Annotated in this window: 54 protein-coding genes (2 of these 54 cut by a window edge); 38 read left to right on the top strand and 16 right to left on the bottom strand. The window is 62.4% G+C overall.

Going from position 1 to position 57335, the window contains the following annotated elements; genetic code table 11:
• On the top strand, positions 1-82 hold the final stretch of the coding sequence (locus M2367_RS00500; protein WP_042040884.1) for a response regulator. It extends 590 nt beyond the left edge of the window; only the last 82 of its 672 coding nucleotides appear in the window; its start codon lies off the left edge, out of view; it ends in the stop codon at positions 80-82.
• Between the two features lie 34 nt (positions 83-116).
• Positions 117-1547: an ATP-binding protein gene (locus M2367_RS00495; RefSeq protein WP_042040885.1), complete on the top strand. Its 1431-nt coding sequence runs from the start codon at positions 117-119 to the stop codon at positions 1545-1547.
• A 163-nt stretch (positions 1548-1710) separates the two neighbouring features.
• On the opposite strand, the gene M2367_RS00490 is transcribed toward M2367_RS00495, so the two are convergent.
• Positions 1711-2214, bottom strand: a complete 504-nt coding sequence (locus tag M2367_RS00490; RefSeq protein ID WP_042040886.1) for an ATP-dependent zinc protease — start codon at positions 2212-2214, stop codon at positions 1711-1713.
• A 398-nt stretch (positions 2215-2612) separates the two neighbouring features.
• Between M2367_RS00490 and M2367_RS00485 the strand changes: the two genes are divergently transcribed.
• The 4 genes from M2367_RS00485 to M2367_RS00470 all read left to right on the top strand — a co-directional run bounded on the left by M2367_RS00485 (position 2613) and on the right by M2367_RS00470 (position 6462).
• Positions 2613-3656, top strand: coding sequence for a GMP reductase (locus M2367_RS00485; protein WP_259235479.1), 1044 nt, complete (start codon positions 2613-2615; stop codon positions 3654-3656).
• 79 nt (positions 3657-3735) lie between these two features.
• Positions 3736-4905 (top strand): elongation factor P maturation arginine rhamnosyltransferase EarP, encoded by a 1170-nt coding sequence (gene earP / locus M2367_RS00480; protein ID WP_259235478.1) that lies wholly within the window; start codon positions 3736-3738, stop codon positions 4903-4905.
• Between the two features lie 51 nt (positions 4906-4956).
• Positions 4957-5523 (top strand): elongation factor P, encoded by a 567-nt coding sequence (efp, locus tag M2367_RS00475; protein ID WP_042040889.1) that lies wholly within the window; start codon positions 4957-4959, stop codon positions 5521-5523.
• Positions 5524-5706: 183 nt separating this feature from the next.
• Positions 5707-6462 (top strand): alpha/beta hydrolase family protein, encoded by a 756-nt coding sequence (locus M2367_RS00470; protein ID WP_259235477.1) that lies wholly within the window; start codon positions 5707-5709, stop codon positions 6460-6462.
• On the opposite strand, the gene M2367_RS00465 is transcribed toward M2367_RS00470, so the two are convergent.
• Positions 6444-6566 (bottom strand): hypothetical protein, encoded by a 123-nt coding sequence (locus tag M2367_RS00465; protein ID WP_259235476.1) that lies wholly within the window; start codon positions 6564-6566, stop codon positions 6444-6446. The genes M2367_RS00470 and M2367_RS00465 overlap by 19 nt on opposite strands.
• A 23-nt stretch (positions 6567-6589) precedes the next feature.
• On the opposite strand from M2367_RS00465, the gene M2367_RS00460 reads away from it, so the two are divergent.
• The gene (locus M2367_RS00460; protein WP_259235475.1) at positions 6590-7546 is read left to right on the top strand and encodes a D-2-hydroxyacid dehydrogenase; all 957 of its coding nucleotides are present in this window, start codon (positions 6590-6592) and stop codon (positions 7544-7546) included.
• Positions 7547-7786: 240 nt separating this feature from the next.
• Here the strand turns inward: M2367_RS00460 and M2367_RS00455 are convergent, their stop codons facing one another.
• Positions 7787-8869, bottom strand: coding sequence for a glycerophosphodiester phosphodiesterase (locus M2367_RS00455; protein WP_259235474.1), 1083 nt, complete (start codon positions 8867-8869; stop codon positions 7787-7789).
• Positions 8870-9104: 235 nt separating this feature from the next.
• Complete coding sequence (locus M2367_RS00450) at positions 9105-9620, bottom strand: YMGG-like glycine zipper-containing protein (RefSeq protein ID WP_042040892.1); 516 nt, start codon at positions 9618-9620, stop codon at positions 9105-9107.
• A gap of 389 nt (positions 9621-10009) precedes the next feature.
• Between M2367_RS00450 and M2367_RS00445 the strand changes: the two genes are divergently transcribed.
• Entirely contained in the window at positions 10010-10612 is a 603-nt protein-coding gene (locus M2367_RS00445; protein WP_042040893.1) for a nitroreductase family protein, read from the top strand.
• A gap of 158 nt (positions 10613-10770) precedes the next feature.
• Here M2367_RS00445 and M2367_RS00440 read toward each other — a convergent pair whose 3' ends face one another.
• Positions 10771-11436: an HAD-IA family hydrolase gene (locus M2367_RS00440; protein ID WP_259235473.1), complete on the bottom strand. Its 666-nt coding sequence runs from the start codon at positions 11434-11436 to the stop codon at positions 10771-10773.
• Complete coding sequence (locus tag M2367_RS00435; protein ID WP_042040895.1) at positions 11433-11663, bottom strand: hypothetical protein; 231 nt, start codon at positions 11661-11663, stop codon at positions 11433-11435. Before M2367_RS00435 ends, M2367_RS00440 begins: the two co-directional genes overlap by 4 nt.
• Positions 11664-11776: 113 nt before the next feature.
• On the opposite strand from M2367_RS00435, the gene M2367_RS00430 reads away from it, so the two are divergent.
• The gene (locus M2367_RS00430) at positions 11777-12676 is read left to right on the top strand and encodes a LysR family transcriptional regulator (RefSeq protein ID WP_259235472.1); all 900 of its coding nucleotides are present in this window, start codon (positions 11777-11779) and stop codon (positions 12674-12676) included.
• An 82-nt stretch (positions 12677-12758) separates the two neighbouring features.
• The gene (locus M2367_RS00425; protein WP_259235471.1) at positions 12759-13010 is read left to right on the top strand and encodes a DUF333 domain-containing protein; all 252 of its coding nucleotides are present in this window, start codon (positions 12759-12761) and stop codon (positions 13008-13010) included.
• An 88-nt stretch (positions 13011-13098) separates the two neighbouring features.
• Here the strand turns inward: M2367_RS00425 and M2367_RS00420 are convergent, their stop codons facing one another.
• Complete coding sequence (locus M2367_RS00420) at positions 13099-13683, bottom strand: cysteine hydrolase family protein (protein WP_259235470.1); 585 nt, start codon at positions 13681-13683, stop codon at positions 13099-13101.
• 29 nt (positions 13684-13712) lie between these two features.
• Complete coding sequence (locus M2367_RS00415) at positions 13713-14909, bottom strand: FAD-dependent monooxygenase (RefSeq protein WP_259235469.1); 1197 nt, start codon at positions 14907-14909, stop codon at positions 13713-13715.
• A gap of 294 nt (positions 14910-15203) precedes the next feature.
• On the opposite strand from M2367_RS00415, the gene miaB reads away from it, so the two are divergent.
• The 5 genes from miaB (at position 15204) to lnt (ending at position 20883) form a co-directional block, all read left to right on the top strand.
• A complete protein-coding gene (miaB, locus tag M2367_RS00410) occupies positions 15204-16637 on the top strand; it encodes a tRNA (N6-isopentenyl adenosine(37)-C2)-methylthiotransferase MiaB (RefSeq protein WP_025326104.1) in 1434 nt (477 codons plus the stop codon).
• A 49-nt stretch (positions 16638-16686) separates the two neighbouring features.
• A complete protein-coding gene (locus M2367_RS00405) occupies positions 16687-17742 on the top strand; it encodes a PhoH family protein (protein WP_259235468.1) in 1056 nt (351 codons plus the stop codon).
• Positions 17739-18224 (top strand): rRNA maturation RNase YbeY, encoded by a 486-nt coding sequence (gene ybeY, locus M2367_RS00400; RefSeq protein ID WP_224431133.1) that lies wholly within the window; start codon positions 17739-17741, stop codon positions 18222-18224. The genes M2367_RS00405 and ybeY overlap by 4 nt, the downstream gene beginning before the upstream one ends.
• 81 nt (positions 18225-18305) lie before the next feature.
• Positions 18306-19190 carry a CNNM family magnesium/cobalt transport protein CorC gene (gene corC, locus M2367_RS00395; RefSeq protein WP_224431134.1) on the top strand — a complete coding sequence of 295 codons (885 nt, stop codon included), beginning with the start codon at positions 18306-18308 and terminating at the stop codon, positions 19188-19190.
• Positions 19191-19353: 163 nt separating this feature from the next.
• Positions 19354-20883, top strand: coding sequence for an apolipoprotein N-acyltransferase (gene lnt / locus M2367_RS00390; RefSeq protein WP_042040904.1), 1530 nt, complete (start codon positions 19354-19356; stop codon positions 20881-20883).
• A gap of 69 nt (positions 20884-20952) precedes the next feature.
• On the opposite strand, the gene M2367_RS00385 is transcribed toward lnt, so the two are convergent.
• On the bottom strand, positions 20953-21435 hold the full coding sequence (locus M2367_RS00385; protein WP_224431136.1) for a zinc ribbon-containing protein: 483 nt from the start codon (positions 21433-21435) through the stop codon (positions 20953-20955).
• A 148-nt stretch (positions 21436-21583) separates the two neighbouring features.
• Here M2367_RS00385 and leuS point away from each other — a divergent pair, with 148 nt between their 5' ends.
• The 14 genes from leuS (at position 21584) to lipA (ending at position 36382) form a co-directional block, all read left to right on the top strand.
• Entirely contained in the window at positions 21584-24160 is a 2577-nt protein-coding gene (gene leuS, locus M2367_RS00380) for a leucine--tRNA ligase (RefSeq protein WP_259235467.1), read from the top strand.
• A 120-nt stretch (positions 24161-24280) separates the two neighbouring features.
• Positions 24281-24763, top strand: coding sequence for an LPS assembly lipoprotein LptE (lptE, locus tag M2367_RS00375; protein WP_042040907.1), 483 nt, complete (start codon positions 24281-24283; stop codon positions 24761-24763).
• Between the two features lie 174 nt (positions 24764-24937).
• Complete coding sequence (gene holA, locus M2367_RS00370) at positions 24938-25975, top strand: DNA polymerase III subunit delta (protein ID WP_259235826.1); 1038 nt, start codon at positions 24938-24940, stop codon at positions 25973-25975.
• Between the two features lie 94 nt (positions 25976-26069).
• Positions 26070-26756: a nicotinate-nucleotide adenylyltransferase gene (gene nadD, locus M2367_RS00365; protein WP_224431138.1), complete on the top strand. Its 687-nt coding sequence runs from the start codon at positions 26070-26072 to the stop codon at positions 26754-26756.
• A 69-nt stretch (positions 26757-26825) separates the two neighbouring features.
• The gene (rsfS, locus tag M2367_RS00360; protein WP_042040911.1) at positions 26826-27161 is read left to right on the top strand and encodes a ribosome silencing factor; all 336 of its coding nucleotides are present in this window, start codon (positions 26826-26828) and stop codon (positions 27159-27161) included.
• Between the two features lie 5 nt (positions 27162-27166).
• A complete protein-coding gene (gene rlmH / locus M2367_RS00355) occupies positions 27167-27634 on the top strand; it encodes a 23S rRNA (pseudouridine(1915)-N(3))-methyltransferase RlmH (RefSeq protein ID WP_005894642.1) in 468 nt (155 codons plus the stop codon).
• A 41-nt stretch (positions 27635-27675) separates the two neighbouring features.
• Complete coding sequence (mrdA, locus tag M2367_RS00350; protein ID WP_224431139.1) at positions 27676-29613, top strand: penicillin-binding protein 2; 1938 nt, start codon at positions 27676-27678, stop codon at positions 29611-29613.
• Positions 29606-30709 carry a rod shape-determining protein RodA gene (gene rodA, locus M2367_RS00345; protein ID WP_259235466.1) on the top strand — a complete coding sequence of 368 codons (1104 nt, stop codon included), beginning with the start codon at positions 29606-29608 and terminating at the stop codon, positions 30707-30709. Before mrdA ends, rodA begins: the two co-directional genes overlap by 8 nt.
• 23 nt (positions 30710-30732) lie before the next feature.
• Positions 30733-31728, top strand: a complete 996-nt coding sequence (mltB, locus tag M2367_RS00340; RefSeq protein ID WP_404972845.1) for a lytic murein transglycosylase B — start codon at positions 30733-30735, stop codon at positions 31726-31728.
• The gene (locus M2367_RS00335) at positions 31673-32587 is read left to right on the top strand and encodes a septal ring lytic transglycosylase RlpA family protein (protein WP_042040915.1); all 915 of its coding nucleotides are present in this window, start codon (positions 31673-31675) and stop codon (positions 32585-32587) included. Before mltB ends, M2367_RS00335 begins: the two co-directional genes overlap by 56 nt.
• A 208-nt stretch (positions 32588-32795) precedes the next feature.
• The gene (locus M2367_RS00330) at positions 32796-33998 is read left to right on the top strand and encodes a D-alanyl-D-alanine carboxypeptidase family protein (protein ID WP_259235465.1); all 1203 of its coding nucleotides are present in this window, start codon (positions 32796-32798) and stop codon (positions 33996-33998) included.
• Between the two features lie 335 nt (positions 33999-34333).
• On the top strand, positions 34334-34597 hold the full coding sequence (gene ybeD, locus M2367_RS00325; protein ID WP_042040917.1) for a DUF493 family protein YbeD: 264 nt from the start codon (positions 34334-34336) through the stop codon (positions 34595-34597).
• 65 nt (positions 34598-34662) lie between these two features.
• Entirely contained in the window at positions 34663-35331 is a 669-nt protein-coding gene (lipB, locus tag M2367_RS00320) for a lipoyl(octanoyl) transferase LipB (protein WP_042040918.1), read from the top strand.
• Between the two features lie 85 nt (positions 35332-35416).
• Complete coding sequence (gene lipA / locus M2367_RS00315; RefSeq protein ID WP_042040919.1) at positions 35417-36382, top strand: lipoyl synthase; 966 nt, start codon at positions 35417-35419, stop codon at positions 36380-36382.
• Between the two features lie 119 nt (positions 36383-36501).
• Here the strand turns inward: lipA and M2367_RS00310 are convergent, their stop codons facing one another.
• Positions 36502-37578 carry a Gfo/Idh/MocA family oxidoreductase gene (locus M2367_RS00310; protein ID WP_259235464.1) on the bottom strand — a complete coding sequence of 359 codons (1077 nt, stop codon included), beginning with the start codon at positions 37576-37578 and terminating at the stop codon, positions 36502-36504.
• 188 nt (positions 37579-37766) lie between these two features.
• Between M2367_RS00310 and M2367_RS00305 the strand changes: the two genes are divergently transcribed.
• A complete protein-coding gene (locus tag M2367_RS00305; protein WP_259235463.1) occupies positions 37767-38366 on the top strand; it encodes an alpha/beta hydrolase in 600 nt (199 codons plus the stop codon).
• A gap of 99 nt (positions 38367-38465) precedes the next feature.
• Here the strand turns inward: M2367_RS00305 and recJ are convergent, their stop codons facing one another.
• Positions 38466-40196 carry a single-stranded-DNA-specific exonuclease RecJ gene (recJ, locus tag M2367_RS00300; protein ID WP_259235462.1) on the bottom strand — a complete coding sequence of 577 codons (1731 nt, stop codon included), beginning with the start codon at positions 40194-40196 and terminating at the stop codon, positions 38466-38468.
• Between the two features lie 281 nt (positions 40197-40477).
• Between recJ and mscL the strand changes: the two genes are divergently transcribed.
• Both mscL and M2367_RS00290 read left to right on the top strand, forming a co-directional pair.
• Positions 40478-40885: a large-conductance mechanosensitive channel protein MscL gene (gene mscL / locus M2367_RS00295; RefSeq protein WP_042040923.1), complete on the top strand. Its 408-nt coding sequence runs from the start codon at positions 40478-40480 to the stop codon at positions 40883-40885.
• 158 nt (positions 40886-41043) lie between these two features.
• Positions 41044-42600 (top strand): sensor domain-containing diguanylate cyclase, encoded by a 1557-nt coding sequence (locus tag M2367_RS00290; protein ID WP_224431146.1) that lies wholly within the window; start codon positions 41044-41046, stop codon positions 42598-42600.
• Position 42601: 1 nt separating this feature from the next.
• Here M2367_RS00290 and xerD read toward each other — a convergent pair whose 3' ends face one another.
• Complete coding sequence (gene xerD / locus M2367_RS00285; protein ID WP_042040924.1) at positions 42602-43519, bottom strand: site-specific tyrosine recombinase XerD; 918 nt, start codon at positions 43517-43519, stop codon at positions 42602-42604.
• Positions 43520-43703: 184 nt separating this feature from the next.
• Here xerD and fldB point away from each other — a divergent pair, with 184 nt between their 5' ends.
• The 4 genes from fldB (at position 43704) to M2367_RS00265 (ending at position 47962) form a co-directional block, all read left to right on the top strand.
• Positions 43704-44222, top strand: a complete 519-nt coding sequence (gene fldB / locus M2367_RS00280) for a flavodoxin FldB (RefSeq protein WP_259235461.1) — start codon at positions 43704-43706, stop codon at positions 44220-44222.
• 154 nt (positions 44223-44376) lie between these two features.
• Positions 44377-45777 (top strand): TldD/PmbA family protein, encoded by a 1401-nt coding sequence (locus M2367_RS00275; protein ID WP_224431148.1) that lies wholly within the window; start codon positions 44377-44379, stop codon positions 45775-45777.
• Complete coding sequence (locus M2367_RS00270; RefSeq protein ID WP_259235460.1) at positions 45777-47117, top strand: TldD/PmbA family protein; 1341 nt, start codon at positions 45777-45779, stop codon at positions 47115-47117. The genes M2367_RS00275 and M2367_RS00270 overlap by 1 nt, the downstream gene beginning before the upstream one ends.
• Positions 47118-47587: 470 nt before the next feature.
• Positions 47588-47962: a VOC family protein gene (locus M2367_RS00265; protein ID WP_042040928.1), complete on the top strand. Its 375-nt coding sequence runs from the start codon at positions 47588-47590 to the stop codon at positions 47960-47962.
• Positions 47963-48038: 76 nt separating this feature from the next.
• Here the strand turns inward: M2367_RS00265 and M2367_RS00260 are convergent, their stop codons facing one another.
• Positions 48039-48977: a L,D-transpeptidase family protein gene (locus M2367_RS00260; protein ID WP_042040929.1), complete on the bottom strand. Its 939-nt coding sequence runs from the start codon at positions 48975-48977 to the stop codon at positions 48039-48041.
• A 345-nt stretch (positions 48978-49322) separates the two neighbouring features.
• On the opposite strand from M2367_RS00260, the gene M2367_RS00255 reads away from it, so the two are divergent.
• Entirely contained in the window at positions 49323-50696 is a 1374-nt protein-coding gene (locus tag M2367_RS00255; RefSeq protein WP_259235457.1) for an endonuclease/exonuclease/phosphatase family protein, read from the top strand.
• A 61-nt stretch (positions 50697-50757) separates the two neighbouring features.
• On the opposite strand, the gene M2367_RS00250 is transcribed toward M2367_RS00255, so the two are convergent.
• The 3 genes from M2367_RS00250 to dsrO are packed head-to-tail and all read right to left on the bottom strand — an operon-like array spanning position 50758 to position 55749.
• Complete coding sequence (locus tag M2367_RS00250) at positions 50758-53865, bottom strand: tetrathionate reductase subunit A (protein ID WP_259235456.1); 3108 nt, start codon at positions 53863-53865, stop codon at positions 50758-50760.
• Positions 53865-54977 (bottom strand): NrfD/PsrC family molybdoenzyme membrane anchor subunit, encoded by a 1113-nt coding sequence (nrfD, locus tag M2367_RS00245; protein WP_259235455.1) that lies wholly within the window; start codon positions 54975-54977, stop codon positions 53865-53867. Before nrfD ends, M2367_RS00250 begins: the two co-directional genes overlap by 1 nt.
• Positions 54967-55749, bottom strand: a complete 783-nt coding sequence (dsrO, locus tag M2367_RS00240; protein WP_259235454.1) for a sulfate reduction electron transfer complex DsrMKJOP subunit DsrO — start codon at positions 55747-55749, stop codon at positions 54967-54969. Before dsrO ends, nrfD begins: the two co-directional genes overlap by 11 nt.
• A gap of 298 nt (positions 55750-56047) precedes the next feature.
• Between dsrO and M2367_RS00235 the strand changes: the two genes are divergently transcribed.
• Positions 56048-57335: the 5' portion of a PhnD/SsuA/transferrin family substrate-binding protein gene (locus M2367_RS00235; RefSeq protein WP_404972843.1), read on the top strand. The gene runs 539 nt beyond the window's last position; only the first 1288 of its 1827 coding nucleotides appear in the window; it begins with the start codon at positions 56048-56050; its stop codon lies off the right edge, out of view.

The following is a 57335-nucleotide window of genomic DNA, read 5'->3' as shown; positions in this document are numbered from 1 at the left end:
GCGTAAAAAGCTCTATTCGGACCTCATTCGCAACATCCGTGGCGTCGGCTACATAGTGCCGCTCAAGGAGTCCCTCCCCTGATGGTCACCACTCCTCCTGGCGAGATCTTACTCTCATGAAACCACAGCGCTCCATTCGTCGCTTCCTGCTCACCGGCATACTGACTCTGGTGGGCGGCAGCCTGGTACTCAGCGCCTTCATTGGCTATCTCGAGGCGAGCCACGAGATGGAGGAGCTGTTTGATGCCCGGTTGGCCCAGTCGTCCCGTATCACCAATCAACTGCTGATCAGTTACATCAATCACACCAAGACGCTGCCTGCCGATGGCACCATCTATGAGGATTGGGAGCAGCGCAATCCGGGCACTCGCCCCCATGAGAAGGGGATGAATCTCAGTGGCGAGGACAGGGATACCACCCCCTATGGCCACGAATTCGAGCGCAACCTCACCTTCCAGCTCATCGACAGTGACGGCGTCATACTGCTGCGCTCCCCCAGCGCCCCCGTGACCCCGATGGTAAAGCTGGCCATCGGCTTCGAGACGATGCATATCGACCGGCATCAGTGGCGCACCTTCACCCTCTATAACGACAAGCAGCAGACCTGGCTCATTGTCGCCGAGCGGGACGACGAACGCGGCGAGCTGGCCAGCAAGATGGCCACCCTCACCATGCTGCCGCTCTTCATCACCCTGCCCTTCCTGCTCGGCCTGCTCTGGTGGCTGATCACTCGCGGTCTCGCACCACTGCGCCAGCTGGTGAAAGCCGTCAGCGAGCGCCACCCCGCCAACCTGGATCCCCTCGACCTCGAACTCCAGGTACAAGAGATCACGCCGCTCACCAACGAGATCAACCGGCTGATGCACACCCTGGCCGACACCCTGGAGCGGGAAAAACAGTTCACCAATGAGGCGGCTCATGAACTGCGAACCCCCCTGGCAGTGCTGCGCATTCATAGCGAGAACGCCCTGGCGGCCCAGGATGAGGCGAGTCGACGCCACTCCCTCGGCAAGATGCTGATCGCCCTGGATCGCAGCGATCGCCTGTTGCGCCAGTTGCTGACCCAGGCCCGCATCGACAATCAGCAGGATCCCGTGCTGGAGCGCGTCGATCTCGGCCAGCTGCTACAGGGCAGCTTGGCCACTCTGGCCCCCCTGGCGTTGCAAAAGGATCAGCAACTCTCCCTCGATGTCGAGGGCCAGACGGAGGTCATGGGGCAGCCCACCCTGCTCGACCTGCTGTTTAGCAATCTCATCGACAATGCCCTGCGCTATACCCAGGCCAAGGGGGAGATAAGCGTGCGAGTCGAGCAACTCGGCAAGCGGGTACGGGTGGAGGTCCGGGACAATGGACCCGGCATTCCGGCCGAGGCCATGGCCCGACTGTGCGAGCGCTTCTTTCGGGTCAACCCCCAGCAGGGAGATGGCGTCGGGCTTGGCATGGCGATAGTGCGCAGCATCGCCGAGCTGCATCGCGCCGAGCTCGATATTCACAATGGCGCCGAGGGGGGCCTGGTGGTCAGGGTGATCCTCGACGGAACCCCATAAAGCCGCGCATCTGGATGTGACGCCGCTCCGACCCGGCAGCAGACGCGCAAGCGGGCTCGGGACACCCCAGGGACACCAAAACAGAGAGGGCCACACCTGCCGGCGTGGCCCTCTTTGCATGGGCAGGGCTGTCATGGAAGAGCAGCCTTGTGGTTGAGGCCGCTCAGGGGCACTCAGGCTGGGTGGTGAACGTCCGCCCTGCATCCACAGGACCCAACTCCGCCAGCAGGCGCCGTCCCAGCAATACCGGGTAAACCATGTTCGCCCGGGATCGCAGGGTGAACTCCTCCTTGTAGAGGGTCTCACCGATACAAATGGACATATGCACCACAGGCCGCTGCTCGGAGCCACCGGCACCACTCACCGTCACGCGGCGCAGCACGGGCCGCTCTATCTCCTGCTTGACCTGCTTGTCTGTCTCCACATCTTTCATATTCAGATTGAAGCGCACCCACTCCTTGCCATCGCGCTCGAAGCGGGTCAGGTTTCGCGCATCCATGGAGGAGGTGAGCGCACCGGTATCCAGCTTGAGTTTGACCGTCACCCCGCTTGGCATGATCACCCCTTTCTCGACCCAGCCATAGACATGGTCGCTGTCGGCCTGGGCCTGCGAGGTGCTCAGCGACAGCGCCAGCAAGCCCCACAGCGCAATGTTCTGATGTTTCATCCTGTCGCTCACCCTCTTTGATCTATGCCGGGCCCCTGCCCGTCATCGGTTCCAGCTTGAAGCTTGATGTTGCCCCCGTCAATGCGGCGCGGTGCATCCGGGATAAGATCGGGAAAGTGGCAGCTATCTTCCGACAAATTCGGACATCTTTCGACAAAATAATGACAACGGGACGAGGCGATGTAAACGGAGGAACTGAGGGAGACGTCGCGGGGGAAAACCCAGGTTGTGACGCCAAAGGCTACCACAAAAGATCTGCCATTATCAGTCTTGTTCCGGAGGGATTTCTGACTAGACTGTTGTAAACCGGAGGCCTCGAAAACCTGCGGTTTTTTTGTGCCTGCCGTTTATCCAGACAGGGCTCCTGGCCCCTCGACCAGGCTCATTAAGGAAATGTCATGCGTATCGAAGAAGACTTGAAGCTCGGTTTCAAAGACGTGCTGTTTCGCCCCAAGCGCTCAACCCTCAAGAGCCGCTCCCAAGTCAGCCTGACCCGTCAGTTCACCTTCAAGCACACCCAGAGCCAGTGGCAGGGGGTGCCCGTCATCGCCGCCAACATGGACACCGTCGGCAGCTTCGCCATGGCGCGCACCCTGGCGGGCTTCGAGATGATGACGGCGGTACACAAGCACTACAGCCTCGCCCAGTGGCAAGCCTTCATCAATGACACGGATCCGGCCCTGCTCGGCCATGTGATGGTCTCCACCGGCACCTCGGAAGAGGACTTTATCAAAACCCGCCAGATCCTCGCCATGTCGGCGGCCCTGCGCTTCATCTGCCTCGATGTGGCCAACGGCTACTCCCAGCACTTCGTCGAGTTCCTGCGCAAGACCCGCGACGCCTGCCCGAACCACGTCATCCTGGCGGGCAACGTGGTCACCGGCGAGATGGTGGAGGAGCTGATCCTCTCCGGCGCCGACATCGTCAAGGTCGGCATAGGCCCGGGCTCGGTCTGCACCACCCGGGTCAAGACCGGGGTCGGCTATCCCCAGCTCTCCGCCATCATTGAGTGCGCCGATGCGGCCCATGGCCTGGGCGGTCAGATCGTCGGTGACGGCGGCTGCGCCTGCCCGGGAGACGTGGCGAAGGCCTTTGGCGGCGGCGCCGACTTCGTGATGCTGGGCGGCATGCTGGCGGCCCACGAGGAGTGCGGCGGCGAGATCGTCGAGTCAGAAGGCAACGCCTTCATGAAGTTCTATGGCATGAGCTCGGCCAGCGCCATGGACAAGCACGCAGGCGGCGTCGCCGACTATCGCGCTTCCGAGGGTAAAACCGTGCTGCTGCCCTATCGCGGCCCGGTCGAGAACACGGTGCGGGACATCCTCGGCGGCGTGCGATCCACCTGCACCTACGTCGGCGCCAGCCAGCTCAAGGAGCTCACCAAGCGCACCACCTTTATCCGGGTGCGCGAACAAGAGAACAACGTCTACGGCAAGGAGTAACGCGCCGCTGACGGTTAGAAGCCAACCCACCGGTGTGCTACCCTGCGCACCGGTTTTTTTGCATCTGGAACCCCGAGCCATGACAAGCCCCCTGCCCCCCTTTGACTGGGACATCTTCTGCACCGTGGTGGACAACTTCGGCGACATAGGCGTCACCTGGCGGCTGGCCCGCCAGCTGGAGCAGGAGGGTCATGGACAGGTACGGCTCTGGGTGGACGATCTGGCCAGCTTCGCCCGCATCTGTCCGGGGCTGGATCCTGCGCTGGATCGCCAGTGGGTTGAGGGGATCCACATCCAGCACTGGCACTATACCCTGCCCGTCGATGTCATCCCGGCCAGGGTCGTGATCGAAGCCTTTGCCTGCGAACTGCCCACGCCTTTCGTACAGGCCATGGCCGAGCAGAGCCCGCCCCCCTGCTGGATCAATCTGGAGTACCTCAGTGCCGAAGCCTGGGTCGAGGATTGCCACGGCCTCGCCTCCCCCCAGCGGGTCGGTAGTCAGAGCCTCAATAAATACTTCTTCTTCCCGGGCTTCACCCCCAGCACCGGCGGCCTGCTGTGCGAGCGCAGACTGATCCAGGCACGGGACGCCTGGCAACAGGATGAGGCCGGACTGGTCGCCTACTGGGCCAGTCTCGGCCTGCCGCCCCAAGGGGAAGATGAGCGGCGCATCAGCCTGTTTGCCTATGAGAGCGAGGCGCTCATCAGCCTGGTCGAGGGTTGGCAGGCCAGCCCAACCCCGGTCACCCTCTTGCTGCCGCTGGGCCGCGCCGTGGCGGACGTGCTGCGGGGCCTGGGCTGTGAGGGCCAGGCCGTGCAGGCCGGTGATCTGTTGCGAGGGGGCAACCTCAGCGTCAAGCTGCTGCCGATGACGGATCAGGCCGGTTATGACCGGCTGCTGTGGAGCTGCGATCTCAACCTGGTGCGCGGCGAAGACTCTTTCGTGCGGGCCCAGTGGGCGGCGCGTCCCTTCCTCTGGCACATCTATCCCCAGGAGGAGCAGGCCCACATGGTCAAGCTGGACGGCTTCCTCGATCATTACCTGGCCGACTTGCCACCCGAGGTCAGTCAATGGCTACGGGCCTTCAACCATGCGCTTAATCAAGGGGATGGCACGAGGGAGCTCTGGGACAAATGGCCGCAATATGACGCTATTTTGCGGCAACATGGGGGAGACTGGTCACAGAAGTTGCTGAGGGATGGGGATCTCCTCACGCGATTGGTGAAATTTCTGGAAAGCCGTATATAATCTGGCGGTTTTTATCCCCTTATACGCACATATTGCACAGGAATTTTTTACATGAAAACCGCACAGGAAATCCGCGCTGGTAACGTCGTCATGATCGGCACCGAGCCGATGGTGGTACAGAAGGCTGAGTTCAACAAATCCGGCCGTAACTCCGCCGTGGTCAAGATGAAGCTGAAGGGCCTGCTCAACGGCAGCGCCACCGAGACCGTCTTCAAGGCTGACGACAAGCTGGACGTGGTTCAGCTGGAGCGTAAAGAGTGCACCTACTCCTACTTCTCCGATCCCCTGTATGTCTTCATGGACACCGAGTACAACCAGCACGATGTCGAGAAAGACAACCTGGGTGATGCCCTGAACTACATGGTTGACGGCATGGAAGACATCTGCGAAGTGACTTTCTACAACGAGAAAGCCATCTCCGTCGAACTGCCGACCACCATAGTCCGCGAAGTCGAGTACACCGAACCGGCCGCCCGTGGCGACACCTCCGGCAAAGTGACCAAGCCTGCCCGCCTGAAGGGCACCACCTACGAGCTGGCCGTTGCCGCCTTCGTAGAGATCGGTGACAAGATCGAAATCGATACCCGCACCGGTGAGTTCAAGCGTCGCGTCAACTGATGTGACGGCTTAGGCCAGTGTTGAAAAAAGCGAGCCTCTGGCTCGCTTTTTTATTGGCCGACCTTCCTCCGCCTGTCTGGCGATCCCAGCCCATGCCCCCCTAATCCCTCGACTCCCCTTCAGGAATGCCCCAGGCCGCCGCTAACAGTAAGACCCGTACCCAGGGTGAGCCAAGAGGGGCCTATGGCCAGAGTATCGCTACCGTTGTTGTTGAGCCTGTGCAGCCTGAGCGGTGGGCCTCTCCTTGCCAGCGAGCTGACCCCGCCCCCTCCGGCGGATCACTGGCAGAGTCGTGACTGGCAAGGTCTGCCCGGCGCCAGTCAGCTGGAGAAACAGACGGTGCTCTTTGCCAAACATGACAGCAACAGCTACCTGGGTCTGGCCATCCTGCTGCCTGACTGGCAGCGCAGTGGTCAGTTGTGGCAACTGACACGCCAGCTGACCCGCGTCGGCTTCGATACCCTGTTGCTGCTGCCCTCCCCAAATCAAACCGAGCTCGATCCCACGGCCGAGAAGAAGCAGCAGGGCATAGATGCCTTTCGCAAACAGTTCGCCGAGCGCATCGTCCAACTCGGTGACGCCAAGTGGCAGGCGGGGGGCTTCAAGCTGCTGCTGGCTCAGGGCACCAGCGCCGCCTGGGTCAGCAACCTCATTGCCAGCGAGCAGCTGCCCGCCCCCGATGCCCTGGTGCTGCTCGACGGCTTCTTCCCCAATTCCCAGAGCAACCAGACCCTGGCCAAGCAGGTCGCCCAAGGCACCATACCCACGCTGGATCTCTATCAGGAGCAGGGGGGGAACTGGCCACTGCAGGCCGCCGAGCAACGCCGTGAGGAGAGTCGGCGCAGTCACAAGCTCAACTACCGCCCCTATGCCCTGATGGAACTCGATGAGGCGCCGGGGCGCATCCAGGGTTGGCTCACTCACCTTGGCTGGCTCTGACGGCTCTGATGCCAGGGGATGAAATAGCGGATCCGGCCCCAGAGCGGGATCTCGCTGCCAAGGGCGATTGGCAGTGGCCCTCCGCCCCCTTTCTTTGGCATCATGGGACTCCATAGCCGGAGGCCCCATGCAGCAGATAGTCTTCCTCGACAGCGATACCCTGGATGCGGGCGTGCGACTGCATCGCCCCGACTTCCCCCATCACTGGTTGAGTTACCCGACCACGACACCGGATCAGGTGGTGCCTCGCCTGCGTAAGGCCAGCATCGCCATCATCAACAAGGTGCGCATCGGCGCCGCCGAACTGGCCGCGTTGCCAGGGCTGCGTTTAATCGCCCTGGCCGCCACCGGCAGCGACAACCTGGATCTGGAGGCGTGCCGCGCCGCCAACGTCGCCGTGTGCAACATCCGCAACTATTCGGGCCCCTCGGTGCCAGAGCATGCCATGGCCCTGATGCTGGCCCTGTCGCGCAACCTGTTCGCCTGGCGCCAATCCCTGCTGGAGGGGCGCTGGCAACAGAGCGGCCAGTTCTGCTTCTTCGATCACCCCATCATGGATCTGCACGGCAAGCGGCTCGGCATCATCGGCAAGGGCACCCTGGGCCAGGCCCTGGGCGAGCGGGCGCTTGGCATCGGCATGGAGGTGCGTTATGCCCAGAGCCAGATAGGCGGTGAGGCAGCCGGCGATCGCCTGCCCCTCGATGAGCTGTTGGCCAGCTCGGATGTGATCAGCCTGCACTGCCCCCTCACCCCCTACACCCGCCACCTCATCGGGGAGCGGGAGCTGGCACTGATGAAACCGACGGCCTTGTTGATCAACGTAGGCCGTGGCGGCCTGGTGGACGAGCAGGCGCTGCTGGAGGCGCTGGGGAACGGCCGACTCGGCGGCGCCGGCTTCGATGTGGCCAGCCAGGAGCCGCCCCCTCCGGATCACCCGCTGATGCGGGCGCTGCAATATCCCAACTTCATCCTGACCCCGCACGTGGCCTGGGCCAGCGAAGAGTCGATGCAGCGCCTGGCCGATCAGCTGATCGACAACATCAACGCCTTTGCCGCCGGGAGACGCCAGCACCGGCTGGTCTGACCCAGGACGCTCAAGGCGAATGAACACGAGGCATATCGGTTCCCACGGAGGGCGACACAGCGGCGATAGTGAAACGGCAGAAAGAGGGGAGGCACCATGCCTCCCCTCTTCTATTGTTCCCGGTAAGAGCCGGGGTCGAGACCAAGCTGCGGCTGCAGCTCGTCTTGTTGCGCCTGTCTTGGCACTTATCTTTACGTTATCCGCACATGGGCGAACTCATGCCTGCAGACACCCTGCGTTTCAACGTGGGGAGACAGGGGGCGGCAGCGGGATCCCCCGCGCCTCCATCACCACCCGCAGTCGATCCGGGTAGTCGGTGATCATGCCGTCGACCCCGTTCTCCAGCATGCGATTCATGGTGCCCTCATCGTCGACCGTCCAGGGGATCACCTTGATGCCCTCGGCATGGGCGGCATCGACCAGATCCGGAGTGGTGTACTCCACATAGCCGGGATCCCCGTAACGTCCCCCCTGGGGATCCCCGTGTACCGGAGAGATGGCATCGGCGCCGAAAGAGGCCACGGCCTGCACCAGATCCCCATTGAAGTCATCGATGTCGAGCCCCCCCAGCCAGGGAGACGCACCCGGCATGCCAACCTGCAGGAACTGCTGACCATTGGTCAAGGCTATGATGGGCAGGCTGGGTTCGAGCTCCCGCGCCAGCATGAGTGAGCCCCAGTCGAAACTCTGTATGGTTGCCTGCCGCATCAGACCGGCGTCACGGATCTCCTTGAGCACCGTCTTGACGAAGATCTCCCGGGGGGCCGTCTCCTCCGGTGCGCCCGCCTCGACCTTGGTCTCGATGTTGAGCAGCACCTGATCGGCCTGGTAGGCGTTCACCAGGGCTAACACCTCTTGCAGGGTCGGCATGGTGGCACCGGGGACCTGCACCTGCTCGGGAAAATCGGCCAGCGGCAGGGAGCCACAATCCAGGGTCTTCACCTGGGCCAGGGTGAGATCCTTGATGTATTTGCCCACGTAGGGGTACAGGGGATCTCCCTCGCTGGCGGGCTGGGTATCCAGACACTTCTTGTCCGAGATCTTGCGATCATGGGTCACAACCGCTATGCCATCCCGGGTGATCTGGGTGTCCATCTCCAGGGTGGTGACCCCCATCTCCAGGGCGTTGGCAAAGGCGGTCAGGGTGCTTTCCGAGACGAGGCCGAGGCCGCCACGATGCGCTTCTAGATCGAAGGCCCTGGGCTCGTTGAACAGGTGTGGTGGGGTATCAAGCTGGGAGGTCGACGCATTATCATGGCAAGCCGAAAGCAACAGGGGAGAAAAGAGCACCAGGCTAAGGAGGCGAGGTGTTGGGATAGACATGAGCATAACCTTGTTGAGTAAGAGGTCCGGCTAAGCTAACTCCTTTATATTTCTAAAAAATTAATATGACTGATGTTGTTACCATTCTCTTGTTCGTCTCTCTTCCAGGGAGGGCGATGGATCAACAGGCCGGACATGCCACGGCCCGCATACCGCAGACAGAATGCAATCAAGCATGCCAGTCTGACAGACTGGCATGCTTGTCACGGATCCTTTGCTCGGCACACGAATGAGATCAGTCGTCGTCATGCCATCCGTGTTTGCGGTGTTTCTTGTAATATTTTTTCTTGTGCTTGTGGTGGTGATAATGGCGATCGTCATGATAGCGACGTCCGTCGTAGCGGCGACCGCCCCTGTCATCATCACGGGATTCGTGACCGTCCCCGGTGCGGGCGCCAATAGCCGAACCACCGGCACCACCTATGCCTGCACCGATCAACTGACCGGTATCACCGCTCAGGCTCTTGCCGATGGCCGCCCCACCCAGGGCCCCCACGGCGCCGCCGATGGCGGCTTCGTTCTTGTTACCGCGATTGGCAGTCGCGGCACCACCTGCCGCGCCCCCCAGGGCCGCGCCAACCAGGGCACCGGTATCACCACCAAGCTGCTTGCCAAGCATGGTCCCCGCCACGCCACCGACACCACCGCCGAGTATGGTATTGACCGTCTCGGAGGCCTGCGCCGGCAGCCAGGCCAACAACAGAGGCCCCAACAACGCCAAGGAACGCAGCGTCTGTCTGTTCATTCCCATGGGATACTCCTGTCCAGCTGATTAATTTTCCCCTGCACTATGATGAGAGTCGGTAACGCGCGCCATAGCCCCTCCCCCTTCCAGACGACAAAGCTTGACTGAGCCTGAATGGGTCATCGTTTAACTCTTTGAATTGTCATGAATAGTTCTCGATAACGCCTGCCAGCTCATCCTGAATCCCCTCCCTGACGTCATTCGTCATCGGTCAACTCCTGTCGGCAAGGGGCCCAGTCGGGCATGACCTGAACCTGCGGGATCTCCAAACGCTATGGATGGATGGGCTAGGAAGAGCTTGATGGCGGCGCTACACTGGCTGCGCACGAGGCCAGCTTGGCCCTTGGGTCCGCCATGCCGTTGAACCACGCATTTTCGTTACGCAAGGAGAGGTTATGAGCAATTCATTTATCGAACTGATGAAAGTACGCCGCACCATCTATGCACTCGGGGACAAGGTTTCCCACAGTCAGGACGCGTTGACCGCCCTCATTCAAGAGGCGGTCAAGCAGAGTCCCTCTTCGTTCAACTCCCAAAGTTCCCGGGTGGTCATTCTCTTTGGTGATCAGCACCACGCCCTCTGGGACCTGACGAAGGAGACGCTGCGCAAACTCGTTCCCACCGAGGCCTTCCCCCAGACGGAAAACAAAATCAACGGCAGTTTCCGTGCAGGGTTTGGCACTGTGCTCTTCTTCGAAGACACCGCCGTCATCAAGGAGCTGCAGCAGAAGTTCGCCCTCTATGCCGACAACTTCCCCATCTGGTCCGAACATGCCACCGGCATAGCCCAGTTTGCAGTCTGGAGCGCCTTGGCCCAGGAAGGCATTGGCGCCTCACTGCAACACTACAACCCGATCATTGACGATCAGGTTCATCAGCGTTGGGAGCTCCCCGCCAGCTGGCTGCTGCGTGCCCAGATGCCCTTTGGCAGCATAGAGCAGCCCGCCGGCGACAAGACCTTTATGGATGATGCCGAGCGCTTCCGCGTCTTTGGTTGAGATCCACCGCCCCCTCCCATGAGGGGGCTCACAACCCATTCTCATCGGACTCTGTGCCCATCCCATGGGCCCCCTTCTGCATCAACCGCTTGCCACTGTCCATCGTCTCCCCAAGCCGATCTCTGCAGCGGCGAACACTCGCTTTGGCAGGATGTGCACTACCACCAGCTGCTGTCAGCGTGCAGGCTGATCGCCAGCCCCCCCTCTTGCTCTGTCACCTTTATCTGCCGCCAATCCCGCACTCGGGCCACCACCGCAGGATCGAGCGCGCGATCTCCACCGATCTGCACGACCCGGCAACCCGCTCTGATAGCACTCTGTATTCCAGCCAGCGCATCCTCAAACACCAGGCAGTCGGCAGGCGCCACTCCCAGGCTCTTGGCCCCCAGCAGATAGGGTTCGGGATCCGGCTTGCCTCTGGCTACCTCGGCGGCACCAATCAGTTGCAGCGGCACCGGCAAACCCGCCGAGGCCAGACGGTGCAAGGCCACCCGGCGGCTGGCCGAGGTCACCAGCGCCCAGCGGGTCATAGGTAGCCCCTGCAAGACGGCGCGACAACCCGCCAGCGGTTCGGCGGCCCCTGTATGCTGGATCTCCATCTCATCGAGCAGGGCTATCTCCCGGGCCAGAACCAGGTCGGGCGCCAGGGCCTGGATCACCTCAAAGGATCGCACCCCATGACAGACGGCCAGGACGGGTTCGGGGTCGAGCCGGTGGCGCCGACACCATAGCCGCCACACCGTCTCCACTTCGGTGGTGGAGTGAACCAGGGTACCGTCCATGTCGAGCAGCAGCGCCGCCGCCTGCAACGTGAGCCCGGTCATGACGGACGTCCCGCCCTGGGGGTGCCCTGAATGCCGGGCAGCTCCCCTATCTCCTGTTCATGGCAGGCCAACGCCTGCCGACTGTTGCCCGCCAGGATCTGCCGGGGATCCAGCACAAACCCCTGCTGCAACAGACTGACTAGCAGCTCTCCCGTCTCCGGGGCCGCCAGGGGCTGAGCGATCACAGTCCCTTCTTTGCGTAATAACAGATACGTTTCTGTGCTCATGGTCTCTTCCCTCTGGGCAGCGTGACGGACAACAGGCCCGTTTCGAGACCATTAGAACAAGGGCAATAGATAATTTATAATCAATAAAACTCAACATTCGATAATCAAACGGAATGAAATTCGACTTCAAACAGCTACAAGCCTTCGTGACCCTGGCCCAGAGCGCCAACTACCGGGAGGCGGCGGCACGCCTCTTCATCACGCAACCGGCCCTGACCAAGCAGATCCAGGGGCTGGAGCTGATGCTGGGGGCCAGCCTGTTCAATCGTGGTCGCCACGGGGCAGCGTTAACCGCCATCGGCGCCCAGTTGCTCGTCCAGGCCCGCGCCCTGGTCGAGCATGGACAGGGATTCGAGCGCCACGCCCTGGCATTGGCCAGCGGCATCGCCGGACGGCTCAATATTGGCTTCGGCCTGTCGAGCTTCGAACTGGCGCCAACGCTGGTCGCTCGCTTTCGCCAGCACGCCCCCGAAGTGCTTGTCCATCTGCGGGACATGCCCTCGGCCGTCCAGCATGAACAACTGCTGTCGGGGCAATTGCAACTCGGCTTCATGCGCCGCCCTCAAGGTGAACAGCTTCACGAGATCCCGTTGCTAACAGATCGACTGGTGCTGGCGGTGCCCACCCAAAGCATTCAGGGTGACGCTACCGGGCTGGATGTGGAGCAGGCGCTGACTCGGCAACCGCTGCTGCAGATGGTGGGGCATCGCTGTCCGGGCCTGAGCCAGCAAATTGCCAGCTTCCTCGGCGCCAATCGACTGACAGGGACCATTCAAGAGGCGGAAGATATTCAGACCCTGGTGGCCCTGGTCGCCGCCGGCATCGGCAATGCGATATTACCGAGGAGTGTCAGCTTCATCGCTGGCCCCAACGTGACCCTCTATCCCCTCTCGGGTCCCCACTCCGCATGGGAGATAAGCCTGGTGTGGAACCCGGGCTTCCATGATCCCATCCGGGATAACTTCTTGAAAATGATGACGACCATGGCACCACAGCGCCCGGGATCACAGTGACGAGATCCGGGGATGCCTGAGTTGCGACCCGGCCAAGCCTGGGTGTATCGTCTGCGACACTGACACTGCCGAGAGGTTTGATATGAGATTGAGATGGCACAACGCCCTGCCCCTGCTCCCCTTGCTGACCCTGGCGGGCTGCGCCCAGCAGGGCCCTGCACCCGTACCAGCCAAGATAGGCATGGCCAATCCGGCCTCGGTCTATTGCACCGAGCAGGATGGCAAGTTAGTCATGGAAGAAGAAGCGGGGGGGACAGTGGGATATTGCCATCTGCCAGATGGCACCGTCATGGAAGAGTGGACCCTCTACCGGGCAGCCCAGCAATCCCAGTAGGTGCAGTTGCCCTCATGCCCACCCGCAAAAACAGAAGGCCGAGCATGAGGATCGGCCTTCTGTTATGAGCGAAAGCCGCCCAGAGGCGTTAGCCTTGCCCCTCCGCCGTTAGCTGTTCGACCTTGATGACCTCGGCGATACGGCTGAGCATCCGCAGGGATGCATGGTGTTCATTGGCATCCGCCGCGGCGCAGGCATCTTCCAAAATGGTGATGCGGTAATCCCTGTCATGGCCATCCCGCGCCGCGGCCTGGATGGCCCAGCTGCTGCTCAGCCCGCACAGGTAGAGGTGTTCGATGCGATTGGCCCGCAGGGCAGGCTCAAGCAGGGTGCCATAGAAGGGACTGACCCTTGGCTTCTCCATCACCAGATCGGTCGGTTGCACATCAAGCTCCGGGTGAAACTCGCACCCCTCGCCATCGAGGCAGAGGGCACCAAAGTCCTGGGCGCGGCCAAACATGGGGGAGCCCTTGGGCTGGACATGATAGTTGGCCTCAAAACCTACCTTGACCTGGATCACCAGCCAACCATGGGCCCGGGCATATTTCAGTGCCTGATTGGCATGAGTGATGGCGTCTTGCTCCTGCACGTGGCGGGCAGAGGCCGCTATCTTGCCATCCGGGTGGGCGAGATCCTTGATGAAATCGATGACCAGCAGTGCCTTGTCTGTCATGGTTGCGTCTCCAAATGTGAACGAGTGACCTACACCAGCCCCAGTGCGTAGCGTAGCGCCATCTCCTTGAGGGGGCCCGCCTTGTCGGCCAGATTGAGCGCCAGATTGCGGGCCAGGCGCAGCGGCCCTATGTCGTTGCTAAAGGCCGCGTAGAAGAGATCCATCCCCGACTGCATCAACATATTGTCCGGGCGCCTGCTTCGCTCATAACGCCTTGCCAAGGCAGGATCTTGCCAATTGTCTCCCGCCGCCTCTAGCAGTTCACTCCAGCAGGCCACGTCCTTGAAGCCGAGGTTGACCCCCTGACCCGCCAGCGGATTGATGGTGTGGGCGGCATCTCCGAGCAGCACCACCCGCCCGGCGTGATAGTCGTTGGCATGACGGCGTACCAGCGGGAAACTGCCCTTGCCGGTCACCCTGAAACCGCCGAGTCGGGTCGGGAAGTGCTGACGCACCTCGGCGGCCAGGGCCTCGTTATCCAGGGCCGACAGAGCCCGGATCCGGGCCGGGCTGTCGTACCAGACCAGAGAGCCATGCTGACCCGGCAGCGGCAGGAAGGCGCGCGGCCCACTCGGGGTGAACTGCTGCCAGGTGATATCTTCCTGCTCGAACTCGGTATCGATATTGATCAGCATGCAGTGCTGGCGATACTCGAAGCGTGACACCCCGATCCCGGCCAGGCGCCGGGTGAGGGACTCGGCACCGTCGCAGGCCAGCACCCAGCTGGCCCGCAACTCGGTACCATCATCGAGCAGCAGGGTGGCGTGATCACCGTTCTGCTGCAGGCTCTGCACCGCCGCCGGGGTATGGGTCTGGATGTTCGCAAAATCCTCGATGCGGCGCAGCAGGGCGAGCTGGATGAGGCGGTTCTCTATGATGTAACCGAGCTGGGGCAGGCCCAGCTCCTCGGCCGAGAAACGGGTCGCGCAACCCGCTTGCTCCCAGGTCTCCAGTCGGCGGTAGGGACACAGCCGCATCTGTTGCAGGTGTTGCCAGGCACCGGCCTTGTCCAGCAGCGCCACCGAGGCCTGGCTGATGGCGGAGACTCGCAAGTCCAATGGCTGTTCTGGGCTGAACGGTTCGGGCAGGCGCGTCTCGATGAGCCGCACCGAGCGCCCCTGACTCGCCAGCAGACAGGCGATGGCGGCGCCCACCATGCCGGCCCCAACGATGATCACATCGGCGTCATTGGGCCGTTGGCTGGGGACATCTAACTTTGCAAACATGGGTGCTTCCTGAAAACGGGCGCCCAGAGGCGCGGCGCCAACCGACGAGGGTGGGCTCTGTGACAAAGGCTTGGCAACCGGCCAAGCGTTGCTGTGGCCATGATACCCCAAGATGCGGTGGCAAGCAGTGACCTGGCTCGCCAGGGCCCGGCCATGGCAACAGGACAAGTTCCATCACGCCAAGCCTGGTGCCAGCTGGATATTAACTGGTCAGCGTCCCCATTGCGGAGTAAAATGCTCGGTCGTTTGACCCTGTCAAATTTTAGAAACAGCCAAAAACCGTCAAGAGTAGCAATGAGCAAGAAACTTCACATCAAGACCTGGGGCTGCCAGATGAACGAGTACGACTCGTCCAAGATGGCCGACCTGTTGGACGCCAGCAATGGCTACACGCTGACCGAAGAGCCCGAGGAGGCAGACGTCCTGCTGCTCAATACCTGCTCCATCCGTGAAAAGGCCCAGGAGAAGGTGTTCCACCAGCTCGGTCGCTGGAAGAAGCTCAAGCTGAAAAAACCGGGACTGGTGATAGGGGTGGGTGGCTGTGTCGCCTCCCAGGAAGGGGAAGCCCTGCGCAGCCGGGCGCCCTATGTGGACATCGTCTTCGGCCCCCAGACCCTGCACCGCCTGCCCGCCATGATCAAGCAGGTCCAGGAGGGGCGCGGTGCCCAGGTGGACATCGCCTTCCCCGAGATCGAGAAGTTCGACAACCTGCCGGAGCCCCGTGCCGAGGGGGTCACCGCCTTCGTCTCCATCATGGAAGGCTGCTCCAAATACTGCTCCTTCTGCGTGGTGCCCTACACCCGCGGCGAGGAGGTGAGCCGCCCGCTCGACGACGTGCTCTACGAAATCGCCCAGCTCGCCCAGCAGGGGGTGCGCGAGGTGAACCTGCTCGGTCAGAACGTCAACGCCTACCGCGGCCCGACCTTCGATGGCAATGACTGCACCTTCGCCGAGCTGCTGCGCCTGGTGGCCGCCATCGACGGCATCGACCGCATTCGCTATACCACCAGCCATCCCATCGAGTTCACCGACGACATCATCGAGGTCTACAAGGACACGCCGGAAGTGGTCAGCTTCCTGCACCTGCCGGTGCAGAGCGGCTCGGATCGCATCCTGACCATGATGAAGCGCCCGCACACTGTGCTGGAGTACAAGTCCAAGATCCGCCGCCTGCGCGCCGCCCGTCCCGACATCACCATGAGTTCCGACTTCATCGTCGGCTTCCCGAACGAGACGGACGAGGATTTCGAGGCCACCATGAAGCTCATCGAGGAGATCAACTTCGACATGAGTTTCAGCTTCATCTACAGCCCGCGCCCCGGCACCCCGGCCGCCGATCTGCCGGACGACGTCGACATGGAGGTGAAGAAGGCCCGCCTCACCCGGCTGCAGAACCAGATCAATCACCAGTCCATGCTCATCGGCCGTGCCATGCTGGGCTCGGTGCAGCGCATCCTGGTGGAGGGGCCCTCCAAGATGGATCCCATGCAGCTCAGTGGCCGTACCGAGAACAACCGGGTGGTCAACTTCGAAGGCCCGCACCGCCTCATCGGCGGCTTCGCCGACGTGGAGATCACCGACGTGCGCCCCTACTCCCTGCGTGGCCGCTTCATCCGCGGCGAGGACGAAATGAATCTGCGCATCGCCACGGCGCCGAGCGAAATCCTGGCTCGCCGCCCGGACAACGTCCCCGATGATCTCGGGGTGGCGGCCTTCAGACCCCATTAATTTTCTCCCCCCTCCCGAGGGCGGGGGGAACAGCCGATACGAGGACACCTTGAGCCGACACATCTCGACCCTGAACCTGCACCTGGAACCCGCCGACAACCTGCGTCTCGCCAACCTGTGCGGCCCCTTTGACGACAACCTCAAGCAGCTGGAGCGCCGTCTCGGCATCGAGATCAGCTACCGTGACAACCACTTCCAGCTGCTCGGCAAGCAGGCCCAGATAGATGCGGCGGCCGCCATCCTCAAGCACCTCTATGTGGAAACCCAGCCCCTCAAGGGGGGCAAGGTGACCGACATCACCCCCGAGATGGTGCACCTGACGGTGCAGGAGTCCCGGGTGCTGGAGCAGGACGATGACGAGGCGCCGAGCCAGCCCTATGGCAAGGAGGTGACGGTCAAGACCAAGCGCGGCCTCATCAAGCCCCGCAGCCCGAACCAGGCCCAGTACATCAGCAACATAGTGCGTCACGACATCAGCTTCGGCATAGGCCCGGCCGGTACCGGCAAGACCTATCTGGCGGTGGCCGCCGCGGTGGATGCCCTGGAGCGCCAGGAGATCCGCCGCATCCTGCTGACCCGCCCGGCGGTGGAAGCCGGTGAGAAGCTCGGCTTCCTGCCCGGGGATCTCTCCCAGAAGGTGGACCCCTACCTGCGCCCCCTCTACGACGCCCTGTTCGAGATGCTGGGCTTCGAGCGCGTCGAGAAGCTGATGGAGCGCAACATCATAGAGGTGGCGCCCCTCGCCTATATGCGCGGAAGAACCTTGAACGATGCCTTTATCATCCTGGACGAAGCCCAGAACACCACCACGGAGCAGATGAAGATGTTCCTGACCCGCATCGGCTTCAACTCCAAGGCGGTGGTCACCGGCGACATCACCCAGGTGGACTTGCCGCGCAGCACCAAATCCGGCCTGCGCCACGCCCTGGAAGTGCTGCAGGGGGTCGATGGCCTGTCGTTCAACTTCTTCGAATCCAAGGACGTGGTGCGCCACCCCGTGGTAGCCCGCATAGTGCAGGCCTACGAGGCGTTCGACGCCCGGCAGGCCGAGTCCGCCACTGCCAAACCCAATAGAGCCAACGCCAAACAAGAGAGCGCCCAATGAGCCTGACCCTGGATCTGCAACTGGCCTCTGAGCAAGAGACGGGGCTGCCGAGTGCAGCCCAGCTGCAAGGCTGGCTGGAAGGCACCATCCTCGGCTTCCAGCCAGAGGCCGAGGTGACGATACGCATCGTCGATGAGGCCGAGAGCCAGCAGCTCAACCACACCTATCGCGGCATGGAGAAGCCCACCAATGTGCTCTCCTTCCCGTTTGAGGCTCCACCAGGCATGGAGCTGCCCCTGCTCGGCGATCTCGTTATCTGTCGTCAGGTGGTGGAGCGCGAGGCCGCAGAGCAAGGTAAAACCCTGGAAGCCCACTGGGCCCATATGGTTGTGCACGGCAGTCTGCATCTGCTAGGTTATGACCATATCGAGGATGAGGAAGCCGAAGAGATGGAAGGGCTTGAGCGCGACATCATGGCCGAGCTCGGTTTCCCAGATCCTTATCAGGACGATATACTCGGTGACGAGCATCACGGCGACTGACGTCAACCCCGTTGACGACGCAGGCCTTCGGGCCTGACCTATTCGGGTCGCTGACCCTTTAATGAGTAATCAAGAGACATCATGACCGACGATCACCCTAGTACCGGCTCGCCGAAGAAAACCTGGCTCGATAAACTCAGCCAACTCTTCCAGGGCGAGCCAAGAGACCGCAATGATTTGGTAGATGTGATTGCCGACGCCGAAGAGCGCGACCTCATCGACCAGGACACCAAGGACATGATTGAAGGTGTGCTCGAAATTGCCGAGCTGCGCGTGCGCGATATCATGATCCCCCGCTCCCAGATGGTGACCATCGAGAAATCCCAATCCGTGGATGAACTGCTGCCGGTCATCATAGAATCTGGTCACTCCCGTTTTCCGGTGATCAACGAAGACAAGGATCATGTGGAGGGCATCTTGCTCGCCAAGGATCTGCTGCCATTCGGTTTTGGCTCTCACCACGCCAGCGAGCCCCTGCAACTCGAAAACATCCTGCGCCCGACCGTGATAGTGCCCGAGAGCAAGCGGGTCGACCGTCTGCTCAAGGAGTTCCGTGAGGAGCGCTACCACATGGCCATAGTGGTGGACGAGTTCGGCGGTGTCTCGGGTCTGGTGACCATAGAAGACATTCTCGAGCTCATCGTCGGCGAGATAGATGACGAGTTCGACGATGACGACAACGAACCCGATGAGATCCGCCGCATCAGCAAGCGGGTCTTCGCGATCAGCGCCCTCACCGAGATAGAAGACTTCAACGACTATTTCGGCACCCAGTTCAGCGATGAAGAGGTGGATACGGTGGGCGGCCTGGTGATGCACGCCTTCAGTCACCTGCCCAAGAAAGGGGAAGAGATAGAGCTCGATGGCTATCTGTTCAAGGTGATGCACGCCGACCGTCGTCGTCTGCAGCAGTTGCAGGTCAGGATCCCCGAAAATCATATCGCGGCACAATCCGAGACCCAGTAAGCCGGCGCACGCCACCCTGGTTGACTGCAAAAAACGCCCCGCACCGCGGGGCGTTTTCATTGGCGATCTGTCAATGCCGAGCCCCCGGGCTCGCCGTTGCCCGCCATTACGGGTTAAGATAGCGGCCAATATCATTGAAGCCCAATTTGAGCCCCAATTACCCGTGAAATCAAAACTCCTGACAAGCCTCTGTGCCTTTGCCTGTGGCGCCCTCGCCGTACTGGCCTTCTCGCCCTTCGGTTACTGGCCCGTGGTTGTCCCCTCCCTGCTTGGCCTCTATGCCCTGCTGGACAAGGCCAACCCCAGGCAAGCCGCCTGGCGCGGTTTTGGTTACGCCATGGGGATGTTCCTGCCGGGGCAGTGGTGGATCCATGTCAGCATGACGGAGTTTGGTGGCATCCCCCTGCCAGCAGCCTTCCTGCTATTGACCGCACTGGCGGCTTATCTGTCCCTCTACCCGACCCTGGCCTGCTGGCTGTTCGCCCGCTTCTTCACCGCCCGCCACTGGAGCCGCTGGCTGCTCGCCTTCCCGGCGCTCTGGCTCATCGCCGACTGGCTGCGCGGCTGGGTGATGACCGGCTACCCCTGGCTCTGGTTTGGCTACAGCCAGATTGATGGCCCCCTCAAGGGTTTTGCCCCCATCCTCGGGGTGCAGGGCATCACCCTCGCGCTATTGCTCTGTACCTCAGCCCTCTGGCTCCTGTGGCAGAGCCGCAAACCGGCCTGGCTGCTGTTGCCGGTCGCCCTGGTCGCCAGCGCCCATGGATTGATGCAGCTCAACTGGGTGACCCGGGGCGAGCCGGTCAAGGTGGCGCTGGTGCAGGGCAACATAGCCCAGTCCCTCAAGTGGGATCCCGAGGCCCTGGTGCCCACCATTCGCACCTATCAGGATCTCAGCCGCGACAACCAGGATGCCGACATCATCATCTGGCCGGAATCCGCCATTCCGGCACTCGAAAAAGAGATGGGCAACTATCTGGAGAGCCTGGACAAGGCGATGAAGATCAATGATACCGCCCTGCTGGCCGGTATCATCAACTACGACACCAAGCAGCAGCGTTTCTATAACGTGGTGCTCGGCATGGGGGTACAGGATGCGGACGGCAAACAGAGCTACCACTATGAGCATGAGAACCGCTTCAACAAGTATCATCTGCTGCCCATTGGCGAATATGTGCCGTTCGAAGATTGGCTGCGCCCCATCGCCCCCTTCTTCAATTTGCCCATGTCCTCCTTCAGCCCAGGGGATGAGGTGCAACCCAATTTGATCGCCAAGGGGTTCAAGCTGGCCGCGGCCATCTGCTACGAGATCATCTTCCCGGAGGAGCTGCGCCGCACCGTCCAGCCGGACACCGACTTCTTGCTGACAGTCTCCAATGACGCCTGGTTTGGCAGCAGCATAGGTCCCTGGCAGCACATGGAGATCGCTCGCATGCGCGCCCTGGAACTGGCTCGCCCGCTGCTGCGTGCCACCAACAACGGCATCACCATCACCACCGAGATCGATGGCAGCATCACAGGCCAGATCCCGCAGTTCGAAGCCAAGGTGCTGCGCAGTGAAGTGCGTCCCGCCCATGGCCAGACTCCCTATCACCGCTTTGGCAGCTGGCCCCTCTACGCGTTCTGCGCCCTGGGGCTGGGGCTGGCCCTGGTGCTGAGACCCCGCGCCCACCCCTGGGCTCGTGAACTGTGATAGCCGAGGGATAAATGAAGAAGGCGCCCCAAAAAGGCGCCTTCTTCTATGTCTGGGATACGCGGACTCTCAGGGCGAGAGGGGCTCACGATGGAACTCGCTCGCCCCGCATTCCGGGCAGGGGCCGAGCTGCTGCGGATGAAGCACCGTATGGCGCCACTCACAATCCTCGCACACCAGCACCCCGAGGCCGACCCAATCACCAACACGATAAACGCCCTTGTGCTCCAGTTCGTCGGCCAGCTCCTGCCATTCCACCTGGGATCGGTCGGTCACATCGGCGAGCCAGGACCAGGCAGTGTCTTTGAGCGCCAGCATGAAAGCCGACTCCGGTGCCTCGGCCCGACCGGCCTCAAAGTTGCCCAGATCCCGCTTCACGTATTCGGCGATCAGGGCCAGCTCATCCTGGGTCAGGTCACCGGCGGCTTCCATATAAGCCTGTACCTTGGCAATCATGCGATTGAGGCGCTCGCCCTGAAAGGCTTCCGTCTCCTCCCACTGCTGCCTGAGCTGGGCGATGAAGGCCTCATAACCTTTTCGACGTTTGTCCATGGCATTACTCCTCTCGAATGACGGATGGATGCTTTGCCCGACTGGTAACCCGGGACGCTGACGGTTGTTGCCGCCGCAGGATATGGGTATTCTATCGGGATTTCCCAGCCGATTTATCTACCCATTTCACAGATCCGGATGTCACCAAATGCAAGAGCAATACGTTCCCCAGTCCATAGAACCAGCAGTGCAACAGCACTGGGATGCCAAGAAAACCTTCAAGGCAGTGGAGAAAGTAGACAAAGAGAAGTTCTACTGCCTCTCCATGTTCCCTTATCCGTCTGGTCGTCTACACATGGGGCACGTGCGTAACTACACCATAGGTGATGTGATCTCCCGTTATCAACGGCTCAATGGCAAGAACGTGCTGCAACCCATCGGTTGGGATGCCTTCGGTCTGCCCGCCGAAAACGCCGCCATCAAGAACAACACGGCGCCGGCCCCCTGGACCTATGAAAACATCGAATACATGAAGAACCAGCTCAAGATGCTGGGACTGGGCTATGACTGGGACAGGGAGCTGGCCACCTGCAAGCCGGATTACTACCGCTGGGAGCAGTGGTTCTTCACCAAGCTCCATGAGAAGGGCCTGGTCTACAAGAAGACCTCCTCGGTCAACTGGTGCCCGAACGATCAGACGGTGCTCGCCAACGAGCAGGTGATCGACAACTGCTGCTGGCGTTGTGACACCCCGGTGGAGCAGAAAGAGATCCCCCAGTGGTTCATCAAGATCACCGACTATGCCCAGGAGCTGCTGGACGATATAGAGAACCTGGATGGCTGGCCCGAGATGGTCAAGACCATGCAGCGCAACTGGATTGGCCGCTCCGAAGGGGTCAACATGACCTTCCAGGTCGCCGACAGCGATGCCTCCTTCGACATCTATACCACCCGTCCCGACACCCTGATGGGCGTGACTTACGTTGGTATCGCGGCCGGTCACCCGCTGGCCCTGCAGGCTGCTGCCACCAATCCGGAACTGGCCGCGTTTATCGAAGAGTGCAAGCACACCAAGGTCGCCGAAGCCGAGATGGCAACCATGGAGAAGAAGGGCATGGCCACCGGCCTGTACGCCATTCACCCTCTGAGCGGCCATAAGGTGCCGGTCTGGGTCGCCAACTTCGTGCTGATGAACTATGGCACCGGCGCCGTGATGGCGGTCCCCGGCCACGACCAGCGTGACTTTGAATTCGCTACCAAATATGGCCTCGACATCAAGGCGGTCATCAAACCCGCCGATGGCGAGGTGGATGTGAGCGACGCCGCTTACACCGACAAGGGTGTGCTGTTCAATTCCGGCGAGTTCGACGGCCTCGAATTCCAGGCCGCCTTCGATGCCATCTCCAACAAGCTCGAGGCGCTGGGCCGCGGCAAACGCACCGTCAACTTCCGCCTGCGCGACTGGGGTGTCTCCCGTCAGCGTTACTGGGGTGCCCCCATCCCGATGCTGACTCTGGCCGACGGCACCGTGGTGCCAACCCCGGAAGATCAACTGCCGGTACTGCTGCCCGAAGACGTGGTGATGGACGGCATCCAGAGCCCGATCAAGGCCGATGCCGACTGGGCCAAGACCACTTACAACGGCCAGGAAGCGTTCCGCGAGACCGATACCTTCGACACCTTCATGGAGTCCTCCTGGTATTACGCCCGTTACTGCTCCCCGGACTACGACAAGGGCATGCTGGATCCGGCTGCCGCCAACCACTGGTTGCCGGTGGATCAGTACATTGGCGGTATCGAACACGCCTGTATGCACCTGCTCTACGCCCGCTTCTTCCACAAGCTGCTGCGCGATGCGGGCCTGGTCAACAGCAGTGAGCCGTTCAAGCGCCTGCTCTGCCAGGGCATGGTGCTGGCCGACGCCTTCTACTACAAGGACGAGAAGGGCGGCAACGTCTGGGTCAGCCCGACCGAGGTCAAGCTCGAGCGTGACGAGAAGGGCCGCATCACCAAGGCCGTCGATCTGGAAGGCCGCGAAGTGATCCACTCCGGCATGACCAAGATGTCCAAGTCCAAGAACAACGGCATAGACCCGCAACTGATGGTGGAGCGTTACGGCGCCGATACCGTCCGTCTGTTCATGATGTTCGCCTCCCCGGCCGACATGACCCTGGAGTGGTCCGACTCCGGCGTCGAAGGGGCCCAGCGCTTCCTGCGTCGTCTGTGGCGCCTCACCTTCGAACACGTCTCGGCCGGTGCCGTGCCTGCGCTGGACCTGACCGCCCTGACCGGCGATCAGAAAGCGGTGCGCCGCGAGCTGCACAAGACCATCAAGAAGGTGAGCGATGACGTGGGTCGCCGCCAGACCTTCAACACCGCAATCGCCGCCATCATGGAGCTGATGAACAACCTGGCCAAGCTGGGTTCGGATGCGCAAGACCGCGCCCTGATGCAAGAAGCGCTGGAAGCCGTGGTGGTCATGCTCTACCCCATCACCCCGCACATCGGCTTCGAGCTGTGGAAGATGCTGGGCAAGGGTGACGATGTGGACCACGCCGTCTGGCCGGTGGCCGACGAGGCCGCCATGGTCGAGACCGAGAAGCTGGTCGTCGTGCAGATCAACGGCAAGATGCGCGGCAAGCTGACGGTGCCCGCCGAGATCAGTCAGGCCGACATCGAGCGCCAGGCCATGAATGATGCCAGCGTGCAGAAGTTCATCGACGGCCTGACGGTGCGCAAGATTGTCTATATCCCGGGCAAGCTGCTCAACATAGTCGCTAACTGATTAATCAGGCATCCTTCCCGATGCCATCACCGGGTGCAAGGCCGCAGGTCGCGCACCCTCGTATAATCAAAGGAGGCGGCTCGCCGGTGCGCGCCGCCTCCTTGTTGGAGAGGACATGCCATGGGTTCGCCCCTCATTCGCTGGATCAGCATACTGTTGACCACACTGTTGCTTTCGGCCTGCGGCTTCCAGATGCGCGGCCAGGCCATTCCCCCCGAACTGATGACCATGAAGGTGGTCGGTGACACCAAGAGCGATCTCTATCGACTGGTGACCACCCGCCTCAAGGCGTCAGGGGTCGTGCTGGACGACAAGGAAGGCATTCCGGTGCTGACCCTGGGCAGCATCGGCAACAGCAGCGAGGTCGCCTCGGTCGATGCCCTCGGTCAGGACAGGGAGTATGTGCTCGGCTACAGCACCAGCTTTACCATCTCCATGCCGGGTCAACCGACCCAGATCTTCCCCATCACCTTCAACCGCAGTTTCCTGAACAAACCGGACGCGGCCCTTGCCTCCTCCCGTGAGCAGGAGCAGCTCGGCAAGGAGATGCAGGAACAGGCCGCCAGCCTGATAGTGCGGCAGCTGAGCCAGGTCAAGTTCTGATGCGAGTATCTTGATGAGGATTTACCCCGAGCAGTTTGCGGATCACCTCAAGGCAGGGCTCAGGCCCTGCTATCTCGTCTTTGGTGCCGAGCCGCGGCTCGAGACAGCAGAGCAGGCCATCGACCTTGCCCATCCATCGACCCAGCCAGAGCCAGTTCTGATGAGAGTATCTTGATGAGGATTTACCCCGAGCAGTTTGCGGATCATCTCAAGACAGGACTCAGGCCCTGCTATCTCGTCTTTGGTGACGAGCCGCTGCTCAAACAGGAGGCCATCGACAGCATCCGCCAGCACGCACGCAAGCTGGGGTTCGATGAGCGCCACAGTTTCGTGGTCGAGCCGGGGCTTGACTGGAACCAGGTCTACGATGCCTGCCAGGCCATGAGCCTGTTCTCGGCCCGCCAGCTCATCGAGTTGGAGCTCCCCCCAAAAGTCGACAAGGATCTCGCCGCCCGCATCAGCGAAATCGGCAAGCAGCTGCATCCCGACCTGCTGCTGGTGCTGAGCGGTGGCCGGCTCAACCAGACCCAGATGAAGGCAGCCTGGTTCGACAAGCTCTACCAACTTGGAACCTATGTGCCGGTCAACCACCCGGAGCCGCGCTTCTTCCCGCGCTGGATGGGGGCCCGTTTTCAGAAGTTCGGCCTCAAGGCCCTGCCCGATGCCATCAATTTCATGTGCCATGCCTATGAGGGCAACCTGCTGGCGGCGAGTCAGGAGATTGAGAAGCTGACCCTGCTGGATCCACCTCAGCCCATCAGCGTCCCCTATCTGCAAGAGACCATCATTCGTCACGCCCACTTCACCCCCTTCCAGCTGATCGATACCCTGCTGGAGGGCAAAGTGAACCGGGCCCAGCGCATCTTGCAGGCCCTGCGCGCCGAGGGCACCGAGCCCGGCATGCTCGCCTGGACCCTGGCTCGCGAGCTGGAACCGCTCACCGAGCTGTCGCTGGCCATGCGCAGTGGCCAACCCCTGGGGGAGCACTTCTCCCGCCTGCGTATCTGGCAGAGCCGCCAGCAGCTGATCCAGCAGGCGCTGACCCGCTTGCCCTTTGCCAAGTTGCAGCAGCTCTGGCAGCTGATGAGCCAGCTCGACGCCGCCCTGAGCCACTTCGAGACAGAGCGTGCCTGGCTGCTGTTGCAAACCCTGGCCCTGGGATTTCGCGATGGTCACCCCTTGCCGATGGCTGTGGAGCGCAGCCCATGCTAAGCAAACCAATCGGCCTGCGCGCGACAAAGGCCATCTTCGAGTCCATTTGTCATCGGCCCCCGACGATCAGGACAGTGCCACAGGGGTGGGCTGCATGTTGAATCCAGCTATCGGCCTGCTCGGCGGCACCTTCGATCCCATTCATATCGGCCATCTGCGCCCAGCCATCGAGGCGCAACAGGCGCTGTCACTGGCCGAGATCCGGCTCATTCCAAACCATATCCCCCCCCACAGGGCCAACCCCTTCTGCTCGAGCGAGCAGCGCCTGGCCATGGTCAGGCTGGCGGCGGCAGAGAATCCGGGGTTTGTGGTCGATGAGCGGGAGCTGAGGAGAGAGCGTCCCTCCTACACCATAGAGACGCTTATCGAGCTGAGGAGCGAGCTGCCCGACACGCCGCTCTGCTTTCTGATGGGCATGGATTCCCTGCTCAGTCTGCCGAGCTGGCATCGCTGGCAAGCACTGCTCGACCATGCCCATCTGGTGGTGAGCGGCCGCCCGGGTTGGCAGCCGGATTACCCCGCCCCGGTGGCCGAGCTGCTGGCCCGCCATCAGACTCGGGATCCCGGTGCCCTGCACCAGCATCTGGCCGGTCATATCTGGCTGGCAGACAACCTGCCCATCCATCTCTCTGCCACGGCGCTGCGGGAGTTGCTGGCCAAGGGACAGGATCCCCGCTATCTGTTGCCAGCCTCTGTCGCACACTATATTGATCAACAAGGGCTCTATCGCGCCAGCGCAAAGATCCCCCTTGCTTCCCCTACCCAGCCTGGTAGGAAATGAAGCCACCCATGATATAATCCGCCGCCCCATGCCCAAGCAAGCCGCGCCGGATCCAGAGGAGAAACACTATTGCAAGAGCAACAACTGCACGCCTTCATCATCGACAAGATCGATGACATGAAGGGCCGCGACATCGTTACCCTGGATGTGCGCGGTCAATCCACCATCACGGATACCCTGATCATCTGCTCCGGCAACTCCAGTCGTCATGTCTGTGCCATCGCCAGTAACCTGGCGAGCGAGGCGCGCCATGCCAAGCTCAATCTGCTGAGCGTGGAAGGACAACAGACCGGCGAGTGGGTGCTGGTCGATCTGGGCTCCGTCATAGTGCATGTGATGCAAGACGAGTATCGCGACTTCTACCAACTGGAGAAACTCTGGGGCAGTGCTCCGGTACAAGCCTGATCCCCATGAAGATTCAGTTAATTGCCGTGGGCACCAAGATGCCCGCCTGGGTCGAGCACGGCTTCCAGGAATACCGCCGCCGCTTTCCCAAAGACATGCCATTTGAGCTGGTCGAGATAAGCGCAGGCAAACGCGGCAAGAATGCCGACATCCCCCGTATCCTGCAAAAGGAGGGGGAAGCCATGCTGGCCGCTGCGGGTCGTTCACGCCTCGTCACCCTGGATATTCCCGGCAAGCCCTGGACCACGGAGCAGCTGGCAGGCCAGCTGGAAGCCTGGAAGCTGGATGGCCGCGACGTCGCCCTGCTGGTAGGCGGCCCCGAGGGGCTCTCCCCTGAATGCAAGGCGGCTGCCGAGCAGAGCTGGTCCCTCTCGCCACTCACCCTGCCCCATCCCCTGGTGCGGGTCTTGGTGGCCGAGAGCCTTTACCGGGCCTGGAGCATCACCACCAACCACCCTTATCACAGGGAATAGCGCTTTATGTTTTCGCTCCCCCCCAAGGTTGAGGCATCCCCATGCTGAAACAACGCATCGAGATGCGCGATCACAGTGCAGAGGGCAACCTCTTCTTCCGTCGCACCCTGGTCGCCTACCTGGGCATGGTCGCCCTGATGCTGGTGCTGCTCGGCAATCTCTACTACCTGCAGGTAGAATCGTTCGACACCTACCAGACCCGCTCCAATGACAACCGGATCAGGGTCGTGCCGGTGGCCCCTCCGCGCGGCCTCATCTATGACACCAATGGCGTGCTGCTGGCGGAAAATCGCCCGGTCTACAGCCTGGAAATCGTGCCGGAAGAGGCCGGGGACATCGACAAGATGGCCGATGAACTCATCGCCCTGCTCGGGCTGCCGGAAGGGACCAAGGAGAAGTTCCTGGCGGAGGTCAAGCGTCAGCGTCGCTTCAAGCCCGTCTCCCTCTATGAGAAGCTGACCGAGAAGCAGGTCGCGGTCTTCTCCGTCGATCAGCACAACTATCCGGGGGCCAGCATCGAGGCCTACCTCAAGCGCTATTACCCCTTTGGCGATACCCTCACCCATGCCCTGGGTTATGTGGCCAAGATCAATACCCGGGATGTGGAGCGTCTCGATAAAGAGGACAAACTCGCCAACTACGCGGCCACCAAGGATATCGGCAAGCAGGGGGTGGAGAAGTTCTACGAGGATCAGTTGCACGGCGTCGCCGGCTACCAGGAGGTCGAGGTCAATAACCGTGGCCGGGTGGTGCGTACCCTCAAGTTCCAGGCACCCCAGCCCGGCAAGGACATCTACCTCAATATCGACATCCGCCTGCAGCTACGTGCCCAGCAGCTGCTGGCTGGCCAGCGGGGGGCCATCGTCATGATGGATCCCAAGACCGGTGCCATCCTGGCCATGGAGTCGAGCCCGAGCTATGACCCCAATCTGTTCGTGACTGGCATCTCCACCACCAATTATTCGGGTCTGCTCAACGATCCGGCCCGCCCGCTGGTCAACCGCACCACCCAGGGCATCTATGCCCCCGCCTCCACCGTCAAGCCGATGATGTCGGTGATGGGGCTCAACGAGGGGGCCATCACCCCCCAATACCGCTACTTTGGCGGACCCACCTTCTCCATTCCCGGTACCACCAAGAAGTTCCGGGACTGGCGCCGCTGGGGCCATGGCTGGCTCGATGTGTATCGCGCCATCGAAGTGTCGGCGGATACCTATTTCTACGATCTCGCCTACCGGGTCGGCATCGACAAGATCCACGAATACATGACCCAGTTCGGTTTCGGTCAGTACAGTGGCGTCGATCTCTACGAGGAGACCCGAGGGGTCATGCCCTCCCGGGAGTGGAAGATGAAACGCTGGCGCCAACCCTGGTATCAAGGTGACACCATCTCCATCGGCATAGGCCAAGGCTACTGGAGTGCCACGCCCATCCAGCTCGCCAAGGCGATCAGCATCCTGACCCAGAACGGTCATGACGTGACGCCGCACCTGCTCAAGAGCACCGTCTCCCTGGATGGCTCGGTGCCTGCGCCGATCAATACCAAGGTGGCGCTCAAGACCAAGAGCGACAGCTATTGGCAAGTTGCCCAGCAGGGCATGTGGCGGGTCAACCAGGGCAAGGAAGGCAGTGGCCGTCATGCCTTTGCCAATACCGCCTACGTCTCCGGTGGCAAATCGGGCACGGCCCAGGTGGTCGGTCTGAAGGAGAACCAGATCTATAACGCGGCCACCACCAAGGTCGAGCACAGGGATAATGCACTCTTTGTCGCTTATGCCCCCTTCGAGGCGCCCAAGGCCGTAGTGGCCCTGGTGCTGGAGAACGCCGGTGGCGGCAGCAAGAACGCAGCCCCTGTGGCACGTCAGATGCTCGACTCCTATCTGCTGCCCCCCGAGCCCGAACTGCCCCCGGCCCCGCTCAAAGCGGCGGCAGCCAAACCGACCGATGCCAACGCCACAGAGGTAAGCCCCCATGAGTAACTCGGCCCGCCAGAACAGCCTCTGGTACCGGCTGCATATCGATTTGCCCCTGCTGATCGGTCTGCTCTGCCTCATGGCCCTCTCCATGGTGGTGCTCTACTCCGCCTCGGGTCAGGACATGGACTCCATCGTGCGCCAGCTGGTGCGCGGCGGCCTCGCCTTCGTGCTGATGCTGGCCCTGGCCCAGCTGCCACCGACCCTCTATGCCCGCTGGGCCATCCCCGTGTTCACCGTGGTGGTGCTGATGCTGATCGCGGTCGATGTCTTTGGTCATATCGGCAAGGGGGCGCAGCGCTGGCTGGATCTCGGCTTCATGAAGTTCCAGCCCTCCGAAGTGATGAAGGTCTCCATGCCCATCATGGTGGCGACCTGGCTCAGCCGGCATTCGCTGCCTCCCAAACTCAGCCACGTGATAGTCGCCCTGATCATGGTGCTGCTGCCGACCCTGCTCATCGCGGCTCAGCCCGATCTTGGCACCTCCATCCTGGTGGCGGCCTCCGGCTTCTTCGTCATCTTCCTGGCGGGGATCAGCTGGTGGCTCATCGGACTGGCCGCGCTGCTGGCGGCGGCCTTCATGCCGGTACTCTGGTTCTTCCTGATGCACGACTACCAGCGTCAGCGGGTGCTGATGCTGCTCGATCCGGAGAAAGACCCCCTCGGCCGCGGCTACCACATCATCCAGTCCAAGATAGCCATCGGCTCCGGCGGCGTCTTTGGCAAGGGCTGGCTGCAGGGCACCCAATCCCAGCTGGAATTTTTGCCAGAGCGCCACACCGACTTCATCTTCGCGGTGTTCAGCGAGGAGTTCGGCCTGGTGGGCGTCGCGCTGCTGCTCGCACTCTATCTCTACATCATCAGCCGCTGCCTCTATATCTCGATGCAGGCCCAGAGCAGCTTCGAACGCCTGCTTGGCGGCGCCCTGACCCTCACCTTCTTCGTCTATGTGTTCGTCAACATGGGCATGGTCAGCGGCATACTGCCGGTGGTCGGCGTGCCGCTGCCGCTGGTGAGTTACGGCGGCACCTCCATGGTGACCCTGATGGCCGGCTTCGGCATCCTGATGTCCATTCAGACTCACAGAAGGCTGCTGGCCTGATGCTGCGGCGCGCCTCCCGCCTGCTGTTGCTGGCAGTGACCTTGCCAACCATGGCGGCTCCCGTCGCCACTGCGCCGCCGAGCATGGCCACCCTCACCACCCTGGCCGAACGTCAGGCCGTTCCTCTGGCCGACTTGCAGGCTGCCGCCGGGGCCGCCCGACTCAATCCCGAGATACTGGCGCTGATGCAGCGCCCCTGGGAGGCCAAGCCCTGGTATCAGTACAGAGCGCTGTTCGTCACCGAACAACGCATTCAGGCCGGTGTGCGCTTCTGGCAAGAAAACCACACCCAGCTCAGCCAGGCGGAACAGACTTACAGAGTCCCCGCCGCCCTCATCACCGCCATCCTGGGGGTAGAAACGGCCTACGGTAAGCAGATGGGCCGCCACGGGGTACTCGACAGTCTCTATACCCTGGGTTTCTACTACCCGGAACGGGCCGATTTTTTCGCCAAGGAATTTGCCCAGCTGGTGCTGCTCGGCCAGGAGGAGGGATTGTCCCTCCAGACCCTCAAGGGCTCCTACGCGGGCGCCATGGGCATGGGTCAATTCATGCCCTCCAGCTATCGCCACTATGCCGTGGATTTTGATGGTGACGGCAAGCGGGATCTGTTCGGCAACAAGGCCGATGCCATCGGCAGCGTGGCCAACTATTTTGCCGAGCATGGCTGGCGCTGGCAGGAGCCCGTGGTCGAGCCCGCCGAGGCGACCCTGCCGGTCGCCGAGTCTCTGATAGGCAAGGCCCCCGAACCGACCCTGCCATGGCAGACCCTGTTTGATGCCGGGCTGCGCCTCGCCACGCCACTGGATGCCAATACCAGGGTTCGTCTGCTGGCCCTCGATAAGGCGGACGGCCCCAGCTACTGGGTCGCCCGCCACAATTTCTACGTGATCAATCGCTACAACCGCAGCCCCTTGTACGGCATGGCGGTCTATCAACTCAGCCAAGCCATTCAGGATGCCTATGCAGCACAACCAAGCCCTCCTTCTCAGCCTGACCTTGTTGCTGGCCGCCTGTAGCAGCCAACCCGAGCAGCCCCCGGCCCCCCCTTCCCCCCCAGTACAGGTGGAGAAACCGCCGGTCATCGAGTTCCCCCAGGCCACTGGCGCCATACCGCGCCATGAGCCCCTGAGCGCGAGCGGCAACCGCGACTACTGGATAGGCAAGCAGAAGTATCAGGTGTGGCGCGACATCAAGGACTACAGCGAGGAGGGCTCCGCCAGCTGGCTCGACCAGGGGCTCGACGGCAACAAGACCGCCAACGGCGACATCATGGACAGCAGCCAGTTCAGTGCGGCCCACCGCAACCTGCCGCTGCCGAGCTATGTGCGGGTCACCAACCTCGACAATGGCAAAGAGACCATAGTGCGGGTCAACGACCGTGGTCCCTTCACGCCATCACGACTCATCGACCTCTCCCATGCCGCCGCCCATCAACTCGGCATGGTCGATAACGGCACGGCGCGAGTCAGGCTGGATCTCATCACCGATACCCCGGATCAACAGATTGAACGGGTGGCAGACATTCCCATGACGGACACCCTCGCGGCCCAGGCCCCCGAGCCCCTGATAGCGGCCAAGCCTCCAGTCGCGCCCCCAGCCAAACCGGCGGTGAAGGCCCAGACACCTGTGGCCAGCACTGCGGCCACCCCGGCGACAGGGTCTGACAAGCGGATGCAGGTGCTCGCCAGCGGGTCCCAGCAGCGGGCCCAGAGCCTGGCCGAGAGCCTCGGCAAACAATATGGGGTACCTCATCAGATTGAGGCCGCCGGCCACGTCTTTCGCGTGCTGCTGGGCCCCATCCCTGCGGCCAAGCAGGCTGAGTTGCTGCAACAGTTGCGCAGCTCAGGATTCGAACAGGCTTTCTTGCTCCCCTGATGCGCTCGTTTCAGGCCCTCCCCCGCGGCCACTGCAAGGCGGGGGCGCGCCTGATTACGACGCGTTTGCTGAGCTGGATTGTTAAAAAATCCCCCCCGATCGCCATGCCGGACTATAACCGCTGCGCGCTTCTGGTATAGTTAGCCCCGCTTTTTCATTTACATTTACCAGGGGTCACCCCCCGACCAGGCCCGCAGGAATTTTCACGATGTCCAAATTTTCTCATTCAGTTATCCTCGCCGCCCTGATCAGCGCAACCGCCCAGGCCAATACCCCGGTGCCGGATGCACTGCCCACCCCCAACAGCATGCCGGTGGTAGTGCCCGCCGCGCCGACCATTTCGGCCAAGGCCCATATCCTGATCGACTACGCCAGTGGTCAGGTCCTCGCCGAGGAGAATGCCGAAGAGCGCCTGCCGCCTGCCAGTCTGACCAAGATGATGACCTCCTACATCATTGGTCAGGAGCTGCTCAAGGGGAATATCAAGCGCACCGACATGGTGACCATCAGCCAAAACGCCTGGTCCAAGAACTACTCCGATTCGTCCAAGATGTTCATCGAGGTTGGCAAGCAGGTTTCCGTCGACGATCTCAACAAGGGCATCATCATCCAGTCCGGCAATGACGCCTGTGTCGCCATGGCCGAATTCCTGGCAGGCAGCACCGACTCCTTCGCCAGCCTGATGAATACCTGGTCCGCCAAGCTTGGCATGAACGACAGCCACTTCATGAACCCCCATGGTCTGGATGCCGAGGGTCACTACAGTACCGCCCACGACATGGCGCGCCTGGGCCAGGCCCTGATCCGCGACTTGCCGGAGGAGTACAAGATTTACTCCCAGAAGTCGTTCGTGTTCAACGGCATCACTCAGCACAACCGCAACCGCCTGCTGTGGGATCAATCCCTGCAGGTCGATGGCATCAAGACCGGCCACGTCAGCCAGGTCGGTTACAACCTGGTCTCCTCCGCCACCAACAATGAGGGCATGCGCCTCATCGCCGTGGTATTCGGTGCCAACAGCGAGGCCTCCCGCGCCGCCGAGAGCAAGAAGTTGCTCACCTACGGCTTCCGCTTCTTCCAAAGCGCCACCCCCTATAAAGCGGGTACCGAGCTGGTGAGCCAGAAGATCTGGATGGGTGACAAGCCGGAGGTGAAGCTGGGGGTGGATCAGGATGTCTCTGTGGTGGTGACCCGCGGTCAGGCCAGCAACCTGAAAGCGGACTTCCAGCTCGACAGCGAGCTGAAGGCACCGCTGACCAAGGGACAAAAAGTCGGGACCGTCTTCCTCAAGCAGGGTGACAAAGAGATCAAGCAAGTGCCCCTGGTTGCCCTGGAAGATGTGCAAGAGGGTGGCCTGATGAGCCGTCTGTGGGACTATGTCGTCCTGCTGGTGACCAGCTGGTTCAAGTAAGGCTCGGCTAAGTGCGTCAGCCTGCGAGGCCTAAGTCATGGCCCGGCGGCTGACCAGCTGACGCCGGACAAGCAGGGTAAAATGTTGTCAAGTAACGGCGCCATCAGGCGCCGTTACTGTCTCGCTGGCAGCCACTAGCGAATAACCCTGCAATCTGCAGGTTCCGCCGCCCCGGGATTTGTGGTAAAAAGCAGCACCTCCATGTCTTGTCGCACGAAACCGGGTCTTGATCCCGGTCTGGGCCATGCCCATATAGACTTGTACTGGCGGCCGTCTAGGCCAAGGGCAATGAGCTACATGAGAGAGTCATCCCTGATGACACAAAAGGTGAGTCAATGAATACCAAGTTTGATGAACTGCTGGAGTTCCCCTGCAAGTTCCCCTTCAAGGTACTGGGTGTCGCCGATCCCGCCCTGCCGGATCAGGTTGTCCAAGTGCTGCAGCAGCATGCGCCGGGCACTTACAGCCCCGTCGTCCAACCCAGCTCCAAAGGCAATTATCACTCTGTACGGGTGACGGTTACCGCCCAGAGCAAAGAACATGTCGAAGCCATGTATACCGCCTTGGGTAACATAGAGCTGGTTCGCTACGTTCTGTAACCTCATGCCTTCGTCGCCCCCTGAGGGCGACGAATTTTTTGTCGTGCCCTGCCCGTGAGGAAACCATGTCCAGCCCAGCACAACGTCACCTGCTGATCAGACACCTGGGTCGCAGCCCCTATCAGGCCGTGTGGGACGCCATGAAGGCGTTCACCGACGGCCGCGATGGCGACACCCCTGACGAGTTCTGGTTGGTGGAGCATGAGCCCGTCTACACCCAGGGACAGGCCGGCAAGGCCGAGCATCTGCTCGCCCCCGGCGACATTCCTGTGGTGCAGAGCGATCGTGGTGGCCAGGTGACCTATCATGGCCCCGGCCAGCTGGTGCTCTATGTGCTGGTGGACGTGCGCCGCTGCAAGCTGTCGGTGCGCGAGCTGGTTACCGCCCTGGAGCAGGCCATCATATCGACCCTGGCCCTGAGCGATATCGCCGCCTATGCCAAGGCGGATGCCCCCGGTGTCTATGTGCAGCAAGCCGGTTTCGAGGCCAAAATCGCCTCCCTGGGACTGCGCATTCGGCGCGGCTGCTCCTTCCATGGCCTGGCCCTCAACGTCAACATGGACATGAGCCCCTTCCTGCGGATCAACCCTTGTGGTTATGCAGGCATGCCGATGGCTCAAACCAGTGCCCTGGGCGGCCCTTTGAGCGTCGCCGACGCGGCGGTGCCGCTTATCGACGCCCTGGCCAGCCTGATCGGCTATCAGACCATTACCCATGTCGAGCAAGCAGCATGAGTCGTTTCCTGCCCTGCGGCGATGGGAACATCAAGATGCCCCCTTCGGCCATCAACCTGACAGTAACAAACACCGAGAGTGAATCATGAGCAAACCAGTTCGTATGGAGCCGGGCGTCAAGCTGCGCGATGGCGACAAGATGGCCCTGATCCCGGTGAAATTCATGCCGGATCCCACCGAAGAAGTGCTGCGCAAACCGGACTGGATGCGCATCAAGTTGCCGCCTTCGAGCCAGAAGATTGAGCACATCAAGAGCACCTTGCGTAAAAACAAGCTGCACTCGGTCTGTGAAGAGGCCTCCTGCCCCAATCTGGCCGAGTGCTTCAACCACGGCACGGCCACCTTCATGATCATGGGCGCCATCTGCACCCGTCGTTGCCCCTTCTGCGACGTGGCCCACGGCCGCCCGCTGGCACTGGATCCCGACGAGCCGCAGAAACTGGCCCTCACCATCAAGGAGATGGGGCTGAAATACGTGGTCATCACCTCGGTGGACCGCGATGACCTGCGTGACGGCGGTGCCCAGCACTTCGCCGACTGCATCAAGCAGATCCGTGAGCACAGCCCCCAGACCCGCATCGAGATCCTGACCCCGGACTTCCGTGGCCGGATGGAGCAGGCCCTGGACGTGTTCCGCGAGACCCCGCCGGACGTGTTCAACCACAACCTGGAAACCGCCCCGCGCATGTACCGGGTCGCCCGCCCCGGTGCCGACTACAAGTGGTCCCTGGAGCTGCTGCGCCGCATCAAGGAGATGCACCCCCATGTACCGACCAAGTCCGGTGTCATGATGGGTCTTGGCGAGACCAACGAAGAGATAGTCCAGGTGCTCAAGGACTTGCGCGAGCACGGCGTCAACATGCTGACCCTGGGCCAGTATCTGCAGCCGAGCCGCCACCACCTGCCGGTGAAGCGCTACGTGCCGCCCGCAGAGTTCGACGAGCTCAAAGACGTCGCCATGGATCTGGGCTTCTCCCACGCCGCCTGCGGTCCCTTCGTGCGCTCCTCTTACCACGCAGACCTGCAAGCCAAGGGCGAAGAGGTCAAATAATCGCCCTTGCATCCCCATGCATCTGCCAACAAGAAGAGCGCCTCAGGGCGCTCTTCTTGTATCGGTCAATCAAGGCTGTAATAGGTCGAGCGCCATGCCGGGTCGGCTGTTGGCTTGGCTCAATGAGGGCCCCGCACCTGTTGTTGCAGCTCAAGCAGGGCCCTGACCTCGGCCAGGCGGCGCCGGGTCAACGCAATACGCTCCGCCTTGCCCATGCCCTCACCCGTCAGCAAGTCGGCCAGACAGTGATCATAGAGAGGGCCGCTCAGGCGCCAACTGCGGCTGACGGCTCCCTGAGTCAAGGTGAGCCGCTCCTCGCTGCCACAGCGATCCAGGCTGATCTGCCGACCATCTGCCAGAGAGGCCCGGATCCCCTTCTGTCCCCCGGCAGGGCCGGCGTATTTGTCGAGCCAGATATGAAGCGGTATGGATCCCAGGGAGCCAAGCAGTTCGGCCCGCCCTTCGGCGCTGTGCAGGTCGCCTCGGGCTATGGCCTGGCCCAGCCGGTCTGTCACGCCACGGGCTTTCAGTTGCAGGGATTCATCCTCCCCAAGCGCCGCCACCAGCTCTCTGGCCTGAGTCAGCACATGGGTGCCTATGTCGAGGATGACCCCATCGGGATGGCGCAGCGCCCGGCGATCCGCTTCTCCCGTGGCAAAGTTGAGGGCGATGGGCTGCCCCTGATCGTCCCTGCCACTGGCTTCTTGCAGATAGCCCTCCAGCAGCACAAGCCGAGCACCGGTGAAATCAGGAAGATCCGCCTGCGCCGGATCCTCTGCCTGCCAATGCGCGCCAAGTTGCCCCGATAGCAGTTGCTGGATCCCACGGCGTGCCATCCAGTGATCCAGGGCCAGCACTCGCCCGGCCTGGGCAGCGTCGGCCAGCAGCGCCTCCATCTCCCCAAGCTGATCCAGACGGGCAACCAGAGGTTTTTCCACCACCAATAGCGGTATTGCGCTAGCCAGGGCTGCCTGCAGGGTCTCCAGATGAACGAGGGAGGGAGTGGTAATGAACAACAGATCCAGCGGCTTGGCCAGCAAGGCTCCCAGACTCGGCAGGCCATGAATGCCCATCAACTGCCGAGCGGGATCCACGTCATGGCCCCACAGATCTAGGTCCGGTATGGTGAGCCGCTTGAGGGCTGGCAGATAAGCGGTTTCCACCACGGCGCCCAGGCCGACGAATCCAATTTGCATCAGCTTCTCTCCAAATAGATTCAATCTAGCGCCACTGGCCTTGACCTGGCCTGATCCAGAGCAATGAATCCCGCGGACCTGACTCGGCGCAGGCGTCTGGAGGCAACGATAAGGCCCCGTTCGAGCATTCCTGTTCCTTCGGGCAGAGGCTATGATGCCGACTTTCCCGCCGCATTCAGGAGCTGCTCATGTCCCCGGTCAAGGTCTTCATCATCCATGGTTACACGGCATCCCCCCAGGCCAACTGGTTTCCCTGGCTCGCCACCCGGCTCGAAGAGCAGAGGGTGCAGGTCACTGTGCTGGCCATGCCGGATCCCCATACCCCGGCGCCTGCCGCCTGGGATGCTTATCTGGCCCAGCGTATCGGAGAAGCAGATGGCAGCACCATACTGGTTGGCCACAGCCTGGGCTGCATCGCGGCCCTGCGTTACCTGCATCAACAAACCGCGACGCATCACCTCGGCGGTTTGCTGCTGGTCAGTGGCTTTGATGAGCCCCTCGCGACCCTGCCCGAGCTGACCCCCTTCGTCGCCCAGTCGCTGCCCCTTGCCGAGCTTCGTGCTCGCCTGCACCATTGCGCCCTGATCGCCTCCATGGATGATGCCATAGTGCCCCAGCCCTACTCGGCCCGTCTGGCCCAGCGGCTCCAGGCTCCTTTGCATCTGATCGAGCAAGGGGGACACTTCCTCGACCGGGAGGGTTTCACCGAGTTGCCCCTCGCCTATGAACAAGTGATGGGTATGGTCAGTGCCCTGGGTGATGTCCAAGGGGCGCTTAAGGCAGGTTGATGGCATGGCTGTCATTGTCGGTAGATTTCGATAACTTTCGATGACAAAACGGCCACCCGAGGGTGGCCGTTGGCTTGCGTGACGTTTGAAGCGGCAAGACTAGAGACCGGCGGCCTCCAGATGCTCCACCAGCAGCTGCACGCTGCGGTTGCCGCGCCACTCGTTGACATCGAGCCGGTAGACCAGCCGCACCCGTTTCACCGAGGCATCGGGCCAGCGCTTGAGATCCACCCCGAAGGCGATGGCATCTACCGCATGACCGGAATCCGTGGTCAGCATCAGCTTGAGGTGTTTCTCCCCCACCAGCCGCTGCTGGACCAGCACGAACTCACCGTCGAACAGCGGCTCGGGGAAGGCCTGGCCCCAGGGGCCGGAGGCACGGATGAGCTCCGCCAGCTCCAGACTCAGCTCGTCGGGCAGCAGCTCGCCATCGGTGAGCAGCACCCCGGTCAGCAGCTCCGGGGTCACCAGCTCGGCGATGACCGCCTCAAACGCCCGGCCGAACGCCGCTATATTGGCCTTGGGCAGGGTCAGCCCCGCCGCCATGGCGTGGCCGCCAAACTTGCCCATCAGGCCCGGATGGCGGGTATCGAGCAGCTCCAGCGCATCGCGCAGGTGCACCCCGGGGATGGAGCGGCCCGAGCCCTTGAGCTCGGTGTCACTGCTCTCGGCGAAGGCGATCACCGGTCGGTAGTACTTCTCCTTGATCTTGGAGGCCACCAGCCCCACCACCCCCTGATGCCACTCATCCCGGTGCAGCACTATGCCGCTGGGCACCTCGCCGTCGCGAAACCGGATCTGCTCCAGGGTGGCGAGGGCCTCCTGCTGCATGCCCTGCTCTATCTCCTTGCGCTCCTGGTTGAGGCTGTCCATCTCCGCCGCAAGCTGGCGCGCCAGGTTGAGATCATCGCTCAGCAGACAGGCGACCCCGAGGGACATGTCATCGAGCCGGCCCACCGCATTGAGGCGAGGCCCCAGGGCGAAGCCGAGATCGGCGGCGCACAGGCGGCGACCATCGCGGCCCGACACGTCCACCAGCGCCTGGATGCCGGGGCGGCAGCGACCGGCCCGGATCCGCTGCAGCCCCTGATGGACAAGGATACGGTTGTTGCCATCCAGCGCCACCACGTCGGCGACTGTGCCAAGCGCCACCAGATCGAGATAGTCCGCCACGTTGGGGGGACGAATGCCGAGTCGCTCATACCAGCCGCTCTGGCGCAGATGGGTGTTGAGGGCCGCCATCAGGTAGAAGGCCACCCCCACCCCGGCCAGGGACTTGGAGGGAAAATCGCAGCCACGCTGGTTAGGGTTCACTATCGCATCGGCAGCAGGCAGCTCATGACCCGGCAGGTGATGATCGGTGACCAGTACCTGCATCCCGGCGGCCTTGGCGGCGGCCACCCCGGCGATGCTGGAGATGCCGTTATCCACTGTGATGAGAAACTCGGCGCCGCGAGCCACCGCCAGCGCGACGATCTCCGGGGTGAGGCCATAACCGAACTCGAAGCGGTTGGGCACCAGGAAATCGACACTCTGCCCTCCCATGGCCCGCAGCGCCAGCACGCACAGGGCCGAGCTGGTGGCGCCGTCGCAGTCGAAGTCGCCGACGATGAGGATGCGTTTCTGGGCAGTCAGCGCCCCGGCCAGCAGCGGCACCGCCTGCTCCATGCCAAACAGCCGCTGGGGCGGCAGCAGCTGGCTGGCGCTGCGCTCCAGCAGGGCGGGATCCTCCACCCCGCGACTGGCGAAGATTTGACGCAGCAAGGGATGCAGGGTATCGGGGAGATGAGCATCATCCACCCGGGGACGACGACGAATTTGCAGGGACATGGGGCTATCCAATGGGGTTAATCAACACGGTGGCAGAGGCCGAAAACAGGTGGCAAGGATCGCACTCCTGCCCCCGATAGGCAAATTCCATCATTCGGGATCTTATTACGAATCCCATTAATAACTGATCGTTAACAGAAATTTTGCCCGCTCAGGTTGCCAATTGGGCTCAGTCACATCAAGCTAGCAGAGATGGCTCATGGGTGTAGGCGCAGCCTGTACTCAGCCCTCACTCCATGACTAATAACTTTGTGCAACTTTACCCATTTGGAGAGATTTCAATGAGCCTGATCCAGGAATTCAAGGCCTTTGCCGCCCGTGGCAACGTGATCGACATGGCCGTCGGTATCATCATAGGTGCCGCCTTCGGCAAGATAGTCTCCTCGTTCGTCGGTGACATCATCATGCCCCCCATAGGTATCATCCTGGGCGGGGTCGATTTCAGCGATCTGGCCGTGGTGCTCAAGGCGGCCGAGGGAGAGACCCCCGCCGTGGTGATCGCCTATGGCAAGTTTATCCAGACCATCATCGACTTCCTGATCATCGCCTTTGCCATCTTCATGGGCGTCAAGGCCATGAACAGCATGAAGAAACAAGCCGAGGAAGCGCCAGCGGCACCAGCCGCGCCGACCAAGGATCAAGAGTTGCTGAGCGAGATCCGCGATCTGCTCAAGAACAAGCAGCAATAACTCTCCGGCAAGCCCCCGCAACCACGCCGAGGAGGGCCCCCTTCTCGGCATAAACCCAAATGAATATACAAATGACAGATCAATCATTTGCCTTGAGGGATCCCGCCACGTAGACTGGTCGGTCAGCCTGTTTCGGCCCAGAACCTTTCAGGAATGCCATGACCTCCCCCAGCAAACCCACAAACAGTTACCATCAGTTTGTCACTTATTATCTCATCATCCTGGCCATCCCCATGCTGCTGATCAGTGGCGGTCTCTTCTATTTCAATCAGCTCACCCAGTCCAATCTTCTCCAGGCGACACTCAAGGCGACCAGCCAGATCATGGTTCAAGACATAGCCCGCCAGAGCACCATGCTGGTCGCCCAGCTCAATATGGCGGGAGAGCAGTTGCACAAGACAAAAAGAGGAAATCGGCTCTCCAATGCAGAAAAAGAAGAGCTGGCCCAGCGCTGGCGCGCTCTTAGCTATCCCTCCCCCCTGATAAAGCACATCTACTACAGCAGTCATCAGGGCAGCTTCTTCTCCTATCCCACCTTGCTGCTCACCGACGACTACCAGCCCACCCGGCGCCCCTGGTATCAGGTTGCCCTTGAGCTGCCTAATACACCGGTGTGGGGGAATCCTTATAGCGATGCCTTGACCAAGATCCCGGTCATATCGGTCTCCAAGGCCTTGCTCGCTCCCGACGGAGAAATTGATGGGGTAGTCGCCCTCGATGTGTCACTGCAGGAGTGGAGTCTTATCTTTCAGCAACACACCAAACTGGCCAACGGGGCCCGTATGATGCTGGTCGATACCCAGACCGGGATCCTGATCGCTCACAGCGACGCTTCTCTCATCAACAGCCCCGCCGACCCCAAGATGCTGGTGCAGTTAGAAGGGTTGGATGGCCAGTTCCTCGATGATGAGAATAACCTCGTCACCTTCGGCAGCATTGAGGGGCACCCCAACTGGATCCTGGTGACTCAGCTCCCCCTCAGCCTGACCAATAACATCAACAAGGGTTTCATCACCACAGTCATTGTCATGTTGCTGCTCTCCCTACTGCTGTTTGGCCTGGTGGCCGTCATCTTCAAGAACAAAATTGAACAGATCATCACCCAGCTCATCCAGGTCGTGCGCCTGATGCGAGTCACGCCTCCCGGCAAACAGGTTATCCTGCCCAGTATCAAAGGGGTTGAGGAGCTGGAAGATGAACTCAACCGGATGACGGCCAAGATGGACAAGGTGGCCGACAAGGCGAATCGAGATGCGCTCACCGGCCTCTACAATCGCCGTTATTTCGATAACCAAATGCGTCGGCTTCATGACGAGCAGCGTCCCTTCGTACTCGCCTTGGTCGATCTCGACAATTTCAAGTCGATCAATGACAGCTTCGGCCACCCGACCGGAGATGCGGTCCTCAAGCGCGTGTCGGCCCTGGGACAGGAGATCCTGCCCCAGGGGGGGACCCTGTGCCGCTATGGTGGCGAGGAGCTGATCGTCATCTTCGAGCAGGAGTCACTGCTGGAGGCCAAGCTGCTGATGGAAGCGTGGCGAACAGCAGTCAGCACGCTGGTATGGCGTGAACCTGCACTATCCGTCACCTTCAGCGCTGGTCTCGGAGCCTGGCAGGGGCAAGCCTGGGAAGCGCTGTTGCAACAGGTGGATGATGCGCTCTACCAGGCCAAAGCCAATGGCAAGAACCAGTTGGCAGAAGTCAGCTCACATTGAATCAGGCACGGGGGTGATGCTCACCATGCAGCGCCTTGAGTCGTTCATTCGCCACATGGGTGTAGATCTGGGTGGTGGAGAGATCCGCGTGCCCCAGCAGCATCTGTACCACCCGCAAGTCGGCACCGTGGTTGAGCAGATGGGTGGCGAACGCGTGGCGCAGGGTGTGAGGGGACAGCTCCCCGGCAATGCCGGCGCGCAGGGCGTAGAGCTTGATGCGATGCCAGAAGGTCTGGCGGGTCATCATCTGCGCCCGTTTGGAAGGGAACACCACATCCGAGCTCACCCCGCCGAGCAGCAGGGGGCGCGAGGCACGATAATAACGCTCGAGCCAATGCACCGCCTCCTCCCCCATGGGCACCAGCCGCTCCTTGTTGCCCTTGCCGACCACTCGCACCAGCCCCTGGCGCAGGCTCAGGTGTTCGGCGGTCAATCCCACCAGTTCCGAGACCCGCAAGCCAGTGGCGTAGAGCAGCTCCAGCATCGCCTTGTCCCGCAGCTCAAGGGGATCCTCCACATCAGGCTCATCGAGCAAGGTGCCAACCTGCCCCTCACTCAGGTCTGAGGGGAGCTTCTTGGGCAACTTGGGTCCCTCCAGCAAGACGGTCGGATCGTCACTGCGCAGCTTCTCCCGGTTGAGATACTGATAGAAGCGGCGCAAGGCGGAGAGAAAGCGCGCCGTGCTGCTGGGGGCGAAGCCCTGATCCACCCGCCAGGCGAGGTAGTGCTGGATCTCGGCCATCCCCGCCAGCAGCAGGGCGCTGCCCTGCGCATCCAGCCAATGGGCGAACTTGCTCAAGTCGACCCGGTAGGAGGCCACGGTATTGTCAGACAGACCCCGCTCCAGCCAGAGCGCGTCGAGGAACTGCTCGATCAGGGGGTGCGGGGAGTGGGCGGACTTGACGGTTTGCTTGGTCATGGGGCGGCCGGGTTGACGAACAGGTTGCCATTCTAACGCCAAGTCGGGGCCGCCACACAAGCCGGGCTGCGAGAGTCGGATCAGATGCCCTGATATGGCGAGGGATCAAGGCCCGTCCAGACTGGGAAGCGGCGGCCACTCTCTGGTAAACTTGCCCCCTTACCTTGAGCTGGCTGGAAGAGCGATGAAGATAGGTCTGTTTTACGGTTCCACCACCTGTTACACCGAGATGGCCGCCGAGAAGATCCGTACCCTGCTGGGCCCGGAGCTGGTCGACATCCACAACATCAAAGACGTGCCCATGGTACGCATGCAGGATTACGAGATCCTGATCCTCGGCATCTCCACCTGGGATTTCGGCGAGTTGCAGGAAGATTGGGAATCCAGCTGGGATGACATCGCCGGGCTCGACCTCGAGGGGCGCATCATCGCCCTGTTCGGCATGGGCGATCAGCTCGGCTACGGCGACTGGTATCAGGATGCCCTCGGCCTGCTCCACGATCAGCTGCTGCCCAAGGGAGTCAAGCTGGTGGGTTACTGGCCCAATGAAGGGTACGAATTCGAGGCCTCCAAGGCACTCATCGACGACGGTCGCCACTTCGTCGGCCTGGCCCTCGATGACGCCAACCAGTATGACCAGACCGATGAGCGACTCGAACAGTGGGTCGAACAGATCCTCAATGAGATCCAGGAACTGCTGTAAGCCTGCCCTTCCCCTCATATTTTCTATTGTCGTCATCGGGTTCGGCCTAGCGACTTTTGCACACTGGTCTGTAACAATGTTTACCTGCGCCCAACATAATCCTAAAAATCAGGGCGCTGGAAGCAAACAGGAATAGACCAGAAAAGGAAATTCTATGATCCAAATCTCCCTCCTGGCCCCCGCCATCGCCCGCGACGTGCTCGATCACGCCCTGGCGCTGGGGGCCGACTTCGCCGAGCTGTTTGTGGAGCGCAAGCGCCGCAGCCAGATCAGCCTGCTGTCGAGCCAGATAGAAAATATCAGTGGCGGCCTCGATTTTGGCATAGGCGTGCGCCTGTGCTATGGCCACAAGGTGCTCTACGGCTACACCAATCTGGCCAGCCGCGATGAGCTGCTGCGCATCGTCAGTCTGCTGGCGGCAAAAGACAGACGGGATCCTGTGGTGACCGCCACCGCCTTCGATTTCACCCGTTTGACCGATCACCATCCCATCGCCCTGCCGCTGTCGGCGGACAAGCTGCTTGAGCAGAAGATCGCTTATCTGCATGCCATGGATGCCGCCGCCCGCAGCGAGAGTGACAAGTTGAGCCAGTTTTCCGCCAATGCCATGGGTTGGGAGCAGGAGGTGGAGATCTTCAACAGCGAAGGGTTGCAGGTGGGGGATCGTCGCCACTACAACCGCATCATGGCCCAGGCCATCGCCGCCCAGGGCAGCGAGCAGACCATGGGCTACGAAGCCCCCGGTGCCCTCATGGGCTGGGAGCATGCGGCCAGCATAGATCCCCGCGAGCTGGCGCTCACCGCCACCCGTCAGGCGCTGGTAAAACTCGGCGCAGCGCCCTGCCCGAGCGGTACCCTGCCGGTCATCATGGAGAGCGGCTTTGGCGGCGTCATCTTCCACGAGGCCTGTGGCCACCTGCTGGAGACCACCTCGGTCGCCAAGAAGGCCTCGGTGTTTCACGACAAGATGGGCCAGCTCATCGCCAATCCGGCGGTCAGCGCCGTGGACGAAGGCTTGCAAGGCAACGCCTGGGGCTCCATCAACGTCGATGATGAAGGGATGGCGACCCAGCACACCCAGCTCATCAAGGATGGGGTACTGACCGGCTTCCTGGTCGACCGCATGGGGGCGCTCAAGACCGGCCATGCCCGCACCGGCTCAGGGCGACGCGAATCCTATCGCTTCGCCCCCGCCTCGCGCATGCGCAACACCTTTATCGAAGCGGGCAATCACAGCCTGGACGAGATGCTGGCCACGGTGGAACACGGCATCTATGCCAAGAAGATGGGCGGCGGCTCAGTGCAACCTGGCACCGGCGAGTTCAACTTCAACGTGCAGGAGGCTTACCTCATCGAGCACGGCAAGATAACCCGGCCACTCAAGTCGGCCACCCTGATAGGCACCGGCCCTCAGGTGCTCAAGGAGATCTCCATGGTCGGCCGCGATCTGGCCCTGGCCGCGGGCATGTGTGGTTCCGTCTCGGGCTCAGTGCCCACCTCGGTCGGTCAGCCAGCCTTGAAAGTGGATAACATCTTAGTGGGAGGGAACGCCTGATGAGCGCACTCGATATGAATACTCTGCTCAGCCGCCTGCTGGAGAAAGTGGCCGATATCAATGCCGAGGCGGATATCATCGCCAATCAGGACAAGGCGTTCTCCCTCAAGGCCGACAAGGGGGAGCTTGGTGAATACAAGGTCACCAGCAGTCAGCAGCTTGGCCTGCGTCTCATCAAGGATGGCCGGGTCGGCATCGCCTATTCGGAATCCCTGGATGAGGCCGCCCTCGATGCCATGTTGCAAGATGCCCTCGACGCCAGCCGTTTCGCCAAGGTGGATGCAGATCAGGCGATTCGGGTGGCCGACAGCCAGCTCAATACCGACTGCGCCGAGATCCATCAACCCGATCGCACCCCGGTGGAAGAGAAGATAGCCCTGGCCCTGCGCCTCGAGGCGGACATGCTGGCCCTGCCGGATGTGACAGGTGCGCCCTACAACAGCCTGTTCGAGGGGGAGAGCCGTCTCTGGCTCGCCAACAGCCTGGGAACCCTCTGTCAGCACAGCGAGTTCAGCGTCGGCTGCTACACCTCGGCGCTGGTTGAGCGTGAAGGGCGCCAGTCCATGCATTATCAGGGACAGTACGGCCGCCGCTTCGACGAACTCGACAGCCGTACCCTCATCGAACAGGTGTATGCCGTGGCTGAGGGGCTGCTGATGGGGGACCCCGTGCCGAGCGGCCGCTACAGCGCCCTGTTCAGCACCAACTGCCTGGCCAGCCTGTTTGGCTGCTTCCAGTCGGCGCTGTCTGGCAAATGGGCCCAGCAGGGGATCAACCCCTGGCGCAACAAAGTAGGGCAGAGCGTGGCGTCGCGCTGGCTCACCCTGGAGAGCCGGGTCTATATGCCGGGGGGCATGAACATCAAGGCCTTCGACGGTGAGGGAGCCCCCAGCACCGATCTGCTGCTGATTGGCGAGGGGGATCTGAAAACCCTGCTCCACAACAGTGTCACGGCGCACCACTTCGGCATCCAGAGCAATGGGGCCGCCTCACGCAGCGCCCGCAGCGCCCTGGATGTCAGCCCGCGCCATCTGGTGTTTGGCACAGGCCCCCACAGCGAGACCGAGGTACAAACAGGCGAGTATCTGGAACTGGTCAAGCTCGATGGCCTGCACTCGGGGGCCGATGCGGTGAGCGGTGACTTCTCGTTTGGCGCCTCGGGCTTCCTGTGTCGGGACGGGGTTCGCATCGCGCCGGTACGCGGCATCACGGTGGCGGGCAACTTCTACCGCCTGCTCGGGGAGCTGGAAGCGGTCGGCGACTTGCTGCACCACGACGATGGCAAAGGCTTCTACGCGCCGCTCATCCGCTTCGGCGGCTTGAACATCGCCGGGAAATAAGCGGTGCGTTTGACCCGATGGCAAAGGCTCCTACGCACCATCATTCATCCGCTTCGGCGGGCTGAGCATCGCCGGGAAATAAGCGGTGCGTTTGACCCGATGGCAAAGGCTCCTACGCACCATCATTCATCCACTTCGGCGGCTTGAATATCGCCGGGAAATAGCCCGCTGACACAGGAAATGATGGCAAAGTCTTCTACGCGCCATCATTCATCCGCTTCGGCGGGCTGAGCATCGCCGGCAAGTGAGCCCTTCGGACAAGAAGAGCCGCTGTATGCCAGCACAGAGATGGGGCGGTGGCCTGAACCTCGAAGGTAACTGACTGTATACAGTGCAGAAATTGCTGCTCTCCCCCACTCCAAAACGGCGCCTGATGGCGCCGTTTTTTCATTGATGGCGCCCCTTATTCTCCCCTCCTAACCTCTAAGAGCCACCGGTCGCATCGGCCGGAAACGTCTGGAGAATGCAAGATGGACAACACGCTAGTCTGGGCCGACATTCCAACCCGGGATCTGGACCGCGCCATGGCCTTCTACTCGGCCCTGCTCGACGTGCCGGTCACGGCACAACAGGAGGAGATACGCTTCGCCATGCTGCGCCACGACGGCAATAATGCAGCGGCCTGTCTCGGCCCCATGGATGAATACCACCAGCCCGGCGGCAGTGGCCCCCTCATCTATCTCTCCCTCGGAGACAGGCTGAAAGAGGCCGAACTCATGGTTCCCCGACTCGGCGGGCGAGTCCTGGCACCTCTGCACGGCATCGGCAGCGGTCACGGCTCCCGGGTCATCATCGAGGACACCGAAGGCAATCGACTGGCGCTCTATGCGCCCCCGGCATCCTGATCCAATGGCTGCCATAGAAACAACAACGGCGACCCAGGGGTCGCCGTTCTCTTGACTGACACTCTCAATGAGACCATCAGACCTCGGGGTTGAGGCGAGTCGGCAGGCCGGAACGCTGCTCCAGAGCCTCTTTCACCATCTTGGAATCGTTCTCGGCATGAGCGACGAAACGGCTGATGGGGGCCGTCAGCTTGAGGGGGACCGGCGTATTGGAGTTGAACTCGGCCTCGCTGCGCGACAGCGGCTCATGGACTTCCATGTAACGGCTGCCATCGGGTTCGACCGTGGCCTTGACCGGCTGGTTGACGAACTGCACGCGAGTACCGACCGGTACCTTGTCAAACAGGTACTTGATGTCGTCGGCACGCAGACGGACGCAACCACTGCTCACCCGCAGGCCGATGCCGAAGGTCGCGTTGGTACCGTGGATGGCGTACAGGTTACCGATATAGAGGGCATGCAGACCCATGGGGTTATCCGGGCCGGCCGGCCAGACAGCGGGCAGCGTCTTGCCTTGCGCGGCATAACGGCGACGGATGTTCTCGGTCGGCGTCCAGGTCGGGTTGGCACGCTTGCGCTCCACCTTGGTGACCCAGTTTTCCGGGGTATTGACCCCAAGCTGGCCTATGCCTATCGGCAACACCTGCACCACATTCTTGCCCTTGGGGTAGTAGTAGAGACGCATCTCGGCCACGTTGATGACGATGCCCTCACGGGGCGCATCCGGCAGTATCAGCTGATGAGGGATCACCAGGGTGCTGCCCGCTTTGGGCAGGAAGGGATCCACGCCGGGGTTCGCTTCCATGATGTTGGTCAGCCCCAACTGGAAGTCGGCGGCGATCTGTTCGAGGGGGCGGTTGTCCGCCGGCACCACGTACTCCTGATTTTCACCGATCAAACGGCTCTTGGCGGTAGGCAGAGCATATTCAACAGCGGCGGCTTGCTGGCTGACCAGTGTCAGGCTGCACAAGAGGGCCGAGGCGGCGACGCGAACCGTGGTACTAAAGGCGTTCATACAATTCCTATAGGTGTTTCTGTGACCTGATCTGGGGAAGGTGCACGCTCATGATGAGCTGCCAGCACCCTTGGTGCGCATTCTTCCCTGCCGTGACACAAATTTCAACGTCCAGACGGGGGATTTATCACTCAAAGGCCCCGCTTTGACACTATTTAATCATTTACCCTACTGCCCTTTGGCTGACTATTCCATGAACAGTGGGATCCCGCTTAAGGTTGCTGCTATTTCCCGGCCTGTGAAGTGGCTCACAACCGAGGTCAATCGACACCCAACCTTCCTCCTTGCGCCTTATAATGCCAGCGCCAAAAAAGGCGATAACCTATTGACGCTACGGAAAATATAATGAAAAACCTCAATAAAACCCTACTGGCCGCCGCCATTTCCCTCGGATTACTGGCAGGCTGTAACAGCAACAATGACTCCAAGGCCCCAGATCCCATGGTTCGCTTCGCTACCTTCAACCTCTCCTTCGATCGCACCGCCCCCGGCATGCTCTCCGGCGAACTGGCCCTGGACCGCGCCGCCCAGGACGCCCTGCTGGCCCGCTATCAGGACGGTGACACCAGCCTCGGCAAGGCCGAGATAACCCAAGCGAAAGACGTGCAGCAGATCCGCAATATCGCCGAGATCATCCAGCGCACCCGCCCGGACGTCTTCCTGCTCAACGAATTCGACAACAACGGCAAGGGCGAGAGCACCGCCGATCTGAAGGCGTTCAACGACAACTACCTGGCCCATGCCCAGCACGGCGAGGTGCAGGCCATCAGCTACCCGGTGATGCAGAATTTCGCCACCAACACCGGCCTGATGAGCGGTCATGATCTCAATCTGGACGGCAAGCTGAGCAGCGGGCCGGATGACGCCTGGGGCTTTGGCAACTACCACGGCCAGTACGCCTTCGCCCTGATGTCGAAGTACCCCATCGATACCAAAGGGATCCGCACCTTCCAGCAGTTCAAGTGGAAGGACATGCCGGGCGAAGCCAACCCCATCATCGACGACTGCAACAACCCCAGGGCGCCGATCCCGGCCGGTCGCCAGTGCGGCGATGCCTGGTATGACGCCGCGGCCTGGGAGCAGTTCCCGCTCTCCTCCAAGAACCACGCGGACGTGCCGGTGCGCATCAAGCAGGGCAACAAGGAGGAGGTGATCCACTTCCTCATCTCCCACCCCACGCCCCCCATCTTCGGCAACGCGGCGCGCCACAACGTCAAGCACAACAGGGCCGAGGTCGCCTTCTGGCAGGACTATGTGGAGAGCGCCAGCTACATGGTGGACGATGGGGGCAAGGCGGGTGGCTTGGCCGAGGGCGCCCGCTTCGTCATCGCCGGGGATCTCAACGCAGATCCGCAAGCAGGTGACGGGGATCTCAGTGCCATCCAGGATCTGCACAACCATGCGCTGGTCAACCAGGCAGTCACCAACGGCGCCCTGATCCCGGTCAGCCAGGGTGGCCCCGAGTGCCTCGCCAGCCAGCCGGATCAGTGCAAGCGCAACAACAACCGCACCACACCGGAACGCATCACCAGCAGCAGCGGCCTGCAGCTCGATCACCTGATCCCCTCCGCCAACCTCAACGCGGTCGCCTCAGGGGTGTTCTGGCCCGCCAGCTTCGAGCCCGGCTACCACCTGGTGTATGACGCCAAGCGAGGCATCGCCAAGGGGGTGAGCTCGGATCACCGCCTGGTGTGGGTGGACGTCGAACTGGACCAGTGATCCAAGGGATCCACTCAATGAAAAGCGGGGCCATGATGGCCCCGCTTTTTTGCATCTGGCGCTAGACCAGCTTTTCGACCCGGGCCGACAAGCCCTGGCGCGCCGAGGAGCCGATGGCCCAGTCCACCAGCGGGTAGCGGCCGTGGCGGCTCGGATCCAGCACCGCCAGATCGTTGAGGTTCACCCCGGCGCCGCGCAGGGCGCTGGCCGCCACCGGCTGGCCGTCTATCCAGTGCGCCCGCGCCCCCAGCTCCTTGTGGCCGAAGCCGTGCTCGATGGCGATGGCATCCACCTGCACCCCGGCCACGCACTCGGCCAGCCCGATCACGCTGCCATTAGGGGTGCTGACCCGCACCCTGTCCCCGCTCACTATGCCAAGCCTGGCCGCCGTCTGGGCGTTGAGCCGCACCCCATTGCTGGGGTGCACCTGGCGCAGACGATCCGAGCTTATGCTCATGGAGCTCATGGTGTGGGACTTGTAGCTGGTGAGCAGCAGGGGCCACTGGGCCGGCTTGAACGCCTCGCTCAGCGGCGTGCCGTCAGCGAGCTGAGCCCGGAAGAAGCGCGGGGTGCCGCTCAGGAACTGGCCGCTCTGGCTGTGACGGCGGCTGCCCACCGCCGGGTTCCACAGCATCAGCGGCTTGGGCCAACGCTTGCTCGGCTGCCCCGATTCATCGCGCCCCTTGGCCACCGGCTCGAAGCGCCCGCCCCGGGCAAAGAGGTAGGCGGCGCGACTCGCCTCCTCCGCGCTCAGTGTGGCGTTGAGGGTCGGCAGGATCCGCTCCACCCCGGACCAGGCGAGGTCTTCAGCGCCGATGGGAGGCACCGGCTGGCCGAGGTAGGCGACGTTGGCCGCCCCGTAGAGGGAGAAGTCCGCCGCCTTGTTGAGCCCATGCAGCTTGCCATCCGCCCCTTTCAGGGCCCTCTCGCCGAAGCCCGGCAGGCCGAGGCGTTTCGCCACGGCGATGAGGAAGGACTCCATGCAGACGGCATCCCCCTCGGCGGTCTTGACCACCCTAGGCTCCACCACAGGCCAGCGGCCGGTCGAGACCTTGGTCATGACCCCGTGCCAGGCGGTTGCCCAGCCCCAGGACTCGTAGGTGAGGGTGTCAGGCACTATGTAGTCAGACAGCGTCGAGGATTCGTTGATGAAGCTGTCGATGCTGATGAACAGCGGCAACACCCTAGGGTCTTTGAGCTGTTCACCTATGGCCTGGTGCAGCCCGGCCTGACCGTAGAGCGGGTTGCCCATGTGGTTGATCCAGGCCTTGGCGCGGTAGGGGTAACCGCTCACCGCCGCGGTCAGGTGCTCGCCGAGCAGCGGGCCCGAGATGGGGAACCAGGGCTCGTGGGCCGGATAGGGGTTCTGCCCCGCCTCTTTCTTGCGACGATATTCGGAGGTCTTCTCGTAGGGGAACTTGGAGCGGGAGAGGAAGACGCCGGCGGGTTTCACCATGCCGGGGAAACTCGCCAGATCGTAGCGCGGCCCGCTCCCGAAGGGATTGAACTTGCCGCCGCTCGCCACGGCGCCACCCTTGGCATTGAGGTTTCCTATCATGGCGTTGAGCATCATGATGGCCCAGGCCGAGTAGAAGCCGTTGGCACTCATGGTGCCGCCGTGGGTGATCACCGCCGCCCGGGTGCCGTGGCTGGTGAACTCCCGGGCCAGCTCCTTGATGTCGGCCACCGGCACGGCGCACTCGGCGCTGTATTGCTCGAGGCTGTGCTCCCGACTCGCCTCGGCCAGCAGCTGGAAGCTGCTCTTGACCGCCAACGCCCCGCCCGGGGTCGGGATGCGGCGATCCACCCAGAGGCTGGCCCGCTCGCAACGGCCGGCCGGTGTCGGCTCGTCACTGTCCGCCTCCATCACCAGCACGGCATCCCCCTCGCCATAGGCCTCGCCCTCAAAGGGCAGCCCCAGATCGCTGGCGTGCAACATCTGGCCGAAGCGGGGGTGCGACTCGTCGCAGACCACCAGATGGCTGGCGTTGCAAAAGCCGCGATAGCCGGCCCGCTCGGCCGCTTCTGCGTTAGGTGCCCCTAGGAAGGGCGCGGCGTAACGATCGTTGTCGATGATCCAGCGCAACATGGCCAGGGCCAGGGCCGAGTCGGTGGCGGGCTTGATGGGCAGCCAGCGGTTGGTGGGGGCGGACGGCATGTTCACCGTGTTGGGCAGACTGGGGGCCACCACCACATAGGAGAAGGGCTTGCCCTGCCGTGCCCGCCCCGCCGCCAGCTGGCGGGACTGGCGTTTGAAGGGGTTGCCGGACTGCTGGGGGGAGGTGCCCATGAACAGCAGGAAGTCGCTCTCGTCCCAGTCGGGCTTGAGGTGGGCGTTCTTCTCCAGATCGTCCAGCAGGGCGCCGGCCCCGACCCGGAACGACAGGCCGCAGTAAGCGCCGTGGTTCGCGAAGTTGCGGGTGCCGAAGCCGTTGAAGGTGAAGCGCTTGATGAAGGTATCGCGCCCCTCGTCCGAGGCGTTGCTAACCAGCAGCTGGTTGGCCTTGGGGCCATATTCCGGGTTGGCGGGATCGAGCGGCTCGGCGAGGTTGCGGATGGCCCTGAGCCCCTCGACACTGCCCTCCCCGAACAGATCGCCCCCCTCCACCACCTCCTCGATCAGCTGCTCAAAGGGGATGCTCTGCCAGCGGCCACTGCCGCGCGGGCCCACCCGCTTGAGGCAGCGAGTGACCCTGTGGGGGCTGTCGAGCTGCTCCAGCATGGCGTTGCCCCGGGCGCAGGCGGTGGAGCGCCCCTCCAGCCCCCCTTCCTGATAACCGCTGGTAGCGAGCAGCGCCTGCTTGATCGGCGTCTTGAAGTCTATGTGGTGCAGGGCGGAGAGGGGGTGATAGGGGTTACCCAGGATACGCACTATCTTGTCGCTCTCGTTGTCGATGCGGGCCCGCACCCCGCACAGGGTCCAGCAGCCGAGGCACATGGTGTTGGCGAGGCGCTGGTCCGGGTTGGGGTGAAGTTCCCCTCCCTCATCGACCCTGTACTCCACCGCCAGGGAGTTGCCGTGGATGGGATCCCGGGTCGGCTTGCCCGAGCTGCCGGTGGCCACCCCGCTCACCACCTGCTTGAGGGTGTCGCTGTAACCGGCCACGAAGAGCCCCGTGCCCCCGGCAATGGCGGCCCCTTTGAGAAACTTGCGTTTGCTGTGATCCATCAGAGTGCCTCGCGAGCGCAATGGGTGGCAGATGAAGTTGTGGCTGATGGCAGAGCCGGGGCGCGCACCAGCTCGGAGAGCGCCACCAGCAGGGCCAGCAGCAGGCCGAAGGTGCCGAGGATGCCGAGCACCCCGGCCGGCCCCCAGGCTATCTGGTAGACATAGACACCGGCGCCGTATTTCGGCGCCAGCTGTCCCTGAATGAGCACCAGCCAGCGCAGGCCCCACACCAGGTGCAGTGCCAGCAGCCCCAGGCCCCAGGATTGCAGGCGTAAAGAGATCCTGTGCCCCGCCAGCAGCAACAGGCCGAGCAGGCCCAGGGTCAGCAGCAGCCAGTGGGCCGCCAGCCGCCAGCTAGGATCCAGCCGATAGAGGGCACTCGCCTCAGCCGCCGAGGCGCCGCCAAAGAGGGCCCAGCCAAGCAGGGAGAGCGCGAGCAGGGCCAGGGTCGGGCGGATCTGGCGCAGCAGCCCCGCCTCTGTGTGCTGCTGCCAGCCCGCCAGCAGCCGGTTGAGCAGCAGCAGGGCGCTCTGGGCCGCCAGCACGGCGCTCAGCGCCAGCAGCCAGGGCAACCAGGGGGTATGCCAGAGCGGGCGCGCCTGCACCGCCATGGTCTCGAGCCCGGTGTAGAGGGCGATACTGAGCCCGCTCAAGGCCGCCATCAAGGCAAGCGGCTTGCGCCAGCGCTCGCCGGACCAGCGCCCCAGGCAGAGCAGCCGCGCCAGGGCGGCGACCCTGTCATGATCCTCCCCACGCCTGGCCAGGTTCGGCCTTATCAGCAGCCAGCCCAGCCCCATGCTGAGCAGGCTGAACAGGGGCAGCAGGTAGGCGCCATACCACATGATGGAGGTGAAGCGGGTCTGGGCGTAGAAGTGCCAGGCCCGGGCTGGCTGGTGCAGATCCGCGGTCAGGGCGATGGGCGCCACCAGGCCGGCCCCCATCATCAGCACCGCGGCCAGGGTCTGCAGCCGCCGATCCGGCGCCTTGCGCCACAGATCGGCCGCGCCCAGCCAGAGGGCGCCATAGGCGAGGCCTATGAGGAAGAAATATTGCACCGCCCAGGGCAGCCAGGTGATGGGTTGATCCGGGGCCAGCAGTTCATTAATGGTCATGGGCTATCTCCTTGCCGTCGTCGCCAAGCAGCGTGCGCTGCGCCGGGTGGCCGTCGATCTTGCTGACAAACGCCTCATCCATGCCGAGATAGAAGACCCGCGGCTGGGTATGGACCTCGGGCTTGAGCACCTTGAGGGCCGGCTCATGCTCACGCAGCAACCGGCTGATCTGACTCTTGGGATCGTTGAGATCCCCTATGATGCGCGCCTCGCCGACGCAGCTCTCCACGCAGGCGGGCAGCAACCCTGCCTCCAGCCGGTGGGCGCAGAAGGTGCACTTGTCGGCGGTGTTGGTCTCGTGGTTGATGAAGCGGGCGTCATAGGGGCAGGCCTGCACGCAGTAGCCGCAGGCGACGCACCAGTCGTTGTTGACCACCACTATGCCGTCATCGCGCTGGAAGGTGGCGCCGGTGGGGCAGACGTCGAGGCAGGCGGGCTCGGCGCAGTGGTTGCAGAGCCTCGGCAGCATCAAGAGGGAGGCGGGGGCATCGAGTGCCGCCAGGTCGCTCACCTCGTACTGGCTGACAGTGGTGCGAAACTGGCCGAGAGGGGGCTGGTTCTCTATGGTGCAGGCCACTGTGCAGGCCTGACAACCGACGCAGCGGCGCAAGTCAATCAGCATGCCGTAGCGCTTGCGGCCATCCCCCCGGCTGATGGCCGCCCGCCCATTGCGGGGCACGGGGACGGACTGGGCCTGAGCGACAGGGATCAGGGCCGCCCCTGCGGTGAGGGCGGCGATCCCGGATAACAATCGGCGCTTGCTGAGCTCCATGGCTTCTTTCCTTCTGCTGAGCTGGCTTCCCCCAAGAGGGGGGTTGGGCTGATTGTCCGCAACGCAGCAAGTCGCCTCTATTGTGGTTTTCCACATACCGGGAGCCGGGTTGATCCAGCGCAATAAAACCGGCCCCATAACCGCCAAACTGTGACCAAAGCCCCATTCGCCGCCCCATCACGGCGCCTGGGCGGCCCAGCGCACCGTCCCGGTGATAGACTGGCTTCCCCACCCCCATCAGCCGCCCAAGGAGAGCGCCCTGTTCCGTCACCCCCCCTCATCGCTCGCCCGCCAGCCCCTGCTGGCCCTGTTGCTCTGGATCTGGGTCGCCCCCGCCCTGGCCGGGCCGGAACTAGCCCTGGCCGAGCCGGTACGAATAGGGGTGCTGGCGACCCGCGGCCCGGCGCTTGCGAAGGCCCAGTGGCAGCCGCTGATGGGCTGGCTGGATGAGCGCGTGCCGGGGCGGCGCTTCGCGCTGGTGCCCCTGGAGCTCGATGCCCTGGCCGAGGCCGTCGCGCAAAGCAGGCTCGACTTTGTCATCACCAACCCGGGCCAGTCGGTGAGTCTGGCGCGCCAGTATCCGCTGGCCTGGCTCGCCACCCTCAAGAGCCCGGCGGGGGGTGACAACCTCGCCATCGGCGCCGCTCTGGTAGTGCGCGCCCATGCCCCCTACCGGCACTGGCAGGATCTCGAGGGGCGGCCGGTCGCCGCCGTGTCGGAAAACGCCTTCGGCGGCTACCTCGCCTACCGCTTCGAGGCGGACGAGCAGGGGGTCAGGCTGGAGCGCTTCTTCTCCGCCGTGCGCTTCACCGGCTTTCCCCTGGACAGGCTCATCGAGCAGCTGGCAGCGGACCAGGTCGCCGCCGCCATAGTGCCGGTGTGCCAGCTGGAGCGCATGGTGCGGGAGGGCAAGGTCGCCGACTCGGATTTTCGGGTGCTGGACAACCAGGCGCCGGCGGGCTTTGGCTGCCAGAGCTCGACCCGGCTCTACCCGAACTGGGCCTTCGCCCAGACGGAGCAGGCTTCCCCTGCGCTTGCCCTGGCGGTGACGCGAGCCCTGTTCGACCTGCCAGCAGACAGCGAGGCGGCCATGGCCGCCGATTCGGCGGGCTGGACAGTGCCCACCAGCCAGCTTGGCATCGACCGCCTGCTCAAGGCGCTGGATCGCCACCCCCTGCAGGGCCCCTGGTGGCAATCGGCCTGGCACTGGCTGCGCCAGCATCAGCAGTGGGGCTGGGGCGCCCTGGCGCTGGTGCTGCTGCTCGGCGGCCACCACCTGCTGCTGCAACGGCTGTTCAACCGCAGCCAGCGCCGACTGCTCGCCACCCGCCAACAACTCGAGGAGAAGGGACGCCAGCTCGAGCAGGCCAGACGCCTCGCCGAGCTCGGCGAACTCGGCGCCAACATGGCCCACGAGATCAACCAGCCCCTCACCGCCATCGCCAACTACAGCCAGGGTGCCCTGCTGCGCCTCGCTAGGCAGGGGCAGGATCCGGCCACGACCGCATCACAGGAGCCCCTGCGCCAGGCCCTGGAGCAGATTGGCCTGCAGGTCCAGCGCATCACCCAGACAGTCCAGCGACTCA

The sequence above is a fragment of the Aeromonas sp. BIGb0445 genome, from assembly GCF_024809075.1.
Lineage (GTDB): Bacteria > Pseudomonadota > Gammaproteobacteria > Enterobacterales > Aeromonadaceae > Aeromonas > Aeromonas rivuli.
The sequence above is the reverse complement of the archived record's forward strand: the minus strand, read 5'-3'. Positions and strand labels throughout refer to the sequence as shown.

Coding starts and splice junctions, on each gene's coding strand:
- M2367_RS00495 (WP_042040885.1), top strand. CDS start 117: ATGAAACCACAGCGCTCCATTCGTCGCTTCCTGCTCACCGGCATACTG.
- M2367_RS00490 (WP_042040886.1), bottom strand. CDS start 2,214: ATGAAACATCAGAACATTGCGCTGTGGGGCTTGCTGGCGCTGTCGCTG.
- M2367_RS00485 (WP_259235479.1), top strand. CDS start 2,613: ATGCGTATCGAAGAAGACTTGAAGCTCGGTTTCAAAGACGTGCTGTTT.
- earP (WP_259235478.1), top strand. CDS start 3,736: ATGACAAGCCCCCTGCCCCCCTTTGACTGGGACATCTTCTGCACCGTG.
- efp (WP_042040889.1), top strand. CDS start 4,957: ATGAAAACCGCACAGGAAATCCGCGCTGGTAACGTCGTCATGATCGGC.
- M2367_RS00470 (WP_259235477.1), top strand. CDS start 5,707: ATGGCCAGAGTATCGCTACCGTTGTTGTTGAGCCTGTGCAGCCTGAGC.
- M2367_RS00465 (WP_259235476.1), bottom strand. CDS start 6,566: ATGATGCCAAAGAAAGGGGGCGGAGGGCCACTGCCAATCGCCCTTGGC.
- M2367_RS00460 (WP_259235475.1), top strand. CDS start 6,590: ATGCAGCAGATAGTCTTCCTCGACAGCGATACCCTGGATGCGGGCGTG.
- M2367_RS00455 (WP_259235474.1), bottom strand. CDS start 8,869: ATGTCTATCCCAACACCTCGCCTCCTTAGCCTGGTGCTCTTTTCTCCC.
- M2367_RS00450 (WP_042040892.1), bottom strand. CDS start 9,620: ATGGGAATGAACAGACAGACGCTGCGTTCCTTGGCGTTGTTGGGGCCT.
- M2367_RS00445 (WP_042040893.1), top strand. CDS start 10,010: ATGAGCAATTCATTTATCGAACTGATGAAAGTACGCCGCACCATCTAT.
- M2367_RS00440 (WP_259235473.1), bottom strand. CDS start 11,436: ATGACCGGGCTCACGTTGCAGGCGGCGGCGCTGCTGCTCGACATGGAC.
- M2367_RS00435 (WP_042040895.1), bottom strand. CDS start 11,663: ATGAGCACAGAAACGTATCTGTTATTACGCAAAGAAGGGACTGTGATC.
- M2367_RS00430 (WP_259235472.1), top strand. CDS start 11,777: ATGAAATTCGACTTCAAACAGCTACAAGCCTTCGTGACCCTGGCCCAG.
- M2367_RS00425 (WP_259235471.1), top strand. CDS start 12,759: ATGAGATTGAGATGGCACAACGCCCTGCCCCTGCTCCCCTTGCTGACC.
- M2367_RS00420 (WP_259235470.1), bottom strand. CDS start 13,683: ATGACAGACAAGGCACTGCTGGTCATCGATTTCATCAAGGATCTCGCC.
- M2367_RS00415 (WP_259235469.1), bottom strand. CDS start 14,909: ATGTTTGCAAAGTTAGATGTCCCCAGCCAACGGCCCAATGACGCCGAT.
- miaB (WP_025326104.1), top strand. CDS start 15,204: ATGAGCAAGAAACTTCACATCAAGACCTGGGGCTGCCAGATGAACGAG.
- ybeY (WP_224431133.1), top strand. CDS start 17,739: ATGAGCCTGACCCTGGATCTGCAACTGGCCTCTGAGCAAGAGACGGGG.
- corC (WP_224431134.1), top strand. CDS start 18,306: ATGACCGACGATCACCCTAGTACCGGCTCGCCGAAGAAAACCTGGCTC.
- M2367_RS00385 (WP_224431136.1), bottom strand. CDS start 21,435: ATGGACAAACGTCGAAAAGGTTATGAGGCCTTCATCGCCCAGCTCAGG.
- leuS (WP_259235467.1), top strand. CDS start 21,584: ATGCAAGAGCAATACGTTCCCCAGTCCATAGAACCAGCAGTGCAACAG.
- lptE (WP_042040907.1), top strand. CDS start 24,281: ATGGGTTCGCCCCTCATTCGCTGGATCAGCATACTGTTGACCACACTG.
- holA (WP_259235826.1), top strand. CDS start 24,938: ATGAGGATTTACCCCGAGCAGTTTGCGGATCATCTCAAGACAGGACTC.
- nadD (WP_224431138.1), top strand. CDS start 26,070: ATGTTGAATCCAGCTATCGGCCTGCTCGGCGGCACCTTCGATCCCATT.
- rlmH (WP_005894642.1), top strand. CDS start 27,167: ATGAAGATTCAGTTAATTGCCGTGGGCACCAAGATGCCCGCCTGGGTC.
- mrdA (WP_224431139.1), top strand. CDS start 27,676: ATGCTGAAACAACGCATCGAGATGCGCGATCACAGTGCAGAGGGCAAC.
- rodA (WP_259235466.1), top strand. CDS start 29,606: ATGAGTAACTCGGCCCGCCAGAACAGCCTCTGGTACCGGCTGCATATC.
- M2367_RS00335 (WP_042040915.1), top strand. CDS start 31,673: ATGCAGCACAACCAAGCCCTCCTTCTCAGCCTGACCTTGTTGCTGGCC.
- M2367_RS00330 (WP_259235465.1), top strand. CDS start 32,796: ATGTCCAAATTTTCTCATTCAGTTATCCTCGCCGCCCTGATCAGCGCA.
- ybeD (WP_042040917.1), top strand. CDS start 34,334: ATGAATACCAAGTTTGATGAACTGCTGGAGTTCCCCTGCAAGTTCCCC.
- lipB (WP_042040918.1), top strand. CDS start 34,663: ATGTCCAGCCCAGCACAACGTCACCTGCTGATCAGACACCTGGGTCGC.
- lipA (WP_042040919.1), top strand. CDS start 35,417: ATGAGCAAACCAGTTCGTATGGAGCCGGGCGTCAAGCTGCGCGATGGC.
- M2367_RS00310 (WP_259235464.1), bottom strand. CDS start 37,578: ATGCAAATTGGATTCGTCGGCCTGGGCGCCGTGGTGGAAACCGCTTAT.
- M2367_RS00305 (WP_259235463.1), top strand. CDS start 37,767: ATGTCCCCGGTCAAGGTCTTCATCATCCATGGTTACACGGCATCCCCC.
- recJ (WP_259235462.1), bottom strand. CDS start 40,196: ATGTCCCTGCAAATTCGTCGTCGTCCCCGGGTGGATGATGCTCATCTC.
- mscL (WP_042040923.1), top strand. CDS start 40,478: ATGAGCCTGATCCAGGAATTCAAGGCCTTTGCCGCCCGTGGCAACGTG.
- M2367_RS00290 (WP_224431146.1), top strand. CDS start 41,044: ATGACCTCCCCCAGCAAACCCACAAACAGTTACCATCAGTTTGTCACT.
- xerD (WP_042040924.1), bottom strand. CDS start 43,519: ATGACCAAGCAAACCGTCAAGTCCGCCCACTCCCCGCACCCCCTGATC.
- fldB (WP_259235461.1), top strand. CDS start 43,704: ATGAAGATAGGTCTGTTTTACGGTTCCACCACCTGTTACACCGAGATG.
- M2367_RS00275 (WP_224431148.1), top strand. CDS start 44,377: ATGATCCAAATCTCCCTCCTGGCCCCCGCCATCGCCCGCGACGTGCTC.
- M2367_RS00270 (WP_259235460.1), top strand. CDS start 45,777: ATGAGCGCACTCGATATGAATACTCTGCTCAGCCGCCTGCTGGAGAAA.
- M2367_RS00265 (WP_042040928.1), top strand. CDS start 47,588: ATGGACAACACGCTAGTCTGGGCCGACATTCCAACCCGGGATCTGGAC.
- M2367_RS00260 (WP_042040929.1), bottom strand. CDS start 48,977: ATGAACGCCTTTAGTACCACGGTTCGCGTCGCCGCCTCGGCCCTCTTG.
- M2367_RS00255 (WP_259235457.1), top strand. CDS start 49,323: ATGAAAAACCTCAATAAAACCCTACTGGCCGCCGCCATTTCCCTCGGA.
- M2367_RS00250 (WP_259235456.1), bottom strand. CDS start 53,865: ATGGATCACAGCAAACGCAAGTTTCTCAAAGGGGCCGCCATTGCCGGG.
- nrfD (WP_259235455.1), bottom strand. CDS start 54,977: ATGACCATTAATGAACTGCTGGCCCCGGATCAACCCATCACCTGGCTG.
- dsrO (WP_259235454.1), bottom strand. CDS start 55,749: ATGGAGCTCAGCAAGCGCCGATTGTTATCCGGGATCGCCGCCCTCACC.